General features: G+C 72.3%; 55 protein-coding genes and 1 riboswitch. Of the genes, 21 read left to right on the forward strand and 34 right to left on the reverse strand.

What is annotated here, in order from left to right:
• Window positions 1-58 precede the first annotated feature (58 nt).
• Window positions 59-1,564, reverse strand: coding sequence for a flavin-containing monooxygenase (locus JAP66_RS28320; protein ID WP_199434918.1), 1,506 nt, complete (start codon window positions 1,562-1,564; stop codon window positions 59-61).
• Window positions 1,565-1,626: 62 nt separating this feature from the next.
• On the opposite strand from JAP66_RS28320, the gene JAP66_RS28325 reads away from it, so the two are divergent.
• Window positions 1,627-2,313, forward strand: a complete 687-nt coding sequence (locus JAP66_RS28325; RefSeq protein ID WP_199434919.1) for a TetR/AcrR family transcriptional regulator — start codon at window positions 1,627-1,629, stop codon at window positions 2,311-2,313.
• Window positions 2,297-3,475, forward strand: coding sequence for a saccharopine dehydrogenase family protein (locus tag JAP66_RS28330; RefSeq protein ID WP_199434920.1), 1,179 nt, complete (start codon window positions 2,297-2,299; stop codon window positions 3,473-3,475). Before JAP66_RS28325 ends, JAP66_RS28330 begins: the two co-directional genes overlap by 17 nt.
• Window positions 3,476-3,507: 32 nt before the next feature.
• Here JAP66_RS28330 and hemW read toward each other — a convergent pair whose 3' ends face one another.
• Genes hemW through JAP66_RS28350 form a run of 4 tightly spaced genes read right to left on the reverse strand, consistent with a single transcriptional unit; the run spans window position 3,508 to window position 7,664 of the window.
• The gene (gene hemW / locus JAP66_RS28335) at window positions 3,508-4,719 is read right to left on the reverse strand and encodes a radical SAM family heme chaperone HemW (protein WP_199434921.1); all 1,212 of its coding nucleotides are present in this window, start codon (window positions 4,717-4,719) and stop codon (window positions 3,508-3,510) included.
• Window positions 4,720-4,753: 34 nt separating this feature from the next.
• On the reverse strand, window positions 4,754-5,674 hold the full coding sequence (locus JAP66_RS28340) for an ArsA family ATPase (protein ID WP_199434922.1): 921 nt from the start codon (window positions 5,672-5,674) through the stop codon (window positions 4,754-4,756).
• A complete protein-coding gene (locus JAP66_RS28345) occupies window positions 5,665-5,937 on the reverse strand; it encodes a cory-CC-star protein (RefSeq protein ID WP_199434923.1) in 273 nt (90 codons plus the stop codon). The genes JAP66_RS28340 and JAP66_RS28345 overlap by 10 nt, the downstream gene beginning before the upstream one ends.
• Entirely contained in the window at window positions 5,934-7,664 is a 1,731-nt protein-coding gene (locus tag JAP66_RS28350) for a carbon starvation CstA family protein (RefSeq protein WP_199434989.1), read from the reverse strand. The genes JAP66_RS28345 and JAP66_RS28350 overlap by 4 nt, the downstream gene beginning before the upstream one ends.
• A gap of 89 nt (window positions 7,665-7,753) precedes the next feature.
• Here JAP66_RS28350 and JAP66_RS28355 point away from each other — a divergent pair, with 89 nt between their 5' ends.
• The 8 genes from JAP66_RS28355 to JAP66_RS28385 all read left to right on the forward strand — a co-directional run bounded on the left by JAP66_RS28355 (window position 7,754) and on the right by JAP66_RS28385 (window position 15,339).
• Complete coding sequence (locus JAP66_RS28355) at window positions 7,754-8,572, forward strand: hypothetical protein (RefSeq protein ID WP_199434924.1); 819 nt, start codon at window positions 7,754-7,756, stop codon at window positions 8,570-8,572.
• Window positions 8,573-8,861: 289 nt separating this feature from the next.
• Window positions 8,862-10,544, forward strand: coding sequence for a nitrite/sulfite reductase (locus JAP66_RS28360; protein ID WP_199434925.1), 1,683 nt, complete (start codon window positions 8,862-8,864; stop codon window positions 10,542-10,544).
• On the forward strand, window positions 10,541-10,702 hold the full coding sequence (locus tag JAP66_RS32510; RefSeq protein WP_235999675.1) for an Insertion element protein: 162 nt from the start codon (window positions 10,541-10,543) through the stop codon (window positions 10,700-10,702). Before JAP66_RS28360 ends, JAP66_RS32510 begins: the two co-directional genes overlap by 4 nt.
• Window positions 10,699-11,403 (forward strand): phosphoadenylyl-sulfate reductase, encoded by a 705-nt coding sequence (locus tag JAP66_RS28365; protein WP_199434926.1) that lies wholly within the window; start codon window positions 10,699-10,701, stop codon window positions 11,401-11,403. The genes JAP66_RS32510 and JAP66_RS28365 overlap by 4 nt, the downstream gene beginning before the upstream one ends.
• Window positions 11,404-11,478: 75 nt before the next feature.
• Window positions 11,479-12,438, forward strand: coding sequence for a sulfate adenylyltransferase subunit CysD (gene cysD, locus JAP66_RS28370; protein ID WP_199434927.1), 960 nt, complete (start codon window positions 11,479-11,481; stop codon window positions 12,436-12,438).
• Window positions 12,438-13,718: a sulfate adenylyltransferase subunit 1 gene (locus JAP66_RS28375; protein WP_199434928.1), complete on the forward strand. Its 1,281-nt coding sequence runs from the start codon at window positions 12,438-12,440 to the stop codon at window positions 13,716-13,718. The genes cysD and JAP66_RS28375 overlap by 1 nt, the downstream gene beginning before the upstream one ends.
• Complete coding sequence (locus JAP66_RS28380) at window positions 13,715-14,452, forward strand: sirohydrochlorin chelatase (protein ID WP_199434929.1); 738 nt, start codon at window positions 13,715-13,717, stop codon at window positions 14,450-14,452. Before JAP66_RS28375 ends, JAP66_RS28380 begins: the two co-directional genes overlap by 4 nt.
• Window positions 14,453-14,556: 104 nt before the next feature.
• Window positions 14,557-15,339: an enoyl-CoA hydratase-related protein gene (locus tag JAP66_RS28385; RefSeq protein WP_199434930.1), complete on the forward strand. Its 783-nt coding sequence runs from the start codon at window positions 14,557-14,559 to the stop codon at window positions 15,337-15,339.
• Window positions 15,340-15,386: 47 nt separating this feature from the next.
• Here the strand turns inward: JAP66_RS28385 and JAP66_RS28390 are convergent, their stop codons facing one another.
• The 3 genes from JAP66_RS28390 to JAP66_RS28400 all read right to left on the reverse strand — a co-directional run bounded on the left by JAP66_RS28390 (window position 15,387) and on the right by JAP66_RS28400 (window position 16,469).
• Entirely contained in the window at window positions 15,387-15,761 is a 375-nt protein-coding gene (locus JAP66_RS28390; RefSeq protein ID WP_199434931.1) for a barstar family protein, read from the reverse strand.
• Window positions 15,758-16,177, reverse strand: a complete 420-nt coding sequence (locus JAP66_RS28395; protein WP_199434932.1) for a guanyl-specific ribonuclease — start codon at window positions 16,175-16,177, stop codon at window positions 15,758-15,760. Before JAP66_RS28395 ends, JAP66_RS28390 begins: the two co-directional genes overlap by 4 nt.
• A gap of 79 nt (window positions 16,178-16,256) precedes the next feature.
• Window positions 16,257-16,469, reverse strand: coding sequence for a hypothetical protein (locus tag JAP66_RS28400; protein ID WP_199434933.1), 213 nt, complete (start codon window positions 16,467-16,469; stop codon window positions 16,257-16,259).
• A gap of 59 nt (window positions 16,470-16,528) precedes the next feature.
• Here JAP66_RS28400 and JAP66_RS28405 point away from each other — a divergent pair, with 59 nt between their 5' ends.
• Both JAP66_RS28405 and JAP66_RS28410 read left to right on the forward strand, forming a co-directional pair.
• Window positions 16,529-17,494, forward strand: a complete 966-nt coding sequence (locus JAP66_RS28405) for a quinone oxidoreductase family protein (protein WP_199434934.1) — start codon at window positions 16,529-16,531, stop codon at window positions 17,492-17,494.
• Window positions 17,495-17,604: 110 nt separating this feature from the next.
• Complete coding sequence (locus JAP66_RS28410; protein ID WP_199434935.1) at window positions 17,605-18,639, forward strand: alpha/beta fold hydrolase; 1,035 nt, start codon at window positions 17,605-17,607, stop codon at window positions 18,637-18,639.
• Window position 18,640: 1 nt separating this feature from the next.
• Here JAP66_RS28410 and JAP66_RS28415 read toward each other — a convergent pair whose 3' ends face one another.
• On the reverse strand, window positions 18,641-19,693 hold the full coding sequence (locus JAP66_RS28415; RefSeq protein ID WP_199434936.1) for an NAD(P)H-dependent flavin oxidoreductase: 1,053 nt from the start codon (window positions 19,691-19,693) through the stop codon (window positions 18,641-18,643).
• 102 nt (window positions 19,694-19,795) lie between these two features.
• Between JAP66_RS28415 and JAP66_RS28420 the strand changes: the two genes are divergently transcribed.
• Window positions 19,796-20,242 carry a pyridoxamine 5'-phosphate oxidase family protein gene (locus JAP66_RS28420; RefSeq protein ID WP_199434937.1) on the forward strand — a complete coding sequence of 149 codons (447 nt, stop codon included), beginning with the start codon at window positions 19,796-19,798 and terminating at the stop codon, window positions 20,240-20,242.
• Window positions 20,243-20,311: 69 nt separating this feature from the next.
• Here the strand turns inward: JAP66_RS28420 and lepA are convergent, their stop codons facing one another.
• Complete coding sequence (gene lepA / locus JAP66_RS28425; RefSeq protein WP_372449020.1) at window positions 20,312-22,162, reverse strand: translation elongation factor 4; 1,851 nt, start codon at window positions 22,160-22,162, stop codon at window positions 20,312-20,314.
• A 117-nt stretch (window positions 22,163-22,279) separates the two neighbouring features.
• On the opposite strand from lepA, the gene JAP66_RS28430 reads away from it, so the two are divergent.
• On the forward strand, window positions 22,280-22,879 hold the full coding sequence (locus JAP66_RS28430; protein WP_199434939.1) for a class I SAM-dependent methyltransferase: 600 nt from the start codon (window positions 22,280-22,282) through the stop codon (window positions 22,877-22,879).
• 7 nt (window positions 22,880-22,886) lie between these two features.
• Here the strand turns inward: JAP66_RS28430 and JAP66_RS28435 are convergent, their stop codons facing one another.
• From JAP66_RS28435 to JAP66_RS28455, 5 genes are read right to left on the reverse strand one after another with little or no spacing between them, the layout of a single operon-like run.
• Window positions 22,887-23,903 (reverse strand): WXG100 family type VII secretion target, encoded by a 1,017-nt coding sequence (locus JAP66_RS28435; protein WP_199434940.1) that lies wholly within the window; start codon window positions 23,901-23,903, stop codon window positions 22,887-22,889.
• The gene (locus JAP66_RS28440) at window positions 23,903-24,214 is read right to left on the reverse strand and encodes an enolase-like domain-containing protein (RefSeq protein WP_199434941.1); all 312 of its coding nucleotides are present in this window, start codon (window positions 24,212-24,214) and stop codon (window positions 23,903-23,905) included. The genes JAP66_RS28435 and JAP66_RS28440 overlap by 1 nt, the downstream gene beginning before the upstream one ends.
• Window positions 24,215-24,218: 4 nt before the next feature.
• On the reverse strand, window positions 24,219-24,701 hold the full coding sequence (locus tag JAP66_RS28445) for a YbaB/EbfC family nucleoid-associated protein (RefSeq protein WP_307849753.1): 483 nt from the start codon (window positions 24,699-24,701) through the stop codon (window positions 24,219-24,221).
• 23 nt (window positions 24,702-24,724) lie between these two features.
• On the reverse strand, window positions 24,725-25,990 hold the full coding sequence (locus JAP66_RS28450; RefSeq protein WP_199434942.1) for a DUF6346 domain-containing protein: 1,266 nt from the start codon (window positions 25,988-25,990) through the stop codon (window positions 24,725-24,727).
• Window positions 25,974-26,354, reverse strand: coding sequence for a VOC family protein (locus tag JAP66_RS28455; protein WP_199434943.1), 381 nt, complete (start codon window positions 26,352-26,354; stop codon window positions 25,974-25,976). Before JAP66_RS28455 ends, JAP66_RS28450 begins: the two co-directional genes overlap by 17 nt.
• Before the next feature lie 238 nt (window positions 26,355-26,592).
• Between JAP66_RS28455 and rpsT the strand changes: the two genes are divergently transcribed.
• Window positions 26,593-26,853 carry a 30S ribosomal protein S20 gene (rpsT, locus tag JAP66_RS28460; protein ID WP_199434944.1) on the forward strand — a complete coding sequence of 87 codons (261 nt, stop codon included), beginning with the start codon at window positions 26,593-26,595 and terminating at the stop codon, window positions 26,851-26,853.
• A 149-nt stretch (window positions 26,854-27,002) separates the two neighbouring features.
• Here the strand turns inward: rpsT and holA are convergent, their stop codons facing one another.
• Window positions 27,003-27,983, reverse strand: coding sequence for a DNA polymerase III subunit delta (holA, locus tag JAP66_RS28465; protein ID WP_199434945.1), 981 nt, complete (start codon window positions 27,981-27,983; stop codon window positions 27,003-27,005).
• Window positions 27,984-28,097: 114 nt separating this feature from the next.
• Window positions 28,098-28,230: riboswitch (SAM riboswitch) on the forward strand.
• A gap of 13 nt (window positions 28,231-28,243) precedes the next feature.
• On the opposite strand from holA, the gene thrC reads away from it, so the two are divergent.
• Window positions 28,244-29,506, forward strand: coding sequence for a threonine synthase (thrC, locus tag JAP66_RS28470; protein WP_199434946.1), 1,263 nt, complete (start codon window positions 28,244-28,246; stop codon window positions 29,504-29,506).
• Between the two features lie 3 nt (window positions 29,507-29,509).
• On the opposite strand, the gene JAP66_RS28475 is transcribed toward thrC, so the two are convergent.
• The 8 genes from JAP66_RS28475 to nadD form a co-directional block, all read right to left on the reverse strand.
• A complete protein-coding gene (locus JAP66_RS28475; protein ID WP_307849754.1) occupies window positions 29,510-30,148 on the reverse strand; it encodes a class I SAM-dependent methyltransferase in 639 nt (212 codons plus the stop codon).
• 26 nt (window positions 30,149-30,174) lie between these two features.
• Window positions 30,175-32,628 carry a ComEC/Rec2 family competence protein gene (locus JAP66_RS28480; protein ID WP_307849755.1) on the reverse strand — a complete coding sequence of 818 codons (2,454 nt, stop codon included), beginning with the start codon at window positions 32,626-32,628 and terminating at the stop codon, window positions 30,175-30,177.
• Entirely contained in the window at window positions 32,625-33,515 is an 891-nt protein-coding gene (locus JAP66_RS28485) for a helix-hairpin-helix domain-containing protein (RefSeq protein ID WP_307849756.1), read from the reverse strand. Before JAP66_RS28485 ends, JAP66_RS28480 begins: the two co-directional genes overlap by 4 nt.
• A 169-nt stretch (window positions 33,516-33,684) precedes the next feature.
• A complete protein-coding gene (locus JAP66_RS28490) occupies window positions 33,685-34,530 on the reverse strand; it encodes a DegV family protein (protein ID WP_199434947.1) in 846 nt (281 codons plus the stop codon).
• A 9-nt stretch (window positions 34,531-34,539) separates the two neighbouring features.
• Complete coding sequence (gene octT, locus JAP66_RS28495; protein ID WP_199434948.1) at window positions 34,540-35,307, reverse strand: diglucosylglycerate octanoyltransferase; 768 nt, start codon at window positions 35,305-35,307, stop codon at window positions 34,540-34,542.
• 3 nt (window positions 35,308-35,310) lie between these two features.
• Window positions 35,311-35,922: a histidine phosphatase family protein gene (locus JAP66_RS28500; protein ID WP_199434949.1), complete on the reverse strand. Its 612-nt coding sequence runs from the start codon at window positions 35,920-35,922 to the stop codon at window positions 35,311-35,313.
• Window positions 35,919-36,338: a ribosome silencing factor gene (gene rsfS / locus JAP66_RS28505; RefSeq protein WP_199434950.1), complete on the reverse strand. Its 420-nt coding sequence runs from the start codon at window positions 36,336-36,338 to the stop codon at window positions 35,919-35,921. Before rsfS ends, JAP66_RS28500 begins: the two co-directional genes overlap by 4 nt.
• Window positions 36,339-36,401: 63 nt before the next feature.
• A complete protein-coding gene (gene nadD, locus JAP66_RS28510; protein WP_199434951.1) occupies window positions 36,402-36,998 on the reverse strand; it encodes a nicotinate-nucleotide adenylyltransferase in 597 nt (198 codons plus the stop codon).
• Window positions 36,999-37,329: 331 nt separating this feature from the next.
• Here nadD and JAP66_RS28515 point away from each other — a divergent pair, with 331 nt between their 5' ends.
• Window positions 37,330-39,435, forward strand: a complete 2,106-nt coding sequence (locus tag JAP66_RS28515; protein ID WP_199434952.1) for a RecQ family ATP-dependent DNA helicase — start codon at window positions 37,330-37,332, stop codon at window positions 39,433-39,435.
• Window positions 39,436-39,545: 110 nt separating this feature from the next.
• On the opposite strand, the gene proB is transcribed toward JAP66_RS28515, so the two are convergent.
• The 5 genes from proB to JAP66_RS28540 all read right to left on the reverse strand — a co-directional run bounded on the left by proB (window position 39,546) and on the right by JAP66_RS28540 (window position 46,061).
• Window positions 39,546-40,655 carry a glutamate 5-kinase gene (gene proB / locus JAP66_RS28520; RefSeq protein ID WP_199434953.1) on the reverse strand — a complete coding sequence of 370 codons (1,110 nt, stop codon included), beginning with the start codon at window positions 40,653-40,655 and terminating at the stop codon, window positions 39,546-39,548.
• Window positions 40,648-42,141, reverse strand: coding sequence for a GTPase ObgE (gene obgE / locus JAP66_RS28525; protein WP_199434954.1), 1,494 nt, complete (start codon window positions 42,139-42,141; stop codon window positions 40,648-40,650). The genes proB and obgE overlap by 8 nt, the downstream gene beginning before the upstream one ends.
• A 116-nt stretch (window positions 42,142-42,257) precedes the next feature.
• Complete coding sequence (gene rpmA / locus JAP66_RS28530) at window positions 42,258-42,515, reverse strand: 50S ribosomal protein L27 (RefSeq protein WP_199434955.1); 258 nt, start codon at window positions 42,513-42,515, stop codon at window positions 42,258-42,260.
• A 32-nt stretch (window positions 42,516-42,547) separates the two neighbouring features.
• Window positions 42,548-42,862, reverse strand: coding sequence for a 50S ribosomal protein L21 (gene rplU, locus JAP66_RS28535; protein ID WP_199434956.1), 315 nt, complete (start codon window positions 42,860-42,862; stop codon window positions 42,548-42,550).
• A 163-nt stretch (window positions 42,863-43,025) separates the two neighbouring features.
• Window positions 43,026-46,061, reverse strand: a complete 3,036-nt coding sequence (locus JAP66_RS28540; protein ID WP_199434957.1) for an Rne/Rng family ribonuclease — start codon at window positions 46,059-46,061, stop codon at window positions 43,026-43,028.
• Between the two features lie 558 nt (window positions 46,062-46,619).
• Between JAP66_RS28540 and JAP66_RS28545 the strand changes: the two genes are divergently transcribed.
• Window positions 46,620-48,083 (forward strand): S8 family serine peptidase, encoded by a 1,464-nt coding sequence (locus tag JAP66_RS28545; RefSeq protein ID WP_199434958.1) that lies wholly within the window; start codon window positions 46,620-46,622, stop codon window positions 48,081-48,083.
• A 1-nt stretch (window position 48,084) separates the two neighbouring features.
• Here JAP66_RS28545 and JAP66_RS28550 read toward each other — a convergent pair whose 3' ends face one another.
• The 4 genes from JAP66_RS28550 to JAP66_RS28565 form a co-directional block, all read right to left on the reverse strand.
• Entirely contained in the window at window positions 48,085-48,912 is an 828-nt protein-coding gene (locus JAP66_RS28550; protein WP_199434959.1) for an ABC transporter permease, read from the reverse strand.
• 2 nt (window positions 48,913-48,914) lie between these two features.
• A complete protein-coding gene (locus JAP66_RS28555; protein ID WP_199434960.1) occupies window positions 48,915-49,718 on the reverse strand; it encodes an ABC transporter permease in 804 nt (267 codons plus the stop codon).
• Complete coding sequence (locus JAP66_RS28560; protein WP_199434994.1) at window positions 49,715-50,629, reverse strand: ABC transporter ATP-binding protein; 915 nt, start codon at window positions 50,627-50,629, stop codon at window positions 49,715-49,717. Before JAP66_RS28560 ends, JAP66_RS28555 begins: the two co-directional genes overlap by 4 nt.
• Window positions 50,630-50,707: 78 nt before the next feature.
• A complete protein-coding gene (locus JAP66_RS28565) occupies window positions 50,708-51,673 on the reverse strand; it encodes a helix-turn-helix domain-containing protein (RefSeq protein WP_199434961.1) in 966 nt (321 codons plus the stop codon).
• 70 nt (window positions 51,674-51,743) lie between these two features.
• On the opposite strand from JAP66_RS28565, the gene JAP66_RS28570 reads away from it, so the two are divergent.
• Window positions 51,744-52,889 (forward strand): YbfB/YjiJ family MFS transporter, encoded by a 1,146-nt coding sequence (locus JAP66_RS28570; RefSeq protein ID WP_199434962.1) that lies wholly within the window; start codon window positions 51,744-51,746, stop codon window positions 52,887-52,889.
• On the opposite strand, the gene JAP66_RS28575 is transcribed toward JAP66_RS28570, so the two are convergent.
• Window positions 52,861-53,616 (reverse strand): FadR/GntR family transcriptional regulator, encoded by a 756-nt coding sequence (locus JAP66_RS28575; protein ID WP_199434963.1) that lies wholly within the window; start codon window positions 53,614-53,616, stop codon window positions 52,861-52,863. The genes JAP66_RS28570 and JAP66_RS28575 overlap by 29 nt on opposite strands.
• Before the next feature lie 98 nt (window positions 53,617-53,714).
• On the opposite strand from JAP66_RS28575, the gene JAP66_RS28580 reads away from it, so the two are divergent.
• Window positions 53,715-55,169 carry an MFS transporter gene (locus JAP66_RS28580; RefSeq protein ID WP_199434964.1) on the forward strand — a complete coding sequence of 485 codons (1,455 nt, stop codon included), beginning with the start codon at window positions 53,715-53,717 and terminating at the stop codon, window positions 55,167-55,169.
• Window positions 55,159-56,097, forward strand: a complete 939-nt coding sequence (locus JAP66_RS28585; RefSeq protein ID WP_199434965.1) for a dihydrodipicolinate synthase family protein — start codon at window positions 55,159-55,161, stop codon at window positions 56,095-56,097. The genes JAP66_RS28580 and JAP66_RS28585 overlap by 11 nt, the downstream gene beginning before the upstream one ends.
• Window positions 56,098-56,113 lie beyond the last annotated feature (16 nt).

A 56,113-nucleotide genomic window follows, 5' to 3' on the forward strand; every position in this document is an offset into this window, starting at 1 on the left:
AGCACAACGGCCCCACCCTCGACACGCCCCGGCCTGACACCTGGCGCGATCCAACGCCCTAGCCTGATCCGGCCGGCGCCGGCCGCCCCGGCCGGCGAACGCCGGTGAACTCGAACTCCGCCGGATCGACGTGCCGGGTGCGCATCCAGTACCGCCAGGTGAAGCCCGGCCAGATCGCCCGGTTCACGCCACGCGAGTCGAGGTACCAGCTCCTGCAGCCGCCGGTGCTCCACACACCGCGCGCGAGCCTGCGCTGGATCTCGTCGTTGAACCGCCGCTGCACGTCCTCGCGTACCTCGATCGCGGTGGTCCCGCGCTCCCGCGTCAGCCGGATCGCCTCGGCGGCGTACCGGATCTGGGACTCGATCATGAAGACCACGGAGTTGTGCCCCAGGCCGGTGTTCGGACCGAGCAGCAGGAACAGGTTCGGGAAGCCGGAGACCGTGATCCCCAGGTGGGTCTGGATGCCCTCGGCCCGCCACTGATCGGCCAGCTCCCGGCCGCCGCGGCCCTTGACCCGGAGGTTCTCGAACGCGTCGGTGACGTGGAAGCCGGTGCCGTAGATGATCGCGTCCACCTCCCGTTCGGCTTCGTCGTTCCCGACGATCCCGCCTGCGGTGACCTCGCGGATGCCGTCGGTGAGCAGGTGGACGTTGTCCCGCGTCAGCGCCGGGTAGTACGTGTTGGAGCCGAGCACCCGCTTGCAGCCGAGCGTGTAGTCCGGCGTCACCTTCCGGCGCAGCTCCGGGTCGGCGATGTGCTTCTCGATGTTGCGCCTGGCCAGTCGCTCACCCAGCTTGAGCAGCTCCGGCCTGCCGTTGAAACCGACCGCGAACGACTCGTTGAGCAGGTACAGGGCGGCCCGGTAGGCCCGGCGCACCGGTGGCGCGCGGTGGAAGAGCTGCTTGGTCCAGTCCGGGATCTCCCCCTCCGGCCTCGGCAGGACCCACGGCGGCGTGCGCTGGTAGAGGTCGAGCCTGGCCACCCTCGGCGCGATCTTGGGGACGAACTGGATCGCGCTCGCCCCGGTGCCGACGACGGCGACGCGCTTGCCGTCGAGCGGAAAGTCGTGGTTCCAGCGGGCGGAGTGGAAGCTGACCCCCTGGAACCGCTCGATACCGGGTAGCTCCGGGATGTTGGGGACGTGCAGCGCGCCGGTGCCGTCGACGAGGAAGGCGCCGCTGAACTCCTCGCCCGCGGCCGTCTCCACGTGCCAGCACTGGGCGGGCTCGTCCCAGCGGGCACCGGCCGCCTCCACGCCGAACCGGATGTGCGGGCGCAGCTCGTAGGCGTCGGCGACGCGGCTGAGGTAGTCCCAGATCTCCGGCTGCTCGGAGAACGACTTCGACCAGCCGGGGTTCGGCGCGAAGGAGAAGGAGTACATGTGCGAGCGGATGTCGCAGGCGCAGCCCGGATAGGTGTTGTCCCGCCAGGTGCCGCCGAGGTCACCGGCCTTCTCCAGGATCACGAAGTCGTCCCGGCCCGCCTTCTTGAGCTGGATGGCCATGCCGAGGCCGGAGAAACCGGAGCCGATGATCACCACACCGGTCGTCGTGTTCGCCATGACCCCACCCGTCCGCTTATGGGTTACCGCCGGTATCGGATACCTCGCGTACTATGCAGCTCGTGACCGAGAGTGTCAACCGTCACACGGACGGCAGGGCGGAGCGCTGGCGTGCCCATCGCCTCGCGCGCCGGGCCGAGTTCGTCGACGCCGCGTTCCGGGCGCTGGACCGGTACGGCCCCGGCGCGGGAATGGCCGACATCGCCCGCGAGGCCGGGGTGTCGAAACCGCGCCTGTACCGGCACTTCGCGGACCGGGCGGAGCTGCTCGCCGCGGTCGCGGATCGCGCGGCCGAGCTGGTGTGGCGGCGCCTCGCCCCGGCGATGCACGAGCCGGCGCCGATCCGGGCCCGCGTACGGCAGAGCCTGCGCGCATACTTCGGCGTCGTCGACGAGCATCCGAACGTCTTCCGGGTCGTCTGCGGATCCCGCTCCGGCGAGCTGGTGGCCGAGAACCGCGGTGCCGCCGCCGGAGCCATCGCCGCGATGCTCGGGCAGTACCTGCACGCCTTCGGGGTGGAGTCCGAGGGCACGCGGCCCTGGGCGCACGGCATCGTCGGCGCGGTGGAGGCCGCCGGCGGCTGGTGGCTGGAGCACCCTTCGATGGACCGGGACCGGATCGTCGACTACCTCACCACGCTCGTCGCGGGGGCGATCGAGGCGGCGTTGCGCTCCGAGGGCATCACCCTCGCTCCCGACGAGCCCGTTGACCTGACCGCACAGGAGGAACCGCATGGCAACCGAACGTGAGTACGACATCGTCCTGTTCGGCGGTACCGGATTCACCGGCGGCCTGACCGCCGAGTACCTCGCGCGGCACGCACCCGCTGGTTGCCGGTGGGCACTGGCCGGGCGCAACCGCGCGAAGCTGGAGCGCCTTCGCGCCCGGCTCGCCGAGATCGACCCCGGCTGCGAGAAGCTCCCGCTGCTGCACGCCGACGTCACCGACGACGGCTCGCTGCGCGACATCGCCGCGGCGGCGCGGGTGGTGATCACCACGGTCGGCCCGTACACGCACTACGGCGAGCCGCTGGTGGCCGCGTGCGCCGCGAACGGTACCGACTACGTGGACCTCACCGGCGAGCCCGAGTTCGTCGACCGGATGTACCTTGCGCACGACGCGACCGCGCGCCGCACCGGCGCGCGGCTGGTGCACGCCTGCGGCTTCGACTCGATCCCGTACGACCTCGGCGTGTACTTCACCGTGCGGCGGCTGCCGGAGAACGTGCCGATCACGGTCGAGGGGCAGGTGCGGGCAAGGGCGGAGTTCTCCGGTGGCACGTACTCCTCGGCGCTCACCGCGTTCTCCCGGCCGCTGGCGATGGCGCGCGCGGCCAGGGAGCGGCGCCGGATCGAGCCGCGGCCGGCCGGGCGGGCCGTGCACACCCCGTTCGGGCCGCCGCGGCGGGACCGTGAGACCGGGCACTGGCTGGTACCGATGCCGACGGTCGACCCGCAGATCGTCGCCCGCTCGGCCGCGGCACTGGACCGGTACGGGCCGGACTTCACCTACCGCCACTGCGCCGCGGTCCGGCGGCTGCCGACCCTCGTCGCCGCCGGGGGTGGCCTCGGCGTGCTCGCGCTGCTCGCACAGATCCCGCCGGCCCGCGAGGCGCTCGGCAGGTTGCGCAGGCCCGGTGCGGGGCCGAGTCCGGCACGGAGGGCAAAGTCGTGGTTCCAGGTCCGGTTCGTCGGCGAGGGCGGCGGCAAGCGGGTGGTGACCGAGTTCGCCGGCGGCGATCCCGGCTACGACGAGACGGCGCGGATGCTGGCCGAGTCGGCGCTGTGCCTGGCGCTCGACGACCTGCCCGCCACCTCCGGCCAGGTCACCACGGCCGTCGCGATGGGCGACGCCCTGCTCGACCGGCTCGCCAACGCCGGCCTCACCATCCGCGCGCTACCTGGCTCGTGAGTGCCCACCCGAGTTAGAACTCGCGTAGGCACTCACGAGCCCGGGGTGACCAGCCTGCGGACGACGGCGTCGGCGAGCAGCCTGCCCCGGTCGGTGAGCACGGCCCGGCCTGCCTCGACCAGCGGCGCGTCGAGCAGGCCCTCGGCCGCGGCGTCCGCCGCCGCGCGGCGGCCGGCTAGCGCGAGCACGTCGAGCGCGAGCCCCTCCGCGAGCCGCAGCTCCAGCAGCACACGTTCGAGGTGGCGGTCCTGCTCGGTCAGGATCTCGTGCCCCGCGACGGGCGGGGTGCCCTCGCCGAGCAGCGCGGTGTAGCGCGCCGGGTGCTTGACGTTCCACCAGCGGACCCCGCCGACGTGGCTGTGCGCCCCCGGGCCTGCGCCCCACCAGTCGCCGCCGCGCCAGTATCCGAGGTTGTGCCTGCACCGCCCGCACGTCGAGGAGGCCCAGTTCGACACCTCGTACCAGCGCAGCCCCGCCTCCGACAGCACCTGGTCGATCACCTCGTAGTCGGTGGCGAGGACGTCATCGTCCGGTGCGGGCAGCTCCCCCCGGCGCACCCGGCGGGCGAGCGCGGTGCCGTCCTCGACGATGAGCGCGTAGGCGGACACGTGGTCGGCCCCGGCGTCCAGCACCGCGTCGAGCGACGCCCGAAGGTCCTGCGGGCGCTCCCCCGGCGTGCCGTAGATGAGGTCGAGGTTCACATGCTCGAACCCGGCGGCGCGGGCCTCCTTCGCGGCCGCTACCGGACGACCGGGCGTGTGCACGCGGTCGAGCACCCGCAGCACGTGCGGCGCCGCCGACTGCATGCCCAGCGAGACCCGCGTGTAGCCGGCCTCACGGATCCCGGCGAAGAACTCCGGCGAGGTCGACTCGGGGTTCGACTCGGTGGTCACCTCGGCGCCGGGAGCCACCCCGAACGCCTCGCGTACGGCGTCGAGCACCTCGGCCAGCCCGTCCGCACCGAGCAGCGAGGGTGTGCCGCCGCCGACGAACACGGTGTCCGCCGCGGGCGGCTCGCCCAGCAGGCGCGCCGCCACGCCGAGCTCCCGCCGTAGGCCCTCCAGCCACGACTGCGGGGACGCCGCCGAGCCCAGCTCGCCGGCCGTGTAGGTGTTGAAGTCGCAGTAGCCGCACCGGGTGGCGCAGAAGGGCACGTGGACGTACACGCCGAACGGCCGGGTGCCCAGGCCGCGCAGCGCGGACTCGGGCAGGCCGAACCGGACAGCAGGCGCGTCGACCGTCATTCCTCCAGTGTCCCATCCCCGTGCCCGGGCGGTATCAGACGCTCGCGAGGCGGGCCGCGAGGTCAGCGAGCTCGGCGCGCCCGGTCAGGGTTCCGGCGAGCAGCGGTATCCGCACCACACCGGTCTCGCCGAAACGTTCCGCCACCCGCGCCAGCACGTCCTCCTGCTGCGCCTGGCGCCGGGCGAGCACACCGGTCTCACCGGCGGGCAGCACCCGGTTGACGAGCACCGTGCCGAGCGTGAGCCCGCCGTCGGTCAGCGTGTCGGCCGCCCGCAGCGTCTCGGCCAGCGGCAGGTGCTCGGGCACCAGCACCAGGTGCACCAGCGCGTCGTCCCGCAGCCGCGCGCGCATCCGCTCCAGCCGCGCTCGGCGGGCGTGCAGCCGGTCCAGCAGCGGATCCGGCCGCTCCTGCTCGCCGCCGAGCAGCCCGGCCACCAGCCGGTCGGCGCCGCGCACCTTCTCCCGCTGCCGGGTGAGCCCCTCGATCCACGGCGTGAGCAGCGCGGGCAGGCTCAGCAGCCGCACCATGTGCCCGGTGGGGGCGCTGTCCACGACGAGCCGGTCCCATCGCGGGCCCACGTCCTCGACCAGCTCGGTCAGCCGGTCCAGCAGCGCCGACTCGACCGTGCCCGGACTGTCGGCCGCCCTGCTGAGATGCCGTTGCACCGCGGGCAGCACCTCCCTCGGCACGGCGTGCCGGGCGTCCTCCAGCACCTCGGCGATCCGCTTGCCCGCCTGCTCCTCGCCGCTGATCTCGGCGGCCCACAGGCCGGGCGCCAGCTCGCGCGGCTCACCGGAGAGCGACGTGGCCAGGACGTCGCCCAGTGAGTGCGCCGGGTCGGTCGACACCACGAGCGTGCGCAGGCCCTGTTCCGCCAGCCGCAGCGCGTAGGCGGCGGCCAGTGTCGTCTTGCCCACACCGCCCTTGCCACCGAAGAACCGGATCAACAGCACACCCCGGGGTCACCGAAGCTCTCGCGGCCCATCCGCTGATGCCATTCGTGCACGTCCGCGACCAGGTACGGAATGAGATCGAGCGTCTCGTAGGCCACCGGGTTGTCCACGCCGAGGGACTCGACCATCACCAGCGCGCGCAGGGTGTCCTCCTGGCGGCGCACCTCCCGCCGCAGGCCCTGCCGCCAGCGGGCGACGAAGAGCTGGTCGTGGGCGGCCTCCACCCGCCGCCAGGCGGAGGCCAGCCACGACAACCGGCTCATGACTCCGATTCCGACTCCGACTCCGCTGCGACCGGGCCGCCGCTGCGCGTGCTCAGCCAGGCCTTGCGCAGCGCCACCGCGGCCTCGAAGATCAGCCAGATCGCCAGCACGAAGATGATCGCGTCGAGCGGCGCGAGCACCCAGTCGCCCTCGCCGATGAAGTTGCCGAGGTTGACGACCAGGGCCCAGCTCGTCATCACCAGCAGGAACACCAGCGGCACCAGCACCGCGATCGGGTTGCGGCGGTTCTTCGTGACCCACACCGCGATCACCGCGAGCGCCAGCCCCGCCGTGAGCTGGTTGGTGGTGCCGAAGAGCTGCCACAGCACACCGAACGTGTAGCCCTGCTCGCCACCGCCGGGCAGCAGCGCCATCGCCAGCGGGACGATCACCGCGATCGCGGTGGCCAGCGTGACGTTACGGGCCACCGGCTTGGCACCGACGATGTCGGCGATCTCCTGGACGATGTAGCGCTGCAACCGCACCCCGGTGTCCATCGTCGTCGCAGCGAAGCTGATCACCACGATCGCCGCGAAGATCGTGCCGATGGTCAGCGGCACGCCGATGTTGCCGGCGAAGTGGGCGACACCGTTGACGAAGTTGCCCACGGCGCCGTCGGAGGCGGTGGCGAAGTCGGGGTAGGCGGCGTTCCAGTCGGCGGTGGTCGCCACGATCCCCGCCGTGCAGGCCAGGATCGCGCCGACCGCGAGCGATCCCTCACCGACGGCGCCGAGGTAGCCGACATATCGCGCGTCGGTCTCCTTGTCGAGCTGTTTCGACGTCGTGCCCGAGGAGACCAGGCTGTGGAACCCTGAGATCGCGCCGCAGGCGATCGTGATGAACAGGAACGGGAACCAGTGCGGCGAGCCTTCCGGCGTGTCGTTGAACGCGGGCGCCACGATCGTGTCCAGCCCCACGATGATCCCGAGCCCGATCACCCCGAGCGCGATGAACAGCTGGTGCGAGTTGATGTAGTCACGCGGTTGCAGCAGCACCCACACCGGGATCCGGGACGCGATGAAGGTGTAGGCGAACAGCAGGATCACCCAGATGTTGCGCTCGGTGAACAGGCCGTCCTCCGCGGCGATCCCGGCCAGCGAGATCGGCCAGAGCTGGCCGAGGCCGATCGAGGCGTACAGCAGGATCACGCCGACGATCGACGGCACGAGCGCCGGGCTGCGCGTGCGGTAGATGTACTGCCCGATCGCGATCGCGAGCGGGATCTCCAGCACGATCGGCAGCACCGCCTCGGGGTTGGCCACGAAGAGGTTGCCGATGACCACGGCGAACACCGCGTTCACCAGGGTCAGCAGGAAGAAGATGATCAGCAGGAACAACGTCCGCGCCCGCTTGTTGATCACGTCCCTGGCCAGGGTGCCGATGCTCTTCGCCCGGTGCCGGACGGAGACCGCCAGCGCACCGAAGTCGTGCACGCCAGCGGCGAAGATCGTGCCGAGCACGACCCAGGCCAGCGCGGGGCCCCAGCCCCAGAACACCGCGATCGCCGGGCCGACGATCGGCGCGGCGCCGGCCACCGACGTGAAGTGGTGTCCGAACAGCACGTGCTTGTTGGTCGGCACGAAGTCGACGCCGTCCCGCATGGTGTGCGCCGGGGTGGCGAACGCCGGGTCGAGCGCGTAGACCTTCTTGGCGAGGTAGGACGAGTAGTAGCGGTAGCCGAGGTAGAACAGGACGGCTACGACCAGCGCGACGACGATGGCGGGCATGTCGCTCACTCCACGGGCACCGTTGGCGGGAGGCTATTGACGAGGTGGGACCGTAACAGCCGGACGATCTTCTGGTAAGAGCTAGGGAGATGAACGAGCTGGTTCCGTTATGGCGGCGTGCCCTGGCTGCGGAGATCTGCTGGCTGGACGGCGCCGGGGAGCCCGCGGCCCTCGCCGTGACGCCGCTGCTGGCCGGTGACGTGCCGTGCGTGGCGCTGCCCTACGCCCGGGCGGGCGAGGTGGCGAGCCTGCACGAGGCCGCACGGGTGGCGTTCGCCGTGACGGACTCGCGCTCGCTGCCGGGAGGGGGACCGGGACGCGCCTGGATCGGCTCGGCGGGACGGACCGAGGACAGCGAGGGCGACTTCTTCGCCGTCGAGCTGCTGCGGCAGGAGCTGCTCAAGTACCCGCCCTCGCGCGCGCTTGCCGACAGCCCGCTGCTGTGCCGGGAGAACTGGTGGTGGCTGCCGCGGATCGTGATCCGGCTCGAACGGCCCGTACGGGAGGTGGAGCTGCCGCCGCGCACCAACCCGCGACGGCACGCGCTGCTCGTGCGGGAGCGGGACGGGGAGCTTTCGCTGGACACGGCAGAGATCCCCGAGAGCCCGGAGATCCGGCCGTCGCAGGTCGTGCTGCGCCGGCCGGACGGCGGTGACCTGCGCGGTGACGGCGCAGGCGCGATGGCGTTGGGCTACGACTACTCCATGCCGGACCTGGAGCGCTGGGAGACGTGGTCGCTGCGTGGCAGGCTGCTCGGCGACCGGCTGGACGTCACCGAACGCCACGGCGATCCGGACGCGGAGCTCGGGCCGCTACCGCTGCTGGAGCGCATCCGGCGGCAGCGGGCGCTGTCGCGGGGCTGCCGGCGCGGGCTGGCGGGCACGCGGGAGCAGGAAAAGCGCAGGTAGTGATACTCCTCCCACCATCCGGACAGCGCTAGACCACATGTTGGGCTCGTGGCACCCTTGAGCCGTGACTTCCGCCGGTGTCCTGCTCGTGGTCCGACGCCACGTGGACTACCTGCGCGTCTCCAGCAGCCTCTGCCGGCGCTGACTTCTCCGCGCGCCACCCTTCTGCCCGAAGACGGACAAAGCCGGCGCCGGACGTGCCGCGAACTGCTCCCACCACCGGCCTGGTCGGACGTCCCGGTGCGCACGGCGCCTTCCACAGCTGCGACAGCCCTGGAGGACGACGAAGATGGCCCCGAACACAGGCCGCCCCGCACGCACCAAGCAACGCCGCGGTGAGGGCCAGTGGGCCCTGGGCTACCGCGAGCCGCTGAACCCCAACGAGCGCTCCAAGAAGGACGACGCGCCGCTCAACGTCCGGGCGCGCATCGAGAACATCTACGCCCACCAGGGTTTCGATGCCATCGACCCGGGCGACCTGCGCGGACGTTTCCGCTGGTACGGCCTCTACACGCAGCGTAAGCCCGGCATCGAGGGCGGCCGCACGGCCACCCTGGAGCCCGAGGAGCTCGATGACGAGTACTTCATGCTGCGGGTGCGCATCGACGGCGGCGCGCTCACCACCGAGCAGCTCACGCTGATCGGCGAGCTCTCGCAGACCTACGCCCGCGACACCGCGGACATCACCGACCGGCAGAACGTCCAGTACCACTGGATCCGGATCGAGGACATGCCCACGGTCTGGGAGAAGCTGGAGGCCGCGGGCCTGACCACGATGGAGGCGTGCGGCGACAGCCCGCGCGTCATCCTCGGGTCGCCGGTCGCGGGCATCGCCGCCGACGAGGTCATCGACGGCACTCCCGCGATCGACGAGATCAAGCGCCGCTACATCGGCGACCCGGCGTTCGCGAACCTGCCCCGCAAGTTCAAGACCGCGATCTCCGGCCAGCAGGACGTCGCCCACGAGATCCACGACGTGGCCTTCGTCGGGGTCGAGCATCCCGAACACGGCCCCGGCTTCGACGTGTGGGTCGGCGGCGGGCTCTCCACGAACCCGATGATCGGCCAGCGGCTGGGCGCCTGGGTCCCGCTGGAGGAGGTGCCGGACGTGTGGGCGGGCGTGGTCAGCGTCTTCCGCGACTACGGCTACCGCAGGTTGCGCGCCCGTGCCCGGATCAAGTTCCTGGTCAAGGACTGGGGCGCGGAGAGGTTCCGCGACGTGCTGGAGGCGGAGTACCTGGGGCGCAGGCTCGCCGACGGCCCTGCCCCGGTGGCCCCTGCGGCACCGGTGGACCACATCGGCGTGCATCCGCAGAAGGACGGCAACTTCTACGTCGGCGCCGCGCCGGTCGCCGGGCGGTCGTCGGGTTCGACGCTCATCGCCGTCGCCAAGGCGGCCGAGCGGGCCGGGTCCGGCAGGGTGCGGCTCACCCCGCAGCAGAAGCTGGTCGTACTGGACGTGCCGGAGGCGGACGTGGCCGGCCTGCGCGCGGAGCTGGCCGACATCGGCCTGCAGACCGAGCCGACGCCCTGGCGGCGCGGCGTGATGGCCTGCACCGGGATCGAGTTCTGCAAGCTCGCCATCGTGGAGACCAAGGCCCGCGCCCAGGAGCTGGTCGACGAGCTCGAGCGCAGTCTCGCCGACATCCAGTCCGGTCTCGACACGCCGGTGAGCGTGCATCTCAACGGCTGCCCCAATTCGTGCGCGCGCATCCAGACCGCCGATATCGGGCTCAAGGGACAGATCGTCACCGACGCCGACGGCAACCAGGTCGAGGGATTCCAGGTGCACCTCGGCGGCGGGCTGGGCCTCGACGCGGGCTTCGGCCGCAAACTGCGCGGGCACAAGGTGACCAGCGCGGAGCTGACCGGGTACGTCGAACGCGTCGTGCGCAACTACGTCACCAGGCGCGAGCCCGGCGAGCGCTTCCCGCAGTGGGTCAGCAGGGCCGAGGAGGCTGAGCTGCGATGAGCGAACAACCCACCGGCCGGGCCGTGCCGTTCCACTGTCCGTACTGTGGCGACGAGGATCTCCGCCCGGAAGAGAACGGCGCGTGGCTGTGCTCATCCTGCAGGCGGGTGTTCTCGGTGACGTTCATCGGGCTTCAGATACCGGAGGTAACACGATGACCACGGCGACGTCGGCCGAAGAGCTGAAGGCGCTCGCGGAGCGGGCGTCCGGCGAACTCGCGGACGCCGGTGCCGAGGAGGCACTGCAATGGGCCGTCGACCAGTTCGGCGACGACCTCATCGTCGCGTCCAACATGCAGGACGCGGTGCTGATCGACCTGGCCACCAAGGTCAAGCCCGATGTGGATGTTCTGTTTCTGGAGACCGGTTACCACTTCGCCGAGACGATCGGCACGCGCGACGCCATCGCGTCGGTGTACCCGGAGATCCGCGTGATCAACGCCAGGGCCGAGCAGTCGGTGGCCGAGCAGGACGCCGAGTACGGCCCCAAGCTGCACGACCGTGACCCAAACCAGTGCTGCTTCCTGCGCAAGGTGGTCCCGTTGCGCAACACGCTGGCGAACTACTCGTGCTGGGTCACGGGTGTACGCCGGGTCGACGCGCCGACCAGGGCGAACACGCCGATCGTGACGTGGGACGAGCGCAACGGGCTGGTCAAGGTCAACCCGATCGCGCCGTGGACCGACGAGGAGTTCGACGATTACCTCCACCAGCACGGGATCCTGCAGAATCCCCTCGTGAACGAGGGATATCCGTCCATCGGCTGCGCCCCGTGCACGGCCAAGGTCGCGCCGGGCGCCGACCCGCGCAGCGGCCGCTGGGCAGGCCAGTCCAAGACCGAGTGCGGCCTGCACGGCTGAGCCGACTGCCGCGGACGGCACCCCGGCGACACAATCGCCTCGCGGGTTGCCCGACAAGCACCGAGAAAGGACGCCATGACCGCACTTTCCGAAACGAGCGAGACCAGGGAGACCGGCGAGGCCCGCGCCGCGGCCGCCGACGCCGCGCGCGACAACCTCACCGCCCTGGAGTCGGAAGGTATGCACGTCTTCCGGGAGGTCGCCGGCGAGTTCGACCGGCCGGTGATCCTCTTCTCCGGCGGCAAGGACTCCACTCTGCTGCTGCACCTGGCGATCAAGGCGTTCTGGCCGGCGCCGGTGCCGTTCCCGCTGCTGCACGTCGACACCGGGCACAACTTCGACGAGGTGATCGAGTTCCGCGACCGCATGGTCGCCCAGCACGGCCTGCGGCTGATCGTCGCGCACGTGCAGGACTGGATCGACGACGGCAGGCTGACCGAGCGTCCCGACGGCACGCGCAACCCGTTGCAGACGCAGCCGTTGCTGGACACGATCACCGAGCACAAGTTCGACGCCGTGTTCGGCGGCGGCCGCCGGGACGAGGAACGCGCCCGCGCCAAGGAGCGCATCTTCAGCCTGCGCAACGCCTTCGGTCAGTGGGAGCCCCGCCGTCAGCGGCCGGAGCTGTGGAACCTCTACAACGGCAGGCACCGCCCCGGCGAGCACGTCCGGGTCTTCCCGCTGTCCAACTGGACCGAGGCGGACGTCTGGAACTACATCGCCCGCGAGCGCGTCGAGCTTCCCTCGATCTACTACGCGCACCGGCGCAAGGTGTACCGGCGGGACGGCATGTGGCTCACCGAGGGGCCGTGGGGCGGACCGCGCGAGAACGAGACCGTCGAGGAGCTGACCGTGCGCTACCGCACCGTCGGTGACGGCTCGTGCACCGGCGCCGTCGAGTCCACGGCGGCCACGGTGGAGGAGGTCATCGCGGAGGTCCAGGCCAGCAGGCTGACCGAGCGCGGCGCCACCAGGGCGGACGACCGGCTGTCCGAGGCCGCGATGGAGGACCGTAAGCGGGAGGGGTACTTCTGATGTCGAGCCTGTTGAGGCTGGCCACCGCCGGCAGCGTGGACGACGGGAAGTCGACGCTGGTCGGGCGGCTGCTCTACGACACCAAGTCGGTGCTCGCCGACCAGCTCGACGCGGTGCAGCGCGCGAGCGTCGACCGTGGACTGTCCACGCCGGACCTCTCGCTGCTGGTGGACGGGCTGCGCTCCGAGCGGGAGCAGGGCATCACGATCGACGTGGCGTACCGGTACTTCGCCACGCCGCGGCGCAGCTTCGTGCTCGCCGACACTCCCGGCCACGTGCAGTACACGCGCAACACGGTCACCGGTGCGTCCACCGCCCAGCTGGCCGTGCTGCTCGTCGACGCGCGCAAGGGCGTCGTGGAGCAGACGCGGCGGCACGCCGCCGTGCTGGCGCTGCTCGGGGTGCCGCGGCTGGTCCTCGCCGTGAACAAGGTCGACCTGATCGGCTACGACGAGGCGGAGTTCACGGTGATCGCGAAGGAGTTCGCGGGGCACGCCGCCTCCCTGGGCTACCCCGAGGGCTCGGTGCTGACCATCCCGGTCTCGGCACTGCACGGGGACAACGTGGCCGTGCGCTCGGAGAACACCCCGTGGTACAGCGGCCCGACGCTGCTGGACCATCTGGAGAACGTGCCCGTGGCACCGGATCCGCACGACGCTCCCTTCCGCTTCCCGGTGCAGTACGTCATCCGCCCGCGCACGCCGGAGCACCCCGACTACCGCGGCTACGCGGGGCAGATCGCCGCGGGGACGGTGCGCCCCGGCGACGAGGTCGTGGTGCTCCCGCAGGGCCTGCACACCACGGTGGAGCGGGTGGACACCGCCGACGGCCCTCGGGACGAGGCCGGGTCCGGCAGTTCGGTGACCGTACTGCTGGCCGACGACCTGGACATCTCCCGGGGCGACCTGATCGCCTCCGCCGCCGACCGTCCGGTGGTGACCGACGAGTTCACGGCGGCGCTGTGCTGGCTGTCCAGCACGTCGCTGCGGCCGGGCGCGCGCGTGCTCGTCAAGCACGGCACGCGTACGGTGCAGGCGTTCGTCGACGAGCTCCACTCGCGTTTCGACGAGCAGGCGCTGTCCACAGTAGAGGACCCGGAGTCCTTGGAGCTCAACGAGATCGGCAGTGTCCGGCTGCGGCTCGCCGAGGAGATCCCGGTGGACGACTACAGCCACAGCCCGCGCACGGGCGCCTTCCTGGTGATCGAGCCGAAGAACGGCGACACGCTCGCCGCCGGCATGGTCGGGGAGCGCTTCGCGAAGCTGGGCAGCACCGCGTGATCCTGGTGGCCGTCGCGCACGGCAGCCGCGACCCCCGGTCGGCGGCCACCGTGCGCTCCCTGGTCGCGGCCGTGGGCCGCGCGGCCGGCGGGATCGACGTGCGGCCGGCGTTTCTCGACCTTTCCGAGCCGAAGCTGGGTGACGTGCTTGCCGGCCTGCATGCCGAGGGCCACCGGGACGTCGTGGCGGTGCCGCTGTTGCTCGGCAGCGCCTACCACGCGCGGGTCGACCTGCCCGGCCTGGTCGCCGAGGCGACCGCCCGGTTCCCGCGGCTGACGGTGTCGATCGCGGACGTGCTCGGCGCGGACCCGCTGCTCGAGGCGGTCGCGCTCGACCGGCTGACCGCGGCGGGCGCGGACCCCGCCGATCCCGGGCTGGGCGTCGTGCTGGCCGCGGTGGGCTCGTCCCGGCCGTCGGCCAACGCGGCCGTGGACCGGCTCGCGCGGCGCTGGCAGGTCCGCCACGGCTGCCTGGTGGCGCCCGCGTTCGCCAGCGCCACGAAGCCGGACGTACCGGCCGCGGTCGCCAAGCTGCGGGCGCACGGCGCACGCCGCTTCGCGGTGGCCTCGTGGTTCCTCGCGCCCGGCCTGCTGCCGGACCGGGTGCGGGCGCTCGCCGAGCACTGCGCCCCCGGCGTGCGGATCGCCGAGCCGCTCGGTGCGGAGTCCCGAGTCGCCGAACTCGTGCTGCGGCGCTATCACGACGCCCGCGCCGCGCAGGCGCGCACCGCGTAACCCGCGCCGAGCGCCACCAATGTGGCATCCGTTGCGTCCAACGCACCCAATGCCGCATCGGGGAGTCTCCGCCGCGGGAGTGACCGGTGTGTCAAAGTGTCCGCATGGCTGACGAACTGGTGCAATACTCGGTGGCCGACGGGGCCGCGACCGTCACGCTCGACTCGCCGCACAACCGCAACGCGCTGTCCGCGCAGCTGCGCCGCGAGCTCGGCGCCGGCCTGGAGAAGGCGCTCGGCGACGACGACGTGCGGGTCGTCGTGCTCGACCACACCGGGCCGGTCTTCTGCGCGGGAATGGACCTCAAGGAGGCCAGGGGCAGCGGCGCGGGCGATCAGGGCGTCAACGAGTTCCCCGCGATCCTCGAACGGATCTGGACCAGCCCCAAGCCGGTCGTGGCCAAGCTCGCCGGACCGGCGCGCGCCGGCGGGGTCGGCATCGTCGCGGCGGCCGACATCGCCGTGGCCGTCGAGGACGCCACCTTCGCCTTCAGCGAGGTGCGCATCGGCGTGGTGCCCGCCCTCATCTCGGTCACCGTGCTGCCACGCCTCACCGCCAGGGCGGCCCACGAGCTGTTCCTCACCGGGGACACGTTCGATGCCGCGCGCGCCGCCGAGATCGGGCTGATCAACGCGGCCGTGCCCGCGGAGCGGCTCGACACCGAGGTCGCGCGGTACGTCCGGTCACTGACGCTGGGCGGTCCCACCGCGCTCGCCGCCACCAAGGAACTGTTGCAGGGCGAGACGTCCGCCGGGATGTCCGAACGGTTCGCGGCCCTGCTGGAGACCTCCGCCCGGTTCTTCGCCGGCGAGGAGGGCCAGGAGGGCATCACCGCGTTCGCCGAGAAGCGCAAGCCGAACTGGGTCCCCGCCGGTCAGACCTCGTGAGTGCGCACACGAGTTAGAACGCCGGTACGCACTCACGACCCCCGGGGCTAGGTGTCGGCCAGCACGACCGTCAGCGTGCGGCTGTCGGCGCGCTCACCACCAGAGGCGAGCGCGCGCTGGGCGTCGGAGAGCACGCTGTGCACGGCGAGGTAGGACTTCGGATCGGCCTGCTTCAGCACGTCCGCGCCGACCCAGATCAGCACGTGCTCCCCGGAGGGCAGCCACGACAGGTCGGTCAGGCAGTCGTACAGCGCGTCGAGGTTGCGGCCGAACCAGTCCGGGAAGGACAGCGCGACCGCGATCGCGTCGAGGGTGCCGAGCCGGTCGTCGTGCTGGGCGCCGTCGAGCACGTGCGTGTGCGCGCCGCGCGCCCGGGCCTGGTCGGCGAGCGTCTTCGCATTCGGTTTCGGGGTGACGTTCATCGGTGCGGATCCACGACGACGAAGGAGACGTAGTGGTCCCCGGTGTAGTACAGCTCGCGCTGCTCGCCGGTGACGAGCCTGCGCGCGCCACGGTCGGGACTCCCCGGAGTCTCGACCGTGTACTCGCGGTAGTAACCGGATGGCTTCTCTGGCAACAACTTCTCCCTATTGCCGAACGTCGTACCGTCGCTTTCCGGATACGGGTACGGTCCCCCCGCCTCGATCAGCCGCCACGTGTCGCCCGCCTCGGGCGGCAGGGCGGACAGCGCCACGACCCGCAGCCCCGAGTCCGCGCCCGGCAGGCTACCCGGCCCGGTCTCCGGCCCGCCAACCGCGACGTCCCTGACGATCCACCCGCCGAGCGCCAGCACCAGCAGCCCGATCAGTGCGGCGCTGATGCGCCTGCGGGAGAACATGGGTCTCACTCTAGGCCGTCCCTGTCCAGGGACACCGGCCGACGTCCGCGGCCGAGCCGAGCCGCGCGGAGCCCGCCGCCTACCCGGCGGGCTCGTCCGGGTTCCGGGCACCGCCGCGCCGCACGCCCGTGGCGATGCCCGCGAGGACGTCGACGACGCGGTGGATCACCCAGCCCAGCAACAGGCTCAGCGGCACCAGCACAGCCATGACCAGCACGAACTGCACCGGGAACCACTGCTGCGCGAGCCACAGCTCGGCCCCGTCCCACCAGCCGGACACTCCGTCGAACACAACCGGCAAGAATACGCCGCCCCTCGGCCCCGGCAGTACCGGGCAGGTAGGTTGGCGCCATGTTCGCCGTCTACGCCAAAGAACCCAACGCTGACGACCCGCTCGCCTCGCTGGTGGCGGGTGAGCGGCCCGAGCCCGACGTCCCCGACGGCTGGGTGAAGGTCGCGGTGAGGGCAGCCAGCCTGAACATGCACGACATCTGGACACTGCGCGGCGTCGGCATCAAGCCCGAGCAGTTCCCGATGATCCTCGGCTGCGACGGTGCCGGCGTGCTCGACGACGGCACCGAGGTGGTGCTGCACTCGGTGATCAACGACGAGTCGTGGCACGGTGACGACACGCTCGACCCGAAGCGGACCCTGCTCACCGAGAAGCACCAGGGCAGCTTCGCCGACTCGGTGGTCGTCCCGGCACGCAACGTGCTGCCGAAGCCTGCCGGCCTCTCCTTCGCCGAGGCGGCCACGATGGGCACCGCCTGGCTCACCGCGTACCGCATGCTGTTCGTCAAGTCCGGCTTGCGGCCCGGCCAGACGTTCCTCGTGCAGGGCGCCTCGGGCGGCGTTGCGACCGCGCTCGTCCAGCTCGGCAGGGCCGCCGGCTTCCGCGTCTGGGTGACCGGGCGCAGCGAGGAGAAACGGGCGCTGGCGGAGCGGCTCGGGGCGCACCAGACCTTCGAGTCCGGCGCGCGGCTGCCGGAGCGCGTCGACGGGGTGTTCGAGACGGTCGGGAAGGCCACCTGGTCACACTCGGTGAAGTCGCTGAAGCCGGGCGGGATCATCGTCGTCTCCGGCTCCACGAGCGGGCCGGACGCCAACGCCGAGCTGCAGCGGCTGTTCTTCCTGCAGCTGCGCGTGGCGGGCTCGACGATGGGTACCCGGGACGAGCTGGCCAACCTGCTCTCCTACGTCGACCTGGCCGGAATCCACCCGCAGATCGGCGCCGAGCTGCCGCTGAGCGAGGCGGCACAGGGCTTCCGCGACATGCTCCAGGGCGCCACCGCCGGAAAGATCGTGTTCACACACTGACCGAGATCTGCACGCTGACCTGCGAAGAGTCTCGTTGACACACTGCCGATACGCGTTTGTTATCCACAGCGCGAGGCATGAAACCGCGTGTCATTGGCTACTCTTGGGAAATGACCGCGGTGCAGCGGGAGGCCTCGCCGGCGACGGCGAACCCGGAAGTGCCCGGCCCAGAGATCCGGGTCGGGCACCGCCGCTTCGCGGGTTTCCGCACCAGGGTGCTCGAGGTCGGACCGCGGCCCGCGGAGGTCGGTGCGGGCCGCCGGTCCGGCCTGCGGCGGAGCAGGCGCCCGGGCCAGACCCGCACCGCGCCCCGGCTGGTCCTGCTGCACGGCTACTGCGACAGCGCCGACACCTGGCGCCCGGTGCTCGAACGGCTCGCCGAGGATGGCCACGCGGCCGTCGCGGTCGACCTGCCCGGCTTCGGTGAAGCCGACCCGCTGCGTCCCGGAGCCATCCTCCCCCAGCTGGACGCCTTCACGGCCGCGCTGCTCAGGGAGCAGTCCGTGCTCGGCAGTGTCGTGCTCGCCGGCAACTCGCTCGGCGGCACGATGGGCCTGCGTGCCGGGCAGAACCCGCGGCTCCCGGTCTCCGGAATCGTCTCGATCGCCGCCCCCGGCTTCGTCGACTCGTGGCTCGTCCGCGCGGTCGGCCGGTACCCGCTGCCGTTGCGCCTGTACTCCGCCCTGCCGCTGCCCGTGCCCGGCTTCGTCGTGCGCAGGGTCGCCGAGCAGGTCATCCCCCGCCTGCTCTACGCCGACGCCGGCACCGCAGAGCAGCACCACGTGCGCCGGTTCGCCGAACTGTTCCCGGACTACCGCTCCACCACCAGCAGGCTGGAGCAGGCCCGGCAGCTGGTCGGCGAGCTCGCCGAGGCATACCAGCCGGACCGGGTACAGGTCCCGTTGCTGGTCGTGGCCTGCGGGAAGGACCGGCTGGTGAGCGCCGCGGCTGGCAGGCGGCTGCACGCGCTCGTGCCGCACAGCAGGCTGCTGCTCCGCGACGACTGGGGGCACTGTCCCCAGCTCGACGACCCGCGTTCGATCGCCGAGCTGCTGACGTTCTTCGCCGCAGGCGCACGCAGGCAGTCCGCACCGGGCAAGACGGCCGGGGCCGCGTCGACCGGGGCCACCGAGGCCGCGGGCTGACTCAGCCGAACAGCTTCCCGCCCCGGCCGAGCGCCTCCTGTGCCTGTACGCACAGTCTCTCGATGATCTCCGCAGCCGGGCCCGAGCCGGCGGCGGGATAGGCCTGCCCCGCCCACAGCGACATCGCCTCCGGGTCGCCCGCCTCCCCGGCGGCGGAGCGGATCGGCTTGCTCATGTGGTGGATCTGCGGATAGGCGGGTGGCGCGTGCTCGGAGTGCTCGCGGGAGAACTGGTTCACCAGTCCCCGGGCGGGGCGCCCGCTGAACGCCCTGGTGAACGCGGTCGGCCGGTCCGCCTCGGCGAGCACCCGCCGGTGCACCGGATGGGTACCCGCCTCGTCGGCCCTGAGGAAGGCCGTGCCGAGCTGCGTCGCGGTGGCACCCGCGACCAGCGCCGCGGCGACGTCGGCGCCGTGCACAAGCCCACCCGCGGCGACCAGCGGCAGGTCGGTCACGGCCGACACCAGGCGCAGCACGGCGAGCAGGCCGTACACGTCGCCGCCCGCCGGAGACTCCGGGTCGTCGGTGAACAGGCCGCGGTGGCCACCGGCCTCGAATCCCTGCACGCACAGGCCGTCCGCACCCGCCGCGGCCGCGTGCCGCGCCTCCTCGGGAGTGGTGACCGTGACGAGCACCTTGCTGCCCACCTCGTGCAGCCGTGCGATGTCGGCCTCGATCGGCGTGCCGAAGGTGAACGACACCACCGGAATCCGCCGCTCGACGACCAGGTCGATCTTGGCCGCGTAGGCGTCGTCGTCCCAGCGCGGATCTCCCGGCTCGACGCCGAAGTGCCGCGCCTCCTCCAGCAGCCGCCTTGCGTACGGGCGGGTGTCCACAGTAGAGCGGATACCGGGCACGAACAGGTTGATCCCGAACTCGCCACCGGTCAGCTCCCTGGTCCGCTCGATCTGGCCCACCAGCGCCGCCGCGCTCAGATAGCCGCCGGCGAGGAAACCGAAGGCGCCGGCGCGCGTGGCCGCGCCCACCAGCTCCGGCGTGGAGGGGCCACCGGCCATCGGCGCGACGATCACGGGGACGCGCAAGCTGTCGAACATGCGCCAAGCGTACGAACCGCCACCAGGCCGCCACGACTCGGTCATATCCACGCCGCTTCCGCGCGGCTGAGAAACGAGCGGGTGGCCGTTACGCTGGGCTCCATGCCTGCCGATCTCGCCCTCGTCCGCCGCCTCGCGGCCGCGGAGAACGGTCTCGCGACCATCGCCACCACCCGTCCGGACGGCACCGTGCACGCCTCCGTCGTCAACGCGGGCGTGCTCCCCGATCCGGTGTCCGGCAACACCAGCGTCGGCCTGGTGGCCCGCGGCGGCACCCGCAAGCTGGAGCACCTGCGACGCTCCGGGCACGCCACCGTCGTGTTCCGCCGGGGCTGGGAGTGGGTCTCGGTGCAGGGGCCGGTGCGGCTGATCGGGCCGGACGACCCTGACCCCGACTTCCTCGCCGACGGCGTGCCCCGCCTGCTGCGGGACGTGTTCACCGCGGCGGGTGGCACGCACGACAACTGGGGCGAGTACGACCGGGTGATGGCCGAGGAGCGCCGCGCCGCGGTGTTCGTCGAGGCGGCCAGGATCAGCGGCAACGGCTGAGCCCGTGGCCCTCGTGAGTGCGCACACGAGTTCTCACTCGCGTAGCCACTCACGAGGCGGGCGGGCGGCCTACTTCTTGCCCTTGCCCTTGTCCGGGACGCTCTCGGTGGACAGGGCCGCGACGAAGGCCTCCTGGGGCACCTCGACCCGCCCGACCGTCTTCATCCGCTTCTTGCCTTCCTTCTGCTTCTCCAGCAGCTTGCGCTTACGCGAGATGTCGCCGCCGTAGCACTTGGCGAGCACGTCCTTGCGGATCGCGCGGATGTTCTCGCGGGCGATGATCCGCGAACCGATCGCCGCCTGGATGGGCACCTCGAAGTGCTGGCGCGGGATCAGCTCGCGCAGCCTGGTCGCCATCCGGTTGCCGTAGGCGTAGGCGGCGTCCTTGTGCACGATCGCGGAGAACGCGTCCACCGGCTCGCCCTGCAACAGGATGTCCACCTTGACCAGGTCGGCGGTCTGCTGGCCCGCCTCCTCGTAGTCGAGCGAGGCATAGCCGCGAGTGCGTGACTTCAGCGCGTCGAAGAAGTCGAAGATGATCTCGCCGAGCGGCAGCTGGTACCGCAGCTCGACGCGTTCCTCGGAGAGGTAGTCCATGCCGAGCAGCTGACCGCGCTTGCCCTGGCACAGCTCCATGATCGCGCCGATGAACTCCGACGGCGCGATGACCGTCACCTTGCTGACCGGCTCGTGCACCTCGGCGATCTTGCCGCCGGTGGGCCAGTCCGACGGGTTGGTGACGATCCGCTCCGTCCCGTCCTCCAGATACACCTCGTACACCACGTTCGGCGCGGTGGAGATCAGGTCGAGGTTGAACTCGCGCTCCAGCCGGGCACGGGTGATCTCCAGGTGCAGCAGGCCGAGGAAGCCGCACCGGAAGCCGAACCCGAGCGCGACCGAGGTCTCCGGCTCGAAGCTCAGCGCGGCGTCGTTGAGCTGCAGCTTCTCCAGCGCGTCGCGCAGCACCGGGTAGTCCGAGCCGTCGACCGGGTACAGCCCGGAGAAGACCATCGGCTGCGGCTCCCGGTAGCCGGGCAGCGGCTCCGTGGCACCCTTGCGCTCGGCCGTCACCGTGTCCCCGACCTTGGACTGCCGGACGTCCTTCACCCCGGTGATCAGGTAACCCACCTCGCCGACGCCCAGCCCCTTGCTGGCCTTCGGCTCCGGCGAGATGATGCCGACCTCGAGCAGCTCATGGGTGGCGTTGGTGGACATCATCCGGATCCGCTCGCGCGGCGTGATCTTGCCGTCCATGACCCTGATGTAGGTCACGACACCACGGTAGGTGTCGTAGACCGAGTCGAAGATCATCGCCCTCGCGGGCGCGTCGGCGTCGCCCTCCGGCGGCGGCACCTGCCGCACCACCTGGTCCAGCAGGTCCCGGACGCCCTCGCCCGTCTTCGCGGACACCCGCAGCACGTCGCCCGGCTCGCAGCCGATGATGTGCGCCAGCTCGGCGGCGTACTTGTCCGGTTCGGCGGCGGGCAGGTCGATCTTGTTGAGGACCGGGATGATGTGCAGGTCCTTCTCCAGCGCCAGGTACAGGTTCGCCAGCGTCTGGGCCTCGATGCCCTGCGCGGCGTCCACCAGCAGGATGGCGCCCTCGCACGCCGCCAGCGCCCGCGAGACCTCGTAGGTGAAGTCGACGTGCCCCGGCGTGTCGATGAGGTGCAGGACGTGGTCCTGGCCGTCGACGTTCCAGGGCAGGCGCACGTTCTGCGCCTTGATCGTGATGCCCCGCTCGCGCTCGATGTCCATCCGGTCGAGGTACTGGGCCCGCATGGCCCGCTCCTCCACCACGCCGGTGAGCTGCAGCATCCGGTCGGCCAGCGTCGACTTGCCGTGGTCGATGTGCGCGATGATGCAGAAGTTCCGGATCAGCTCCGGTGGCGTGAAGGTCGTGTCGGACAGACGTGTCACTGTCACTCGGGTTCCTCGATCGGTCGGGGGTGGCGACCTCCATGTTCCCATGCGGCCGAGCCGGATCTCCGGGTCATCCCCGATGCGAATCTCGCGGCGCTGTGTTGACCTCGAAGTATGAGTACTCAGCTAGCCCAGGTGCTGGACCGGACGTTCGGCCACCCGCGCGGCCTGCTCGGCCGGATCGGCGGGGCGGTGATGGCCCGCGGCAACGCGGCGACCGAGCGGCACGTGGTCGAGGTGGCCGGCCTCGCACCGGACGAGACGGTGCTCGTCCTCGGGCCGGGGCCCGGGATCGGACTGGCCGCCGCCGCCGAGCGCGCGAGCCTGGCGATCGCCGTGGACCCGTCCGAGGAGATGCTCGAACAGTGCAGGCAGCGATGCGCGAGCGCGGTCGCGGACGGCACGGTGCGGCTCCGGCTCGGTTCCGCCGAGGACACCGGCCAGGAGACCGGCTCGGTCGACGTGGTGCTCAGCGTGAACAGCGTCCAGCTGTGGGAGGACCGGCCCGCGGCGTACGCGGAACTGCTCCGGGTGCTGCGTCCCGGTGGCCGCCTGGTGCTCTCGGCGCACGAGAAGTGGCTGCCGGTGCCCCGGCACGAGCTCGCGCGGGAACTGGCGGCGGCCGGGTTCACCGATCTGCAGACCTGGGTATGGGACCCGCCCGGCCGGGCGGCGGCGCGCGCGGCGCAGCTGCGTGCGCACGCGCCGCGTTGACCGGCGGCTACTTCCCTTCCCTGGACTCCTGCGCGGCCTTCTCGTAGTTCTCGTCGGCGTTCGAGCCCTCCTTCGCGGCCTCGTAGACCCCGACCCTGCCGATGTTGCCCGGGTCGATCGTGTCGGCAAAGCCGTCGCGGTTGCGCTTGGCGAACGCGCCGTCCACCTTGTCGGCCAGGTTGCCGACGCTGTCCGGCAGCTTGTTCTTCAGCACGCCGCTCCAGTCGCCCATCGTGTTCTCGACCTGGCGCAGCGCCTGCCCGTGGCGGCCTGCGGTCCGGCCGAGCGTCTTGGCCGTGTCGCCGAAGCGCTTGGACATCTTGCCCAGTGCCTGCACCGCCCCGCGAAGCTTGCGGAACCTGCTCAGGATGTTGGCGAGCTTCATCAGCAGCTTGGAGATCTTGCCGGCGATCTTGCCCGCCGTGGCGGCTCCGCGAGCGACGGCCCATCCGGTGAACGCCGCGATCGAGCCGCCGAGGGTGAACCAGCTGCTGGCCAGCGCCGCGGCCGCGGCGATGACGATCTCGGACACCACATCGGCGATCAGATCCCGGATGATGGCGCGCACCGTGGCGACCAGCACCCCGGACCCCTGTACGGCGTTCGACACGCTGGTCGAGGCGTTCTCCAGCGCCCGGATCTGCTCGACGATCTGCCCCGCCGTCTCCCGGTAGCGGTCGGCCGCGTCACCCTCCCAGCTGGCGATCTCCGTGGCGAGCGCCCTCTCGTAGTCGGCGGCGATCTGCCCGACGTCCGAGCGGACCTGCTCGCCCCAGACGGCGGCGACCTCGTTGATCTTCGCCGGATCACCGGCGAGGTCGTCCAGCGGCTCCCTGAGGAAGTCGAGATGCTCGATCAGCCAGCCGATCCCGGCGCTGAGCAGCCCGCCGAGCGGGTTGGCGACGAAGCCGAGCGCGTCGAGGCCGAGCGCGACGCCGTCCATCGCCCAGTCCTCGGGATTGTCCAGATCCTGCGCGGCGGTGTTGACCGTGTCGATGATCCCCGCGCCCGCCGTGTCCACCATCACTGGCCCCCGAACTTGTCGAGCAGATCGCGGATCTCGGTCTCGATCTGCCGGTAGTGCTCGCCTGCCGCCTTCACGCCCTCGCCGAAGTCGGTCAGCCCGCTGCCCATCTCCTTGATCGCCTCGGCCGTCTCGGCGATCTGCTCGCGCGCGTCGCCGCTGAACGCCTGGCCGATGATCCCGTACGTCTCGATGCCGAGATCGACACCGCCGCCCGTCTCACCGGCCTTGGTCAGCCGTTCACCCAGCTTGTCCACCGTCGCCGAGTGCGTGGCCAGATCCTCCGGCGTCGACTTGAATCCCTGTCCCATTCGTTCACCTCAGAATCGAGCCACCGAAGGACTCTCCGTCGTCGTTGTCGTTGTCGCGGTCGTCACCGCGGGACGTGCGGGGCCTGCCGCCCGCCTCGTCCTCCCGCGCCGCCGGTTCGGGCTCCTCCTCGAGCGCGGTGCCCACCTGCTCACGCAAGAACTCCATCGCATCCGACTCGCCGACGAGCGGCAACAGCGCGTCCTGGGTCTGCGCGGCGGCGTCGGCATGTGCGGCCTGGATGGTCCGCGTGATGGTCGCGGCGAGCCGGTCGTGGCCCAGTTCGAGGGCGCGGGGGGTCAGTTCGAGCTTCTCCAGGCGCCCGCCGGGGGCGAGCACGACCGACACCGTGCCGTCCTCGCTCGCGGCTCTGGCTCGCACGTTCTTGATCTGTTCCTGCGTCTGCTCCGCGCGGCGCTGGATGTCACCGACCCTGCGGGTGTAGTCGGCGAGCCACTGCTCGGCGCGTCCCATGCCTTCGGCTGCCACCCTTATCCCTTCCCTTTCGCGTGCTACGACGTGGCGCTCCCGCCGACGGTTCCGGATGCCGTGAGATCGGTGTCCCGGAAACGCGCGAGGAGCAGCTCGAGCCTGCGGTGCCTGGTCTCCGTCGTGGCCAGCCACACCACCGCCAGCAGGGCCAGCAGCCCGGCCTGGCTCGCAGCGGCCAGCCACACCGCAGGCGGGGCCGCCGACGGCACCACCCCGGCGGCACGCACGGCCGCCCACGCGGCCGCCCACGCGGCCAGCGCGATGAACGATAACCCGGCTGCCAGCCCGGTCAGCCGATCCCGGCGGCGCGTTGCCTCCGCCTGCCGCAGCCGTGCGCCGGCCTTCTTCTCCGACGATCCCTTCCCCGAGTCGTCGCGCGCCAGGTACGCCGGTCCGTACCGGAACAGCCGTGCCGCGTCCCGGCGCGCGGCTCCGGCCATCGTGAGCAGCAGGGCCGCCAGCGCGAGCCCGACGATCACCACGGCCGTCGCCGGCGGGTCCACCAGCAGTGCCCGCTCGATCTGCGGCCACGGCGAGACGAAGTCCCGGGCCCGGGGCGCGTCGAAGCGCGGCACGGTGGCCAGCGGCACCGCGAGCGCGACCAGGCCGCACCAGGCGCCGAGCAGCCGTAACCGCAGCACCAGCCGGGGCACCGGGGCGGCCTCGCGGTCCTCGTCGTCCAGCGGCCAGGCCGCGGCCACCCGTTGGTGTGTCCGCCGCTGCTCGATCGGGCTGGTACTGCGGGCCGGGGCGCGCGGTGCCCCGCCACTGCGCCCCTCACCACTGCGCCCCTCACCACTGCGCCCACTCCGAGCCCGGGGCCGGAACACGCGGTAGCCCGCGTGCAGCGCGCCGATCCCTGCGGCCACCGCGGCGAAGCCGAACGCGATCGTGACTGGCAGTTCCAGTGCGGCGAAACGGGCGCTGTCGTTGCGGCCGAGCGACGACTCCTCGCGGAGCCCCTCGGCCACGTCGAGATACACCGGCACCGGGCTGCCCGCGTCGCCCGGGCGAAGCTGGCCCGGTGGGAAGGCGAGGCGCTCGGTGTCGCCGTCGGACCAGCGAACGTCCGCCGTGCAGCGGTAGGTGGTGCCGAGCCCGTAGCGGCTGACCGGGCCGTACTCGGTGCACTCGTGCACCGACGCGGTGCCCACGCGCTCGACCTCGGGCCCGCCCCCGGAGATCGACCGGGACACGGTGGCCCAGCCGAGCAGGACGAGCAGCAGGGCCAGGCACCACAGCAGGGCGCGGGCGATCCGGCCCGCGGCGCTACGCGGTGCGGACATCGGTCCGCAGGGGGTGGTCGGCCGGGATCTCCACGAGCACGATGCGGGTGCCGTCCGGGTCGGAGATCCACGCCTCGTCGAGGCCCCACGGCTCCCGCCGCGGTTCGCGATCGGGCTCGACGCCCTTCGCCCGCAGTTCGGCGACGGTCGCGGCGAGGTCACGGACCTGCAGCCACAGCGCCACGTCCGGCGTGGGCCCCGCGCTGCCGCGGCCGACCACCTCCAGGAAGCCCTGGCCGAGGAAGAACACGGTGCCGCCGGGGAACTCGCGGTAGATGGCCAGCCCGAGCGTGTCGCGGTAGAACGCCGTCGTCACCGCGGGGTCGGTGGGGTGGACCAGTACGCGACTGCTCAGCACGTCCATGGCCTAAGATTCTCATGCCGGGGCAATCGCGGCCGACAGGACGAGCACCAGCGCCGTGCCGTTCACCGAATGCCCTCCCCACCCTGCTCCGGAACCCTGCGTACACGCCGTGTACCCTGGTCAGCCGTTGCCGTGTGGCATTCCGCAATGGAGGAAACCTGCCGTCGTCCGGACGAGGCGGCCAGGGCCGGCAGAGCGCGGCACGAACCCAGCGACACACGACTGAAGGAGCGCCCGCGTGGCCAATATCAAGTCCCAGATGAAGCGCATCAAGACCAACGAGAAGGCGCGCCAGCGTAACCAGTCGGTCCGGTCGTCGGTGAAAACCGCGATCCGCAAGTTCCGCGCGGCCGCCGACGCCGGTGAGAAGGACCGGGCCATCGAACTGCAGCGCGACGCGGCCCGGAAGCTGGACAAGGCGGCCGGCAAGGGCGTCATCCACGCCAACCAGGCCGCGAACAAGAAGGCCGCGATGGCCAAGCGGGCCAACCAGCTCTGACAGCACCGAGAGCGGGCGCCGCGCCGAGCGGACGCCTGCCCGGCGGAAACCCCGGCGACTCCGGTCGCCGGGGTTTCCGCAGGTCATCGGTCGTGAGTGCGTAACAGTGTTCTAACTCGCGTACGCACTCACGAGAGGTGACCAGGCACTCAGCGCTTCTCCCTGGCCGCCACGATGTCCAGCACGGCGCGCTCGATCGCGTAGTCCGGGTCCGCGGCCGCACCCTTCACCTCGGCGTTCACCCGCGCCGCGATCCGCATCGCGTCGGCGAGGCCGGCCGTGCTCCAGCCACGCGACTGGCCCTGTGCCTTACGGATCTTCCACGGCGGCATGCCCAGCTCACCGGCCATCTGGTTCGGGTTGCCGCGGCCGGCGGCGGAGACCCGGGCGATCGTGCGCACGGCGTCGGCGAGCGCGTCGGCGAGCAGCACGTGCGGCACCCCGATCTGCTGGGCCCAGCGCGCCGTCTCGAGCGCAGCGGCCCGGTCGCCCGCGACGGCCTTCTCGGCGACCGCGAAGCCGGAGACGTCGGCGCGGCCCCGGTGATAGCGCCGCACGGCCTCCTCGTCGACGCTGCCGCCGGAGTCGGCCACCAGTTGACCGGCCGCGGCGGACAGCTCGCGCAGGTCCGAGCCCACCGAGTCGATGAGCGCGATCACCCCGGCGGCGTCGATGCGGCCACCTGCGTTACGGACCTCGTGGCGGACGAACGCCTCCCGCTCGGCCGGTTTGGTGATCTTCGGGCACTCGGTGACGGTGGCGCCGGCCTTGCGCAGCGCGGCGGGCAGCGACTTGGCGGCCTTGCTGCGGCCGCCGCCGCTGTGCACGACGACGAGCACGATGCCGTCGGCCGGGTTCGCGACATAGGCGAGCACGGCGTCGGCGATCTCCTGGGACATCTCCTGCGCGGCGTCGAGGACGACGACCCGGCCCTCGCTGAACAACGACGGGCTCACCAGCTCGGCCAGCGCCGGTGCGGTGAGCTCGGACACGCGGACCCGGGTCAGGTCCGCGGTCGCGTCGGCCAGGCGCGCGGCGTCGAGCGCGGCGCGGACGGCGCGTTCGACGAGCAGTTCCTCCTCGCCGAGCACGAGGTGCAGCGGCGGCGGCGTGGTGGCTGGCGCGGTCACGTCGTCGATCCTGCCACGGTGACCTGGCCCGCATTCCCGTGGCCGGATCCGATCGCGATGGCGTACGGTATATCCGGAAAGCCGCGCGCTCCCTTGGCCGGCACAACTGAATACCGCTCATCCAGAGGGGCAGAGGGAACGGCCCGTTGAAGCCCCGGCAACCGGCGTCAGCCTGTCATCTCGATCCCGCGAGGTAGCTGACGATCACGGTGCCAATTCCGGCCCGCGCCAGTGGGACAGATGAGGAAAGGAACCTCGCGATGACCGCAGCCCTCGACACGACCACCACGCGCTCCGTCAACCTCGGCCCGGCCGTGGAACTGGTCTCCAAGGAGGAGGGCCACCGCCAGCCGCTGGCCCCGGAGTTCGTCTCCGCGGAGGACTTCTCGCCGCTGGAGGTCGCCTACGACTTCGGCCGTGTCCGCCGGGAGGACATCGAGGCGGGCCCGCGCAACATCTGGCGTTACAAGAAGCTGCTCCCGGTGCCGTCGAACGTCGAGCAGATCCCGAACACGGAGCCCGGCTGTACCCGGCTGGTGCGTGCCGACCGGCTGGCGAAGGCCCTCGGGGTCCGGCGCCTCTGGGTCAAGGACGACACCGGCAACCCGACGCACTCGTTCAAGGACCGCGTGGTCGCCGTCGCGCTGGCCGCGGCCCGCGAGTTCGGCTTCGACACCCTGGCCTGCCCGTCCACCGGCAACCTGGCGAACGCGGTGGCCGCCGCCGCGGCGCGCGCAGGCTGGCAGTCGGTCGTGCTCATCCCGTCTTCCCTCGAGCGCGCGAAGATCCTCACCACGGCCGTGTACGACGGCGCGCTGATCGCCGTCGACGGCAACTACGACGACGTGAACCGGCTCGCGACCCAGCTCGCCGCCGAGCACGAGAGCTGGGCGTTCGTGAACGTCAACGTGCGGCCGTACTACTCCGAGGGGTCCAAGACCCTCGGCTTCGAGGTCGCCGAGCAACTCGGCTGGCGCCTGCCGGAGCAGATCGTCGTGCCGATCGCCTCCGGTTCACAGCTGACCAAGGTCGACAAGGGCTTCCGTGAGCTGGGCGAGCTCGGCCTGGTCGAGCAGAGCCCGTACCGGATATTCGGTGCGCAGGCCACCGGCTGCTCGCCGGTGTCCGCGGCGTTCCGTGCAGGCCACGACGTGGTCCAGCCGGTCAAGCCGGACACCATCGCCCGGTCGCTGGCGATCGGCAACCCCGCCGACGGCCCGTACGTGCTCGACACCGTCCACCGCACCGGCGGCTCGATCGAGGACGTCAGCGACGAGGAGGTCGTCGACGGCATCAGGCTGCTCGCCCGGACGGAGGGCATCTTCACCGAGACGGCCGGTGGCGTCACCGTGGCGACGGCGAAGAAGCTCATCGACAGCGGCAAGATCGACCCGGACGCCGAGACCGTGCTGCTGATCACCGGCGACGGCCTGAAGACCCTGGACGCGCTCGAGGGCCGGATCGGCCCGAAGGCGACGGTCGCACCGTCCGCCGCCGCGGTCAGCGAGGCACTCGGCAGCTGACCCTCACGCGGGTGGCTTGACCGCCGTGACGCGCTCCACGATGCCGCCGCGGTCGGCTCGCCGGTAGACGACCTCCAGACCGGTGTCACGAAGCGGGCCGACCATCTCCCGGAACTGTGAGTCGGTCGCCCTGGTGGCCGCGATCCGCTCGATCCCGCGCTGCACGGCGCGGACCACGCGATGCGGGCTGGCGACGTGCCCGAGCAGGACCAGGTGCCCGCCAGGGCGGAGGACCCGGTGCATCTCGCGCACCGCGAGCCGGTCGTCGGGCACGCTGCTCAGGCCCAGCGTGCAGATGACCGTGTCGAACCGTGCGGCGGGGAACGGGAGGGCCTGCGCGTCGCCCTCCACGAGCCCCACCGGCAACCCCAGCTCCGCGACGCGCTCGCGGGCGAGCGCGAGCATGCCGGGGCTGAGGTCGATCCCCGTCACGCGGGCGCCCGGCGGGTAGAACGGGAGGTTCCGCCCGGTGCCGACCGCGACCTCGAGAACGTCCCCGCGCGCCTGCGAGCAGGCCCAGGAGCGGCCGTCGCCGAGCATGAGCCGGTCGTACCAGCTGGTCTCCAGGTCGTACCGGGGAGCGTAGGAGTCGTACTCGGACCGGATCCGCGCGGTGGCCTCTCGATCGACGATGATCCGCACCTCTCTCTCCGTGTCTCTCCGTACCGTCACCTGTGTCCGGGTACAGGTTCCCACAGTCCGGGATGGCGGGGAGGTCCACGAGCCCGGCCGCGGCGGACCACCGCCGGGCCCCGGCTGTCGGCCACGACCGCCGTGTCGCCGCCGGTGTCCGTACGCGCCACCAGCGCACCGGTGGCGGCGAGCATGCCGAGCGTGGTCCGGTTCGGGTGGCCGTAGCCGTTGTCCGCGCCCACGCTCACCACCGCGATCCTCGGCTCGACCGCGTTGACGAAATCCGGGACCGTGAACCGGCTGCCGTGGTGCGGCACCTTGAGGATCTCGGCCCGCAGGTCCACCTCGGCGGCGAGCAGGTCGGCCTGCGCCGCGAGCTCGACATCGCCGGTGAGCAGTACCCGGCCCGCCGGGGTGTCGGCGCGCAGCACCACCGATGTGTTGTTGATGGCGCTGCCGTCGTCCTCCTCCGACTGTGGCGGCACGTACCGCGGACCGAGCACGTCGATCCGCAGGCCGCGCCAGCGCAGCCGGTCACCCGCGGTCAGTTCGAGCAGCGGCACACCCTGCCCGGCCGCCTCGGCCGCGACCCGCCGCCACGCCCAGGCCGGCACGCGCCCCGGCCCCACCGCGACGGCCCCGACCGCACGGCCCTCGAAGATCGACGAGAGGCCGCCGATGTGGTCCGCGTGGAGGTGGCTCAGCAGCACCAGCGGCACCCGGTCGACGTCCAGCCGGTCGAGACACCGGTCCAGCGGCCCCGGTTCCGGGCCCGCGTCCACCACCACCGCCCGCCCCGGCTCGCCGGTGGACAGCACGACCCCGTCGCCCTGTCCGACGTCGCAGGCGACCAGCGCCCAGCCGGGTGGCGGCCAGGACGGCGCGACCACATGCACCGGCACGAGGACCAGAAGGACCGCGGCGAGCCCCAGCGCGAGCAGCAGCCGGGCTGGGCGGTGCCGCAGCGCGAGCACCACGAGCACCACGGCGCCCACCGCGAGCAACCCGCCCCACCAGCCGCCGGGCCACGGCAGGACCGCACCGGGCACGGCCGCGGCCTCGCGGGCGACCAGGATCAGCCAGCTCACGCCCGGACCGGCGAGATGCACCAGCAGCTCGGCCGCCCACGGCCAGAAGACCGCCAGCACAGCGGCGAGCACCCCCACCACCGTCACCGGAGCGACCACCGGGGCCGCCAGCACGTTGGCGACCACGGAGACCGTGCTCACCTCGCCGGACATGCCCGCGATCACGGGAGCGGTGACCAGGAAGGCGGCCAGCGGCACCGCCAGCCCTTCCGCGAGCCCGGCGGGCACGCCCCGCCTGGACAGCGCCGCCGCCCACCGGGGCGCCAGCAGGACCAGACCCGCCGTCGCCACCACCGACAGCGCGAAGCCGAAGCTGACGGCCAGCGCCGGATCGTGCAGCACGAGCACGCACACCGCCGCGGCGAGCGCGGGCAGCGCCGAACCGGCGCGCCCGAGCAGCAGCGCGAGCAGCGCTATCCCGCCCATGACGCCGGCGCGAAGCACGCTCGGCTCCGGTCCCACCAGCACGACGAACCCGGCGAGCACGCACCCCGCGGCCAGCGCCGACGACCGTGGTCCGCACCGCAGCGCCCGGAGCAGGAGCAGCACCGCGCCGCACAGGATCGCGATGTTGGCACCGGAAACGGCGGTCAGATGTGACATCCCGGCGTCGAGGAACTCCTGTTCCACCCGTGCGGGCAGCGCGCTCGTGTCGCCGACCACCAGCCCTGGCAGCAGTCCCGCCGGTTCCTCGGAGAGCACCGAGCAGACGGAACGCAGCGCGCCACGTACCGACTCGGCTGCCCGCTGCCACCAGGGGGCGGCGCCCGGCCGTTCCGGTGGCCCACGGACGAACACGACCGCCGCGGTCAGCTCGCCCGGCCGTGGCGGCACCAGCGAGCCGCGTGCCGTGACCTGCTGCCCGGGCAGCATCCCTGACCAGCCCGCGGACGGCGCGATGAGCAGTACCCGCCCGGTGGTCGGCACGCCGCGTTCCCGCACGGTGGCGCCGGCGGCCTCGGCACGCACGAGAACCGAGCGCGCACCACCCGCCTGGCCGGCGTAGCCCGGCGAGCGCAGCGCCCGGGGCCGTTCCGTGATCGTCACGCGAAGCTCGGCCTCGCCGCCTCGCTGCGCGTACCCGCGCAGCGGATCGTGCTCCGCGGCGGCCAGCCGCATGCTGAGCGAAGCGGCGGCGAGCAGCGCGCACAACAGCAACACGACGGCTCCCGCCCGCCGGGACGGCGCTCCGGTGTCCACTCCGTACCGTCGGCAGGCGCCCCGCCACAGCGCGATCGTCGCGACGACCACACCCGCCGTGGCGCAGGCGATGCTCGCCCACCAGCCCCACAGCAGGCCGAGCAGAGCCGACAACCATACGGTGACCGCCGCGGGCACCAGCCGCAGATCGTGCCGGCGCACCCGCTCGGCGGGAACCGCGGTGCGGACCGGCCACGTCACCGGACGCTCACGTGCTCTCGCACGCGCTCGAACCGCTTGTCCCCGATCCCGTCGACCTCACGCAACTGCTCCACGGCAGCGAACCGGCCGTGCCGGGTGCGCCACTCCACGATGCGCTGCGCGGTGACCTCCCCGATACCCGGCAGCGTCTCCAGCTCCTGCTCCCCCGCGCTGTTCAGGTCGATCGCACCGGCCGCATCCGCCGCGGGGCCCGAAGCCGGGTCCACCGCCACGCCGGGCACGGCTCCCGGCGCCCGCATCTCCGGCGGCACCGGCACCCCCACGTACAGCTGCTCCCCGTCGGTGAGCCGTCGCGCCAGGTTGATGGTGGCGAGGTCGGCGCCGGGCACGGCGCCTCCCGCCTCCCGTACCGCGTCGGCGACGCGTGCATCGGCGGGCACCGTGACCAGCCCGGGCGAGACGACCTTGCCCACCACGCTGACCACGAGCGGCCCTGCATCCGTGCCGGTCGGGGATGCGGGGCCGGTGGTGCCGGTGGCCGGAACCTCGCGGGCGACCGGCAGCGGCGGCGGGGCCTCGTGGGCCGGGTCTCCCACGAGTAGCAGCGCGGCCAGAACCGCCACGGCGACGGCACCGAGCACGGCCGCGACGACGGCCACCCGGCGCCGGTGCCGAACGGCGACGCCCGTGCCAGGACCCGCCGGGAGCCAGCGTTCGACGAGACGGCCGCCCCGGGCGGCGGGCGGAGGGGACGGGCCGCCGGAGCGGCCGGGACCCTGACCGGTGAGCCGTGCCGCCAGCTGGTCGAGCCGCACCCGTGACGAGTGCGGCCGCTGCTGCGCGGCGGTATCTCCGGTGTCTGTGGCTTCTGTGGCTTCTGTGGCTTCTTCGCCGTCCGTGGACAGCCGATGCGTTTGCTCGAACACACGATCGACGCTAGGCCGCGGGCGGTCGTCGCCGGCAGGGCCGACCGGCCGGGCTGTGGATGAGCGGGGCGGTGTGGACAACTCCCGCCCGCGGGAGCCGCGTGGCCCGGTGGCGTCGGCACGGGGTGCTACGTTCGCCGGTTCGGCCTGCGGTCGGCACGCCGTCCGTTCAGCCCTCCCGCTGCACCACCACGCCGAGCACGCCCGGACCGGTGTGCGCGCCGATCACGGCGCCGAGTTCGGACACCACGCACCCGCACGAGCCCGGCAGCCGTTCCTGCAGCCTGTTGGCCAGTTCGACGGCGCGTTCCGGCGACGCGAGGTGGTGCACGGCCAGCTCGGCGACGCCGTCGCCTGCGGCCCGCACGGCCAGCTCGACCAGCCTGCTGGTCGCCCGGTTCATCGTGCGGACCTTCTCCAGCGGCCGGATCTCGCCGTCCACCATGTGCAGGACCGGCTTCATGGCGAGCGCGGTGCCCAGCAGCGCCGCCGCGGCGCCGATCCGGCCGCCCCGGCGCAGGTACTCCAGGGTCTCCACCACGAACAGCGTCTCGGAACGGCGAGCCGCCGCGACCGCGGCGGCCTCGACCTCCTCCCCCGACCCCCCTTCGGCCGCGACGGCGGCCGCATGCAGGGCGGCGAAGCCGAGACCCATCGCGGTGGTGCGCGAGTCGACCACCCGAACCCGGTCGGGCCCGACCTCCTGCGCGGCGAGCACCGCGGCCTCCCACGTGCCCGACAGCCTCTTGGAAAGGTGCACCGAGACGACCGTGTCCGCGCCCTCGTCGAGCGCCTCACGGAAGGTGGCGGCGAACGCCGCGGGGGTGGGCCGGGACGTGGTGACGATCCGGCGCCTGCCGAGTGCCTCGGCCAGCGCGGCGGGACCGACGTCCACGCCGTCGAGCGCCGCGACGCCGTCGATGAGCACGTGCAGCGGGACGACCCGGATCGCGTGCCGCTCGGCGAATCCCTCCGGCAGGTGGGCAGTGGAGTCCGTGACAACGGCGACCGGCACGGGGCCAGCCTACGTGCCCGGTTCCGGAGCGGCCGGGGCCCTGGCCGGCGCCGCGGGCGCGAGCAGCGGTGCGAGCAGGTCCACCATCGCCGAGCCGACCGCCGCGTGCCCGTCCCAGCCCCAGTGCATGCCGTCCGGGTTGCCGTGCCCGCCCAGCACGTGCGGACCGACCACGGCGGGCACGTCGAGCACGGGCACGTCCGCTCGCCGGGACCACGCGACGATGGCAGCCTCCGTTCGCGCGCGGACGGGATGCGCGTACCCGTAGGAGGGCGCGCGGTGCACGGACGGCAGCCAGCCCACGATCGGCAGGCCGGGACGCAGCGTCCGCAGGGCCTCGACCGCGATCTCCAGGTAGTGCACCGTGAGCCGCGTCGGCAGCACGGCAGGCCAGCCGCGCAGCGCGACCGACAGCCGGGGCTGGGCGGCCAGGTAGGCACCGCGGACCGCCCGCCGCAAGCCGTCGGGCCGCAGGTAGCGCAAACCGGTCCGCAGGTAGGTCGGCAGCGGCGAGGGAAGCGTGTCCATGCTGCCCACCGCCAGCACGACCGCGTCGACACGGTGCAGCTCCGCCCACACCCTCGGATCACCGGTGAGCGACCACCACGCGTCGCGGGCGGTCCAGCCGATTCCGGCGACCAGGTCGGAGCTCCCGCCGAGCCGGGCGGCGGCGACGTTCGGCCACAGCCGCGGCTCGTCGGCCGCGTACCCGCCGTCGGGACCGTGGAAGCTCAGCGAATCGCCGAACACCAGCAGCCGCGGCGTCTCACCCGTCATGCCCTACCCGGTCATCCCGGCGTTGTAGGCGTGCAGCCGCCAGCCGCCGTGGTGCCTGCCGAGCTCCACCCAGTGGCAGTTGACGATGCCGCCGAGCGTGGGCCAGAACGCGACCGGCAGCTCCAGCAGGCGCGCGGTCAGCGCGAGGATCAGGCCGCCGTGGGCGGCGAGCAGCACGGTCTCGTAGCCCTCGTCGGTGCCGAGCAGGTCGGCGACGACCTCGTAGGCCCGGTCGGCGACGTCCACGCGTGACTCGCCGCCGGGGGGCGCCCAGGTGGCATCGGCGCGCCAGCGGTCCCTCTCGCCGGGCGCACGCGCGTCGACGTCGGCGCCGGTCAGCCCCTGCCATTCACCGAGATGCGTCTCCCGCAAGCGCTTGTCGATCCGCAGCGGCACGCCGATGGCGTCGGTGAGCACGGTCGCGGTGTCCGTCGCCCGGCGCAGGTCGGACGCGATCACCAGGTCCGGGGCGAACCTGGCGAGCGCGGGCGCGGCGAACCGGGCCTGGTTCCAGCCGACCTCGGTCAGCGCGGAGTCCAGATGGCCCTGCATGCGGCCGACCGCGTTGAAGTCCGTCTCCCCGTGCCGCCACAGCACCAGCCGCCGCAGGCTCACCGGTCCTCCGGCTCCTCACCCGAGCCGCCCGGGTTCGCCGAATCAATGGAGCCGTCCGGCAGGTCCGCGACGTCGATCCGCGGGCAGTCCTTCCAGAGCCGCTCGAGTCCGTAGAACGAACGCTCCTCGTGGTGCTGGACGTGCACGACCACGTCGACGTAGTCGAGCAGCACCCAGCGTCCTTCCCGGGCACCCTCTCTCCGCACCGGCTTGTGCCCGGCGACACGGAGCTTCTCCTCGACGTTGTCGACGATCGCGCCGACCTGGCGCTCATTGGGCGCCGACGCGATGACGAACGCGTCGGTGATCACCAGCTGGTCCGAGACGTCCAGCACGACCACGTCGGTCGCCTTCTTGTCCGCGGCCGCGTGTGCGGCCGTGGTCGCGAGGTCTCGTGCTTCGGCCGTCGCTGCCACGGTGCTCCTTCGGGATCGAACATGGGCCGGGGTGCAGAGTACCCGCAACACCCGGCACGCCGGTCAGCTCCGGTGGGCCCGGTACAGCCTGCGCTTGTCGATGTATCGGACGACGCCGTCTGGCACGAGGTACCAGACGGGCTCGCCGTGCTGGACCCGTTCCCGGCACCCCGTCGAGGAGATCGCCATCGCGGTGACCTCCACCAGGCTGACCTTGCCACTGGGCAGGTGGTGGTCGTTGAGGTGGTAGCCCGGCCTGGTCACCCCGATGAAGTGCGCGAGCGTGAAGAGCTCGTCGGCGTTACGCCAGGTCAGGATCTGTTCCAGCGCGTCGGCGCCGGTGATGAAGAACAGCTCGTCGTCGGGGTACTCGGCGTTCAGGTCGCGCAGGGTGTCGACGGTGTAGGTCTGGCCGCCGCGGTCGATGTCCACCCGGCTCACCGAGAACACCGGGTTCGACGCGGTGGCGATCACCGTCATCAGGTAGCGGTCCTCCGCCTTCGACACGATCCGCTCGGACTTCTGCCAGGGCTGACCGGTCGGCACGAAGATCACCTCATCGAGCCGGAAGCGCGACTGGACCTCGCTGGCGGCGACCAGGTGGCCGTGATGCACGGGGTCGAACGTTCCCCCCATGACCCCGATGCGGCGTGGCGACATGGGAGCCAACCCTATACACCCTGGTTGGACGGGCTGCGGGGTCGGCGGGGTCGGCGGGGTCGGCGGGGTCTGCGGGGTCGGCCCTCCCCCCTCGTGGCAGTCCAAGGCCGGGCCGACCCGCGCAGCACGCGCACCGGCGGGCCAGGGATGCCCGCCGGGTGCCGGTCACTCCCCGCGAGGACCGGCACGCGGATGGGACCGGCTCGCCCGGCCTCCCTTACGACGAGCCGCGGGTGATCTGAGTCACATACAGGTCCGAAATCGGTAGCGCCGGTTCCGTTCGCTCCGCCCCGGGCCGACATCGTCGCCCCGATGCGGTAGAGCTGTTCCCGTGGACACCGAATCCCTTCGCGGCCGAGCCGAGACCCTGCTGCGCGCGCTGGCGGGCGATGACGCGGTACTGCGCGACGACCAGTGGACCGCCATCGAGGCCCTCGTCGCCCACCGGCGCCGCGCGCTGGTGGTACAGCGCACCGGCTGGGGCAAGTCGGCCGTGTACTTCCTCGCGACCGCCCTGCTCCGGGAGCAGGGCGCCGGTCCGACCGTGATCGTCTCGCCGCTGCTGGCATTGATGCGCAACCAGATCGCGGCCGCCGGGCACGCGGGCATCCACGCCGCCACGATGAACTCCGCCAATCCCCAGGAATGGGACGACGTGCAGGCCAGGATCACCGGCGGTGAGGTCGACGTGCTCCTGGTCAGCCCCGAACGACTGAACAACCCCGACTTCCGCGATGCGGTCCTGCCGAAGCTCACGGCCTCGGCCGGCCTTCTCGTGGTGGACGAGGCGCACTGCATCTCGGACTGGGGCCACGACTTCCGCCCCGACTACCGCAGGTTGCGCACGCTGCTCGGCGACCTGCCCGCCGGGGTGCCGGTGCTGGCCACCACGGCGACCGCCAACGACCGGGTGGCCACCGATGTCGCCGACCAGCTCGGCATCGGCGACGGCTCCGACACACTGGTCCTGCGCGGCCCGCTCGACCGCGAGAGCCTGCGGCTCGCGGTCACGAAGCTGCCGACCGCGGCCGCACGGCTGGCATGGCTCGCCGAGAAGCTGGCCGAACTGCCCGGCTCGGGCATCATCTACACGCTCACGGTGGCGGCCGCGCACGACATCGCCGCGCTGCTGACCGAGCGCGGTTACGCGGTCGCCGCCTACACCGGCAAGACCGACCCGGCGGATCGGCACGCAGCGGAGGACGACCTCCTCGCCAACCGGGTGAAGGCGCTGGTCGCCACGTCGGCGCTGGGCATGGGCTTCGACAAACCGGACCTCGGGTTCGTGGTGCACGTCGGCGCCCCGTCCTCGCCCATCGCCTACTACCAGCAGGTGGGCCGCGCCGGGCGTGGGGTCCGGCGCGCCGAGGTCGTGCTGCTGCCCGGCCAGGAGGACATCGAGATCTGGAACTACTTCGGCTCGCTGGCCTTCCCCGACGAGACACGAGTGACGCAGGTGCTCAACACCCTCACCTACGCCGACCGCCCGCTGTCCACCGCGGCGATCGAACCGACCGTCGAGCTGTCCCGGTCGCGGCTGGAGATGGTGCTCAAGGTGCTGGACGTCGACGGCGCGGTACGCCGCGTCCGCGGCGGCTGGGAGGCCACCGGCCAGGACTGGCACTACGACCGGGAGCGCTACGAACGGGTCCGGCAGGCCCGTGCCGCCGAGCAGCGGGCGATGCTCGACTACCTGGAGACCACCGGCTGCCGGATGGAGTTCCTGCGCCGGCAGCTCGACGACCCGCATGCCGCGCCGTGCGGACGCTGCGACAACTGCACGGGACAGCACTGGAGCACCGACGTCTCGGCGGACGCCACCGAGGCCACCGGCGCGCGGCTGAGCAGGCCCGGCGTCGAGTTCCCGCCCCGCCGCCAGTGGCCCACCGGGATGGCGTCACTCGACGTGCCGCTGTCCGGCAGGATCGGCAAGGGCGAGCAGGCGGAGCCGGGCCGTGCGGTGGGCAGGCTCACCGATGTCGGCTGGGGCACCCGGCTACGAGAGCTCGTCGGAACCAGCGCCGCCGATGGCCCGGTGCCCGATCCCGTGTTCGACGCCTGCGTGGCGGTGCTCGCGTCGTGGGACTGGACGGCACGGCCGGTCGCCGTGGCGGGGATCGGTTCGCACACGAGGCCGGAGCTCGTGGCGGACCTCACCCGGCGTCTCGCGGGGATCGGCAGGCTCACCACCCTCGGCATGGTCGAGGCGCACGGACCGCCGCCCAGGCGGGCCAACAGCGCGCAGCGGCTCGCCGACCTCTGGCGCAGGCTGAGCCTGCCCGATGCGCTCCGGGAGGCGGCGGCGACACTGGACGGCCCGGTGCTGCTCGTCGACGACCTGGTGGACACCGGCTGGACGATGACACTGGCCGCGCGCCTGCTGCGAGAGGCTGGTGCACCCGCGGTGCTCCCGTTCGCGCTGGCCACGACTTCGTAGGCGGCGAAGCGCCGATACCCCGTGCGCGGAACGCGGACAATGGCGCGCGGAGCGCGGACACGCGCGCGCAGAGTGCGGACACCTGCGCGCGGGGCGCGGACACGCCGGGATCACCGGCGCAGCGGCACCAGGTCGTCGGCGTGCACGACCTCGCGGCGCTGTTCCTCGGGCAGCTCGTGGCTGGAGCGGCCGATGAGATCCGGCAGCTCGGCCACATCGAAGGCGACGACACCGCGCGCCACCACGCTTTGCGCGGGGTCGACAAGGTCCACCACGTCGCCCGCCTGGAAGTCGCCGTCCACGCCCGTGATCCCGGCCGCGAGGAGCGACCGCCTGCGCCGCACCACCGCGGTCACGGCGCCGTCGTCGAGGTGCAGCCGGCCGGTGGAGCCCGCGGCGTAACCGAGCCAGAACCGGCGGGCGGACAGGCGCGCGCCGGCCGGCCGGAACGCCGTGCCCACCCGGGCGTCCGCCAGCGCGTGCCGCGCCTCGGCCGCGGCCGCGATGAGCACCGGTATGCCCGCCGCCGCCGCGGTGCGCGCCGCGGCGACCTTCGACACCATGCCGCCCGTGCCGAGCCCTGAGCTCGACATGCCGACCGCGAGGCCGTACAGATCGGACTCGTCGCCGATCTCGGCGATCCGGCGCGTCGAGCCGTCCCGGGGATCCCCGTCGTACAGTGCGTCCACATCGGACAGCAGCACGAGCGCTTCGGCGCCGATGAGATGTGCGACGAGGGCGGCCAGCCGGTCGTTGTCGCCGAAGCGGATCTCCTCGGTGGCCACGGTGTCGTTCTCGTTGACCACCGGCACGGCGCCGAGCGCGAGCAACCGCGAGAAGGTCCGCTCCGCGTTGCGGTAGTGCGCCCGCCGCACGACGTCGTCCGAGGTGAGCAGTACCTGGCCGACGGTGAGCGAGTACCGCCCGAACGACTCCGCGTAGGCGTGCGCCAGCGCGAGCTGGCCGACGCTGGCGGCGGCCTGCTGCGTCGCGAGGTCCCGTGGCCGCGTGCCGAGAGACAACGGCGCCAGTCCGGCCCCGATGGCGCCGGAGGACACGAGCACGATCTGCGCCTCGCGCGACACACGTTCGGCGATCGCGTCCACCAGCGCGTCGAGCCTGGACATATCGAGCCCGTCACCCGCGGTCGTCAGCGCCGAGGAGCCGACCTTGACGACCAGCCTCCGCGCCGCGGAGATCGCCTGGCGGACGTCAGTCACCGGCGTCCTCTCCGGTCTCGGAAGCGCTGCCCTTGTCGGAACCGCTGCCCTTGTCGGAACCGCTGCCCTCGCGGCGGATCCGGCGCGCCTCCTTGCGCTCGGCGGCGCTCACCCTGCCGTGCTCTTCGAGCCGTGCATCGGTGCCGCGGCCGGTCATCTGCATGGCCACGCCGGCGGGTGTCGACGGCTCCCATTCGAACGTGACGTCGCCGATGGTCACCGGGCTGCCCGGCTCGGCGCCCTGGCGGGCCAGCTCCTCCTCCACCCCGAGCCGGTTGAGCCGGTCGCCGAGGTAGCCGACCGCCTCGTCGTTGCCGAAGTTGGTCTGGCGCACCCAGCGTTCGGGCCGCGGGCCGCGCACGATGAAGCCGCCGGGCTCCGCCGGGTCCGGCTCGACGGTGAACCCGCTGTCGTCGACCGGTTCCGGCCGCAGCACGATCTTTGCCGGAGTCGGGGCGGGCTGCTCCGCGCGGTAGCGGTTCACCACGTCGGCCAGCGCGAAGCCCAGCTCCCGCAGGCCATGCCGCGACACCGTGGACACCTCGAAGACGGGCAGGCCGCGCTGCTCGAATTCGGGGCGCACCAGCTCGGCGAGCTCGGCGGCCTCCGGCACGTCTAGCTTGTTCAGCACCACCACGCGGGGGCGCTCGTCGAGCTCGCCGCCGAGCGCCGGCGTGTAGCGGGCGAGCTCACTTTCCAGCGCGTCCACATCCGACAGCGGGTCGCGACCGGACTCGTAGGTCGCGCAGTCGACGACGTGCACGAGCACCGCACAACGCTCGATGTGCCGCAGGAAGTCAAGGCCGAGTCCCTTGCCCTCGCTCGCGCCGGGGATCAGCCCGGGTACGTCGGCCACCGTGAACACGGTCTCGCCCGCGGTGACCACGCCGAGGTTGGGCGCGAGGGTGGTGAAGGGATAGTCGGCGATCTTGGGCCGCGCCGCCGACAGCACGGAGATGAGCGAGGATTTGCCCGCCGAGGGGAAGCCGACCAGCCCGACGTCCGCGACGGAGCGCAGTTCGAGCACGAGGTCACGGGTCTCGCCCTCCTCGCCGAGCAGCGCGAAGCCGGGGGCCTTGCGGGCGCGCGAGGCGAGCGCGGCGTTGCCGAGCCCGCCGCGGCCGCCCTTGGCCGCGACGAAAGTGGTGCCCGCGCCGACCAGGTCGGCGAGCACCTCGCCGTCCTGGCCGAGCACGACCGTGCCGTCTGGCACCCGCAGCTCCAGCGTCTCCCCGGCGGCACCGCTGCGGTTGCCGCCCTGGCCCTGTTTGCCGTTGCCGGCGCGGGCGTGCGGGCGGAAGTGGAAGTCCAGCAGGGTGTGTACACCCGGGTCCACGACGAGCAGGACGTCGCCGCCGTGGCCGCCGTTGCCGCCGTCGGGTCCGCCGAGCGGCTTGAACTTCTCACGATGCACTGAGGCGCAGCCGTTCCCACCGTTGCCGGCGGTCACATGGATCACCGTGCGATCGACGAACCGGGATGCCATGTCTCGCCTCTCCGCCAGAACTGAAAAAATCTTCCGTAACGCACAAACGAGGGACGGGGCCGGAGATGTTCCGGAACCCGTCCCTCGTTCGGGGTCTAGCGTGTGACCGGGCCCGCTCAGGCCTCGGCCGGCACGATGTTGACCGTCTTGCGGCCGCGCTTGCTGCCGAACTCGACCGAGCCGCCGGCGAGCGCGAACAGGGTGTCGTCGCCGCCACGGCCGACGTTCACGCCGGGGTGGAACTTGGTGCCGCGCTGCCGAACCAGGATCTCGCCCGCGCTCACGACCTGACCGCCGAACCGCTTGACACCCAGGTACTGAGGGTTGGAGTCACGGCCGTTGCGGGAGCTGGAGGCGCCCTTCTTGTGTGCCATCGCTGGTCACTCTCCTTTGAAAAGCAACAGCCTTACTTGTTGATTCCGGTGACCTCGACACGGGTCAGCTGCTGCCGATGTCCCTGCCGCTTGTGGTAGCCGGTCTTGTTCTTGAACTTGTGGATGCGGATCTTGGGGCCCTTGGTCTGCTCGACGACCTTGCCGATGACCGAGACCTTCGCCAGCGTGCCGGCGTCCGTCGTGACCTCGCCGCCATCGACGAGCAGCAACGCGGGGAAGGTGTGCTCGGTGCCCGGCTCGCCCTCGAGCTTCTCGACCTCGACGACGTCGCCGACGGCCACCTTGTACTGCTTGCCGCCGGTCTTGACGATCGCGTACGCCGACACGGAAGACTCCTGCTTACTCGACAGTGGGTGGGGGCTCACGCGGCCGGCCCGCTTCTCGCGGTCCAGCGATCGCGCAATGTGGCCCGCTCCAGTGCGCGGGCCGCCTTACAGGTTACGTGGCACCCGGAACGAGGGTCGAACCGGGGGTCGCGGGGCAAGGTCATCAGCTGTTCTCCTGTGCATGGACCGGCGGGCCGGCCGGCCGTGAGGCCGCGCGGCGCGGGCGGCGCCTTGCCGTCCGCACCGCCGGCGCGGGCACGTCGGCCTCGGCAGGTGCCTCCGTGGCCTCGGGAACTCCTGAGGCGGCAGACCTCTCAGGGACTTCAGGAGCCTCAGCAGTCGCAGGAGTCTCAGCAGTCGCAGGAGTCTCAGGACCCGCCGGGGCCTCGGCCGCATCAGGCTTCGCGGCCCCCGTGTCCTGCTCGGGCGCCTCGGCGGCAGGCTGTGCCTGCTCTGGCTGTTCTGGCTGCTCTGGCTGCTCCGCTGTCCGGGCCGCATCCGCGGGCTCGGCGGCGGGTTCGCCGGTGGCCGCATGACCGTTCACCGCCCGCGCGGACTTCCGCTCGCCCCTGCTCCGCCGCGAGCGCGCGGCCGGTTCGGGCCGCTCCGCGGCGGCGGGTTGCTCCGGCTGGGGCTCCTCGTCCTGCGCGTCCCCTGGCTTCGACGACGCGGCCTTCGACGCGTTGGCCATCGCCTGCACGGCCGTGACGACGGACTCGCGCTGCTCGGGCGTCGGGGCGGGCGTGACCGGCTCGGTGCGCGCGCTCTCCTGCTGCGGCTCCTCGTTCTTGCCGCGGCCGCGCGAGCGCCGGGAACCGTTCCCGCCACCTCCGCTGCCGCCACCGTTACCCCCTCCGTTACCGCGCTGCGGCTCGGTGGAGATCAGGACACCACGGCCCTTGCAGTGCTCACACGTGGAGGAGTACGCCTCGAGCAGGCCGGTGCCGACCCGCTTGCGGGTCATCTGCACCAGGCCCAGCGACGTCACCTCGGCGACCTGGTGCCGGGTGCGGTCGCGGCCGAGGCATTCGGTGAGCCTGCGCAGCACCAGCTCACGGTTGGACTCGAGCACCATGTCGATGAAGTCGATCACGATGATGCCGCCGATGTCGCGCAGCCGGAGCTGGCGGACGATCTCCTCGGCCGACTCAAGGTTGTTCCTGGTGACGGTCTCCTCGAGGTTCCCGCCGGAGCCGGTGAACTTGCCGGTGTTGACGTCGATGACGGTCATCGCCTCGGTGCGGTCGATCACCAGGTAGCCGCCGGAGGGCAGCCAGACCTTGCGGTCCAGCGCCTTGGTGATCTGCTCGTCGATGCGGTGGTCGGCGAAGACGTTGCCCGACCCGGTGTACCGCTTGACCCGGTCGACCAGGTCGGGGGCGACGTGCTCGACGTAGGAGCTGATCGTCTCCCACGCCGTGTCACCCTGGACCTCGAGCTTGACGAAGTCCTCGGTGAACAGGTCGCGCACGACCTTGACCAGCAGGTCCGGCTCCTCGTAGAGCATCACCGGGGCACCGTTCTTCTTGCCCTTGCCGGTGGACTCGGCCTTCTCCTTGATGACGTCCCACTGGGCCTTGAGCCTGCGGACGTCCCGGCCGAGCTCCTCCTCGCTGATGCCCTCCGAAGCGGTCCGGATGATGACGCCCGCGTCCTCGGGCACGATCCGCTTGAGGATGTCCTTCAGCCTGCGCCGCTCGTTCTCCGGCAGCTTGCGGGAGATGCCGGTGGCACCGCCTGCGGGCACGTACACGAGGAAGCGGCCGGGCAGCGAGATCTGCGTGGTGAGCCGGGCGCCCTTGTGCCCCACGGGGTCCTTGGTGACCTGCACCAACACGCTGTCACCGGTGGAGAGTGCCTGCTCGATCTTGCGGGCCTTGCCCTCGAGGCCGGCGGCGTCCCAGTCGACCTCGCCCGCGTAGAGCACGGCGTTGCGGCCCCGGCCGATGTCGATGAAGGCCGCCTCCATCGAGGGCAGCACGTTCTGCACCCGGCCGAGGTAGACGTTGCCGACGATCGAGCCGCTGCCGGAGGAGGTCACGAAATGCTCGACGAGCACCCCGTCCTCCAGCACGCCGATCTGGGTGGAGTCGCCCCGCTCGGCCACGACCATGGTGCGCTCGACGGACTCGCGCCGGGCGAGGAACTCCGACTCGGACAGGATCGGCGCGCGCCTGCGGCCCGCCTCCCTGCCGTCCCGGCGGCGCTGCCGCTTCGCCTCCAGCCGGGTCGAGCCACGCACGCTGCGGACTCCGTCCCTGGCCTCGTTCTTGGCGCTCTCCTTGCCGCCCTCGGCCTTCGCGTCGCGCACGTGCACGACCGTGTTCGGCGGGTCGTCCGGCGTCGAACCGTCGGGCGACTCGTCGTCGCCGCCCTTGCGACGCCGGCGGCGGCGCCTGCGCTTGCTGGCGCTGTCGGACTCGGACTCCTCCGCCTCGGCGCCCTCGCCGCCCTTCTTTGCCTGCTCGTCCTTGCCTTCCTCGGCGGCCGGGCGCGCGGGGGCCGCGGTGGACTGTTCCTGCTGTTCCTGCTGCTGGTCTTCGGAGTCCTCACCGCCCTTGCCGCGACCACGGCCACGGCGGCCACGCCGCCGGCGCCTGCGCCCGGCTTCGGACTCGTCCGTGTCGCTCTCGCCCTCGTCCTGCGCCTGCTCGCCTCCGGCCTGCGCGGACTCCCCCGACGACTCGGAAGACTTCGCTGCCTTCGCCGACTTCGCCGGCTCAGCCTTCGCGGACTCGGGTTTCCCGGCCGCTTCGACGTCAGCGGCGGCGGGTTCCGGCGGCAGGAACACCGGGGACGGCGCCGCGAAGACCGGGGTGTGCACGGGCCGGGGCGGCGCGGGCGGCTCGACAGGCGCCGTGGCAGGTGCCGTCGCCTCGGCCGCCGGTGGCTCGGCGGCGGGGCCGGCCTCGGCCGGGGTGACCTCGGGAGCCGCCTGCGCGGCCTCCGTGACGGCCTCGTCCAGGGTGCCCAGTGCTCCGGCCACCCGGAGTGCCACATCCTTCGGCACGCTCGACTGCGCACTGCGCGCCGTCTCGCCCAGCTCGGACAGCTTCGCGAGCACCTCCCGGCTACTCGAACCGAGTAGCTTCGCGAGGGCATGCACCCTGATCCGGCTGGGCAGGTCGGCCAGTGCGCCTGCCGTGGATGTGGCGGTAGTCCCGCCTGCGTTCTCGGCGGGTGTCTCCGCGTTTGACATGTGTCTCCTCCGCCCCCGGGCGCGCCTACCGGCTCATCCCCGACCGAGGCAGCTGCCTCGGCACCGGAAACGGCTTGCAGGACGCGGCCGCACAGGGGCCTTTCCTGTTTGTTCCGTCGTCGTGGTCTCCGACGACGGGAATCCTTGCCTCTCGCGCCACGACGGAGCCGGATGTCCCGGCGGTCCGCCAGTGGCAGGTCCCGCGACGACGCGCTGACCGAGCTCGTGGCTCTTCGCCGCCTCCCACGTCGTCGAGCCGCGTGGCACTGGATGCGCACGGCGGCGACGACCTGGAGCTCTGCCAGCACCTCACCGGGCCGCCACGCCGCCACCCACCACCCCTTCCGTGGTGCGGACGGCCAACGGCCAACACCGAGTATCCCACACGACGGCCGCCGCCCGGCGTCCTCGGTGCCGGGAGGGCCCCGGTCGTGCCCCCGACGTGCACGCGAACAGACGACACGCGGTACCGGCCGGGGGAACTTTTGCGCAGCGCTTGTCGGGCCCCGACGCGCTGGCTACCGTGCGCTCAGGGTGGGAGTGCACCGAACGGGGTCCATGGTCGACGGAGGTCCTGTGCTGAGGCGTGGGAGCGTGGTAGCCGCCTGCGTCGTGCTCGTGGTCGCCGGTCAGCTGGGCGGCCCCCACGGTGCGTCGGCCGGGCAGCGCGACGCCCGGTGTGCCGACTCCGGGCAGCCGGCCGCCTACGTCGTGTTGTTCGAGCGCGGCACCCCGGCGAGCGCCGCGAGCGCCGAGCTCGGGGCCGCCTGCGGCCGCACCACCAGCTACTACCCGGAGATCGCGGTCGGCGTCGCCACCGCGCGGGACCCGGCGTTCGCCGAGCGGCTGGGGCCCGGCCGGGCGTTCAGCGCACAGGCCGAGCGGCGCCGTGCGCAACGGGCCGGCGCAGCGGCACCCGGCGGCCCGCCCGCGGCACGGGACCTGGCCTCCGGCACGGCGGTGCCTGCCGCGGACCGCACCGCCGAGCAGTGGAACATGCGGGCGATCAACGCCGACGCCGCCAGGGCGGTCGAGCCGGGCAGCGCGGACGTCGTGGTCGGGGTGCTGGACTCGGGCATCGACGCCGGACACCCGGATCTCGCGGGCGCGGTGGACCCGGACCGCTCCGCCGGCTGCCTGAGTGGGGCACCGGACACCTCGGCCCGCGCGTGGGCACCCACCACCTCGCAGCACGGCACGCACGTCGCGGGCGTGATCGCCGCCGCGGACGACGGCAGGGGTGTCACCGGGGTCGCGCCGGGCGTCCGGCTCGCTTCCGTGAAGGTGATCGACGAGCACGGCTTCGTCGATCCGGTGGCGGCGGTGTGCGGGCTGATGTGGGCCGCACGGCACGACGTGACCGTCGCCAACAGCAGTTTCTTCGTCGATCCCCGGGCACTGTGGTGCGCGCCGGCCGACGGCGAACGGGTGGTGCACGAGGCGATCGCCCGGGCGGTGGAGCACGCCGACTCCGCCGGCACGCTGAACGTCGCCGCCGCCACCAACGATGCGGTGAACCTGACCCCGTCACCGCGCAGCGGCGGCTCGGCGGCGGCCGACCGGGGTGAGGGCACGTGTGAGGCACTGCCCGCGGGACTGGAGGAGGCGGTCGCCGTCTCCGCCGTCGACAGCGGCCGGACGAAGGCGGGCTACAGCTCTTACGGGCTCGGCGTGGTGGATGTCACAGCTCCCGGTGGCGCGGGAGGTGACTGCGTGCTGTCCACGGTGCCGGGCGGCTACGACTCGGTGTGCGGCACGTCGATGGCGGCGCCGCACGTGAGCGGGGTGGCCGCGCTGCTCGCCTCCACGCAACCGTCCTACTCGCCACGGCAGTTGCGCGCGGCGCTCGGCGAGCAGGCCGATCCGATTCCGTGCCCGACCGACTACGACCTCGGCGGCGACGGCGCGCAGGACGCGTACTGCGCCGGATACACCGCCTACAACGGGTTCTACGGGCACGGCCTGGTGGACGCGCTCGCCGCCGTCGGTGGCACGCCTGCGGAGGACCGCGGCGCGCGGTGACTCATCTCAGCAGCAGCCCGGCGAGCCGGCGGGACGTCGCGAACACACCGAACGCCGCCAGCGCCGCGAGGTAGGCCACGTGCCCGGCCATCGTCGGGTCGAGCACGCCCACCGAAAGGCCGCGCATCAGCTCCACCCCGTGGTAAAGCGGCAGGAACTGGATGACCACCTGCAGCGGCCCCGGGAACACCGACAGCGGGAAGAACGTCGTGGAGAACAGGAACATCGGCACGACGGCGAGCTGGACGAACTCGAACTGCGTCGGTGAGCGGATGAACGTCGCACAGGCCATTCCGATCGCGGCGAACGCGAAGGCCACCAGCAGCGCGACCGGGACCAGCAGCAGCGCCCACGGCGAGGTGACCAGTCCCATGACGTTCATCACACCGAAGAAGGCGACGGCGTAGAGGCCGCCGCGCAGCACAGCCCAGCCGATCTCGCCGATCGCGACGTCGAGCGGGCCGATGGGCGTCGCCAGCATCGCGTCATAGGTCTTGGCGTACTTGAACTTGAAGAACACGCCGAAGGTCGAGTCGAAGACGGCGCCGTTCATCGCCGAGGCGGCCAGCAGTGCCGGAGCGACGAACGCCACGTAGGGCATCGGCTGCCCACCCGGCCCGGCGACCTCGGTGACGAGCCTGCCGAAGCCGATCTGGAACGCCACGAGGTAGAAGAGCGGTTCGAGCACACCGGACACGAAGACGAGCCAGCCCCGCGAGTAGGACAGCATCGACCGCTCGATGATCGCGCTCGCCCTGCCCGCGTAGAGCCCGGGCGGCAGGATGCGCAGCAGCAGCCCCCGTGGGCGGGTTCCCTCGGTCACGGGCACAGCTAGATCACCAGCCTGCGGTAGAAGTAGTGGCGTGCCGCCAGCCCGCCCGCCGCGAAGACGGCGGCGAGGTAGGCGGCATGTCCCATCGCCGGCAGCGGTTCCAGGCCGCCGAGGGCCACCCCGCGGGCGAGCTCGTTGCCGTGCCACAGCGGCGACACCCAGGCCAGCCACCGCAACGCGCCCGGGATCTGTGTGACCGGGAAGAACGTGCCTGCGAACAGCGTCATCGGCATGACCACGAACCGGAACAGGGAGACGAACCGCGCTCCCTCGTCGTAGGTCGTCGCGGCGATCGCCATCATCGGCGCCGCGCACGCGAGCCCGGTGGCGACCGCGACGGGCAGCACCAGCAACGCGCCGGCACCCTGCCAGGCACCGAACGCGAACGCGATCAGCACGTACACGGCACCGGCCAGCGACAGCCGCAGCCCGACCCAGATGAGCTGCCCCCCGAGCAGCTGGCCCGCCGTGACCGGCGTGGCGGTGACGGCCACGTAGTCCTTCTGCCACTTGAAACCGGACAGCACAGGGAAACTCGACTCCCCCACCGCGTTCTGCACCGCGCTCGCCACCAGTAGCGCGGGTGCCACGTAGTGCAGATAGGACAGACCGCCGGTGGCCGCGCCGGGCTCCACCTGAGAGCCGAAACCGATGCCCATCGCCACCAGGAACAGCAGCGGCTGCAGCCCGGTTGAGTACAAAGTGGACGTCCAGTATCGCCGGTACCAGATCCAGTGCCCTTCGACGCGCAGCCAGGCCGCGCGCCAGGATCCGAGGACCCGGCCGGGGGCGGGCGCCGTCATTCGACGAGGCTCCTGCCGGTCAGCCGAAGGAAGACGTCTTCGAGCGTGCTGCGCCGCACGAGGCTCGACAGCGGCCGCACCCCCCTGGCGTACGCGCGTTCCAGCGCCGACTCCCCGGAGTCGGTGTAGAGCAGGAGCCGGTCGGGCAGCACCTCCATGCGTTGCGCGAGACCGCCTGCCACAGCCACCACGGCATCCTGCTCGCCGGGCGGGAACCGCAGTTCCAGCACCTCGCGCGTGGAGAACCGGGCGATCAGCTCGCTGGGCGAGCCCTCCGCGGCGATCCGGCCGCCGTCCATCACGACGAGCCGGTCGCACAGTTGCTCGGCCTCGTCCATGTAGTGCGTGGTGACGATGAGCGTGACGCCCTCGGACTTCAGCCGGAACAGCCGGTCCCACAGCAGGTGGCGGGCCTGCGGATCGAGCCCGGTGGTCGGCTCGTCGAGCAGCAGCAGCTCCGGGTCGTTGACCAGCGAGCGCGCGATCGTCAGCCGCCGCTTCATGCCGCCCGACAACGGCTCCACCTCGTCCTCAGCCCGCTCGCCGAGCTGGGCGAAGCCCATCAGCTCCGCCGCCTTGCGGCGCACGTGGGCACGCGAGAGTCCGAAGTAGCGGCCGTAGACCTGCAGGTTCTGCCGGACGGTCAGCTCGCTGTCGAGGTTGTCCTGCTGCGGCACCACGCCGAGCCGCGCCCTGATCCGCGGGCCGTCCCGGTCCGGGTCCATGCCGAGCACCTTCAGCTCGCCGTCCGAACGGGGCGAGACCGCGGCGATCATCCGCATCGTCGACGACTTGCCCGCGCCGTTCGGGCCGAGAAAGCCGAATGCCTCCCCTCGCCGGACGTGGACATCGACGCCCCGGACGGCCTCGAAGTCGCCGAAGCGCTTCACCAGCGCCTTGGCCTCCACCATCGGGCTCTCGTCCACCACGCCACGAACACTGCCATGCCCCACCGACAGAATCGATCGCTTTTCCGCTCTCCGCCTGCCCTACGTGCGGCGATGCTCGAAGGTCCTGCGGTACGCCGACGGCGAGGTGCGCATGGCTCGCGTGAAGTGGTGCCGGAAGTTCACGGCGGTGTCGAATCCGACGGCGTGCGCGACCTGCTCGATGGACGAGTCGGTCGTCTCCAGGAGCGGCAGGCTCGCCTGTACACGTTGCATGACGAGCCAGCGGATGGGGCTCGTCCCGGTCGCCCTGGTGAAGTGCCGCAGGTAGCTGCGGGGTGACATGCGGGCCCGCGCAGCGAGCTTCGCGACAGTGATGCGCTCGGTGAGGTGCCCGGCGGCCCACCGCATGCTGTCCGCGACACGGTCGTCCTCGGGATCGCGTGCCACGGGTGTCTCGATGTACTGTGCCTGCCCGCCGTCCCGGTGCGGCGGGACGACCATCCGCCGTGCGACCGAGTTGGCCACCGTCGCGCCGAGGTCCTCGCGCACCAGATGCAGGCACAGGTCGAGGCCTGCCGCGCAGCCCGCGCTGGTGAACACGCCGCCGTCCTCGACGTAGAGCGGGTTCGGGTCGACCTCGACCCGCGGGTACCGGCGCCGGAGGCCGTCGGCGTAGCGCCAGTGGGTCGTCGCCCGGCGTCCGTCCAGCAGGCCGGCCGCCGCCAGCGCGAACGCGCCGGTGCAGATGGAGACGATCCGGGCGCCCCGCCGGTGCGCCCTGCGCAACGCGGCCACGACACCGGGCGAAGGGTCGGCGGCCACGTCGGCGACGCTCGGCACCAGCACGGTGTCCGCCGCGGCGAACTCGTCGAGACCGTGCGGAGTCCGCAGGGTCGCCCCGCCGAGCATCGGCACGGGCCCACGATGCTCGGCGCAGATCACCAGGTCGTACCACTCCACGCCGATGTCCGGCCAGGCCAGACCGAATACCTCGGTCGCGATGCCGGTCTCGAAAGCCGACATGCCGTCGTAGGCAAGCACGGAGACGGTGCGGCGGCGGGGCATGGCGTGATCTTAGCGAAGACTGGCCTTGACGCCACTGGTCCCTTGATCGACCGCGGACGATGATCAGCGCATGACGTCCACTCTGCCACCACGGCTGTCCGGGACCTGGAGGCTCGGCCTGGCCGGGACGCCCGCCATCGGTGTCGCCTTCGGATTCGCTCGTTACGGCTCGGGCCTGTTCCTGCCCGAGTTCCGGACCGAGTTCGGCCTGTCCGTCACCCAGCTCGGCGTGCTCTCCAGCGGCACCTACGCGGGCTACCTCGCCGCGCTGGTCGCGGTGGGTCTGCTCGCCCCAAGAGCGGGCCCCCGGCGGCTGATCATCGCGGCGGGCCTCTCGGCCACCGTCGGGACGGCACTCGTGGCCTGCGCCGTGGCACCGGAGATGCTGGTGGCCGGGCTGGTTCTGGCCGGAGCGAGCTCCGGCTTCGCCTGGGCACCCTATTCCGATGCGGCCGACCTGATGCTCGCACCGGGACCTCGCGAGCGAGTGCTCGCGCGGATTCCCGCGGGAACGGCCTTCGCCGTCGCCATCGCCGGACCGCTGGCACTCCTGACCCGCGACGGCGGGTGGCGGTTCGCCTGGGTGGCGTTCGCCGTGATCGGCCTCGCCGTGCTGCTCGGCAACGCGCGCGTCCTGCCGTCCGGAACCGTGCCAGGCAGCGGTTTCCCGGCGCGCTCGTTCGCACGCCGCGCCGCCGTCCCGCTCTACCTGACCGCATTCCTCTATGGACTTTCCGGCGCCGTCTACTGGTTCTTCGCGGTGGATGCGATCTCGCGTGCGGCGCGCTCCGGCTCCGCCACGGCGCCGCTGTTCTGGACGCTCACCGGGCTGGCCGGCACAGCGGGCGTGCTCACCGGCGGCCTGCTCGCGCGGTTGGGTCTCCGGCGCGCCCACGCGGTACTGCTGGCCGCGTTCGCCGCCGCGATCGCCCTGCTCGGCACGGCTCCGGGCGCGCTCACCACGGTCGTCGTGTCCGCGGTGCTGTACGGGTCGAGCTTCATGGCGATCTCGGGGCTGCTGGCCGTTTGGAGCCACCAGGTCTTTCCCGCGCGGCCGACGACCGGCTTCAGCGTGACGCTGTTCGCGCTCGGGCTGGGCGCGATCGCGGGGCCCGCGCTGCTCGGCGCGTTCGCCGACGGCCACGGTCTGCCTGCGGCGTTCCTGGTGACGGCGGGCGTCGCCGCGCTCAGCCTGCCGTTCCGGCCCCCGCGGTGACGCGGGCCCGGATGCCGCGGAAGTGCTCGCTGACCGCCGCGCGGAGGGCGGGCTCGTCCCGCGCCCGCAACGCCTCCAGGATCGCGCGGTGCGAGCGGGCCGTCTCCACCGGCGTGTCGTCCGCCCTCGGGAGCTGGGCGTCGAGGGCGTTGAACACCTTCCAGAAGACCTGGAGCAGATCGAGCACGAGGGCGTTGCCCAGCGGCAGGTACAGCGTCTCGTGGAACCGCCAGTCCTGCGCCGGCGCGTAGCGGCCCTGCTCGGCCGCGCCCTCCATCTCCGCCACGGCCTCCTCGAGCGTGCCGAAGTCCAGCCGGTCGTATGCCTCGAGCACGCGCCCGACCAGCCCGGTCTCCAGCACCTCGCGGACCTCGAGCAGGTGGCGGATGTCGGCGTAGTCGCCACGTACGGAGAGGGCGCTGCGGAACGCCAGCCCGCTCTCCAGCGCCGAGAGCGGGACCGAGCCGACGTAGGTTCCGTAGCCGTGCCGGATGTCGACGATGCCGACGGCCTCGAGAGCCTTCATCGCCTCCCGCAGCGGATGCCTGCTCACCTCGAGCTCCTGCATCAGCTCGGACTCCGTGGGCAGCGGCGAGCCAGGCGCCAGCCCGCGGTCGACGATCAGTCGCTTGATCGACTCCTGCAGTGCGCGCTGGTTGGCGCGGGCGCCGGTCGGCCGGCGGCTCGCCGAGGTCTCCACGAGCGCCGAGTCTAGAGGTTCAGGCACGGGGCCCCGGATCGAGCGCTTGCATCGCGCCGCCTTTCCGTCTACTTTACCGGGCGACATAGGACATCCTATGTCCTGACGTAACGGAGGTCCAGGCCATGGCAGCGCCGCCGCCCGGCATCCCCCGGTCGTTCCGCCAGCTCTCCCGGCCGCAGCGTAAGGCGTTCTTCGCCGCGTGGCTGGGCTACCTGCTCGACGGCTTCGACTTCATCCTGATCACCCTCGTCCTCACCGAGATCGCCGACGACTTCGACCTCAGCCTGACGAAGGCCGCGACGCTGGTCTCCGCCGCGTTCGTCTCGCGCTGGCTGGGCGGCCTGGTGCTCGGCGCGATCGGCGACCGATTCGGCCGGAAACCGGCGATGATCCTGGCGATCCTCGCCTTCTCCCTCGGCAGCGCGCTGTGCGGGTTCGCCTGGGGCTACTGGTCGCTGTTCGTCTTCAGGGCCATCGTCGGCATCGGCATGGCAGGCGAGTACGGCTCCAGCGCCACCTACGTGATGGAGTCCTGGCCGAAGTCCATGCGCAACCGCGCCACCGGGTTCCTGCTCTCCGCCTACCCGATCGGCACGGTGCTCGCCGCGCTCGCCTACGAGGTGATCGTGCCGCTGGGCGGCTGGCGCTGGCTCTTCTACGCCGGGATCGTCCCGATCGCGCTCACGCTGTACCTGCGCCGCGCGCTTCCGGAGGCCGCCGAATGGCAGGCCGAGGTCGGCGGGCGCACCGACGTGACGACGTCGTCCGTGTTGTTCTCGGCACGGCGCAGGCTGCCCAACGCCGCCCTCGCCGTCGTGCTCTCGGCCGCTCTGGGGTTCATCTTCACCAGGACGGCCGGCGGGGCGACGCCGCTGCTCATCGCGCTCGCCGTGGTCTGCCTGCTGGCCTTCGCCGTCCAGCTTGCCGGGCGGCTGTGGCCGGTGATGCTCGCGATTATGATCACGGTGTTCTGCGCGTTCCTGTACTCGTGGCCGATCCAGTCGCTGCTGCCGACCTACCTCAAGAGCGACCTCGGCTACGACACCGGGCAGGTGTCCACCGCGCTCACCTGGGCCGGTCTCGGCTACGCCGCCGGGTCCTGCCTCGCCGGTGTGCTCGGCGACAAACTCGGCACCCGGCGTACCTACGTCCTCGGGCTTTTCGTGTCGCTCGCGTTCGTGTTCCCGGTGTTCGCGCTGCCCGCGGGCGACGCGAACAATGTCGTGCTGCTCTGGGTCCTGCTCTTCGCGATGCAGTTCACCAGCCAGGGCATCTCCGGGCTGCTGCCGAAATACATCGGCGACCACTTCCCCACCCGGCTCCGCGCCGCGGGGCTCGGGTTCTCCTACAACGTCGGCGCGCTCGGCGGTGCGGTCGCACCGCTGGCCGGGGCGGCGATCGCGGAGGAGATCGGCAGCCTCGGCACCGCGCTCGCGATCCTGGCCGGCTCGCTCACCGTCGTCGTCGCACTGATCATCGGGTTCGGGGTGCCCGCACGGATCGGCCGTGCCCTGGGCAGCGACTCCGACGCACCCGCGTTCCTCACCGGAGAGGGGAAGATCACCAGTGGCCGCTGAGACCGGGCTCTCACCGCACGGCGTCGTCCCGCCGCTCACCACCCCGCTCGACGGCCGGGGGGAGGTGGACCGCCAGTCACTCGAACGGCTGGTGGCGTTCCAGCTCGACGCGGGCGTGGACGGCGTGTTCCTCGGCGGCTCGACCGGCGAGATCGCGCTGCTCGACACCGCGCAGCGGCGGGCCGTGACCGAGGTCGCGCTCGGCACGGTCGCCGGTGCCGTGCCGGTGCTCGCGGGCGCGGTCGACACCGGGACACGGCGGGTGATCGAGCACGCCAGGCAGGCGGCGGAGCTCGGCGTGGACGCGGTCGTCGTCACCGCGCCGTTCTACGTCCAGCCACACCCGGAGGAGATAGTCGAGCACTTCCGGCACGTCCAGGCGGCCCTGGACGTGCCGGTGGTCGCCTACGACATCCCGAGCGCGGTCGGGGCCCGGCTGACGCCGGACGTCGTCGCCGAGCTGGCGGAGGCGAACCTCGCCGTCGCGCTGAAGGACTCGAGTGGCGATCTGGCGGCCTTCCGCGAGGTGCTGCGCCGCACGGGCGCGGGTTTCCCCGTCCTGAGCGGTTCGGAACTGCTCGCCGACACCGCCGTCGAGCTCGGGGCGGCCGGGCTCGTGCCAGGACTGGCCAATGTGGACCCGCATGGCTACGTGCGGCTGTACCGGGCGGCGCGCGACGGCGACGTGCGGGCCGCCAGGGCGGAGCAGGAACGGCTCGCGCGGCTGTTCGGCATCACCGCGATCGCCGACCGCGGCCGGATCGGGTTCACCGCGGGCGCGCTCGGCGCGTTCAAGGCGGCGCTGGCGCTGCGCGGCATCATCGACTGCCCGGCGACGAACCCGCCGCTGCTGCCGCTCGACGAGGCCGAGACCCGGGCCGTGGCCCGCATCCTGGACGAGCTGGGCCTCGGCCTCGTCAGCGCGTAACAGCGTCGTGAGTGGC

This window comes from Qaidamihabitans albus, assembly GCF_016464705.1.
Lineage (GTDB): Bacteria > Actinomycetota > Actinomycetes > Mycobacteriales > Pseudonocardiaceae > Qaidamihabitans > Qaidamihabitans albus.

Bases quoted from the DNA above. Each gene is read 5' to 3' on its own strand.
- JAP66_RS28390 (WP_199434931.1), bottom strand. From the start codon at position 15,761: ATGAACGTCACCCCGAAACCGAATGCGAAGACGCTCGCCGACCAGGCC.
- JAP66_RS28420 (WP_199434937.1), top strand. From the start codon at position 19,796: ATGCCTGCCGATCTCGCCCTCGTCCGCCGCCTCGCGGCCGCGGAGAAC.
- JAP66_RS28430 (WP_199434939.1), top strand. From the start codon at position 22,280: ATGAGTACTCAGCTAGCCCAGGTGCTGGACCGGACGTTCGGCCACCCG.
- rpmA (WP_199434955.1), bottom strand. From the start codon at position 42,515: ATGGCACACAAGAAGGGCGCCTCCAGCTCCCGCAACGGCCGTGACTCC.
- JAP66_RS28555 (WP_199434960.1), bottom strand. From the start codon at position 49,718: ATGACGGCGCCCGCCCCCGGCCGGGTCCTCGGATCCTGGCGCGCGGCC.
- JAP66_RS32510 (WP_235999675.1), top strand. From the start codon at position 10,541: ATGAGCGAACAACCCACCGGCCGGGCCGTGCCGTTCCACTGTCCGTAC.
- JAP66_RS28345 (WP_199434923.1), bottom strand. From the start codon at position 5,937: ATGAGCCGGTTGTCGTGGCTGGCCTCCGCCTGGCGGCGGGTGGAGGCC.
- obgE (WP_199434954.1), bottom strand. From the start codon at position 42,141: ATGGCATCCCGGTTCGTCGATCGCACGGTGATCCATGTGACCGCCGGC.
- JAP66_RS28355 (WP_199434924.1), top strand. From the start codon at position 7,754: ATGAACGAGCTGGTTCCGTTATGGCGGCGTGCCCTGGCTGCGGAGATC.
- JAP66_RS28570 (WP_199434962.1), top strand. From the start codon at position 51,744: ATGACGTCCACTCTGCCACCACGGCTGTCCGGGACCTGGAGGCTCGGC.
- JAP66_RS28405 (WP_199434934.1), top strand. From the start codon at position 16,529: ATGTTCGCCGTCTACGCCAAAGAACCCAACGCTGACGACCCGCTCGCC.
- JAP66_RS28375 (WP_199434928.1), top strand. From the start codon at position 12,438: ATGTCGAGCCTGTTGAGGCTGGCCACCGCCGGCAGCGTGGACGACGGG.
- JAP66_RS28360 (WP_199434925.1), top strand. From the start codon at position 8,862: ATGGCCCCGAACACAGGCCGCCCCGCACGCACCAAGCAACGCCGCGGT.
- JAP66_RS28540 (WP_199434957.1), bottom strand. From the start codon at position 46,061: ATGTCAAACGCGGAGACACCCGCCGAGAACGCAGGCGGGACTACCGCC.
- JAP66_RS28385 (WP_199434930.1), top strand. From the start codon at position 14,557: ATGGCTGACGAACTGGTGCAATACTCGGTGGCCGACGGGGCCGCGACC.
- JAP66_RS28560 (WP_199434994.1), bottom strand. From the start codon at position 50,629: ATGGTGGAGGCCAAGGCGCTGGTGAAGCGCTTCGGCGACTTCGAGGCC.
- JAP66_RS28350 (WP_199434989.1), bottom strand. From the start codon at position 7,664: ATGCCCGCCATCGTCGTCGCGCTGGTCGTAGCCGTCCTGTTCTACCTC.
- JAP66_RS28450 (WP_199434942.1), bottom strand. From the start codon at position 25,990: ATGTCCGCACCGCGTAGCGCCGCGGGCCGGATCGCCCGCGCCCTGCTG.
- JAP66_RS28455 (WP_199434943.1), bottom strand. From the start codon at position 26,354: ATGGACGTGCTGAGCAGTCGCGTACTGGTCCACCCCACCGACCCCGCG.
- JAP66_RS28320 (WP_199434918.1), bottom strand. From the start codon at position 1,564: ATGGCGAACACGACGACCGGTGTGGTGATCATCGGCTCCGGTTTCTCC.
- JAP66_RS28440 (WP_199434941.1), bottom strand. From the start codon at position 24,214: ATGGGACAGGGATTCAAGTCGACGCCGGAGGATCTGGCCACGCACTCG.
- JAP66_RS28580 (WP_199434964.1), top strand. From the start codon at position 53,715: ATGGCAGCGCCGCCGCCCGGCATCCCCCGGTCGTTCCGCCAGCTCTCC.
- hemW (WP_199434921.1), bottom strand. From the start codon at position 4,719: ATGACGGTCGACGCGCCTGCTGTCCGGTTCGGCCTGCCCGAGTCCGCG.
- thrC (WP_199434946.1), top strand. From the start codon at position 28,244: ATGACCGCAGCCCTCGACACGACCACCACGCGCTCCGTCAACCTCGGC.
- JAP66_RS28330 (WP_199434920.1), top strand. From the start codon at position 2,297: ATGGCAACCGAACGTGAGTACGACATCGTCCTGTTCGGCGGTACCGGA.
- cysD (WP_199434927.1), top strand. From the start codon at position 11,479: ATGACCGCACTTTCCGAAACGAGCGAGACCAGGGAGACCGGCGAGGCC.
- JAP66_RS28395 (WP_199434932.1), bottom strand. From the start codon at position 16,177: ATGTTCTCCCGCAGGCGCATCAGCGCCGCACTGATCGGGCTGCTGGTG.
- JAP66_RS28410 (WP_199434935.1), top strand. From the start codon at position 17,605: ATGACCGCGGTGCAGCGGGAGGCCTCGCCGGCGACGGCGAACCCGGAA.
- JAP66_RS28565 (WP_199434961.1), bottom strand. From the start codon at position 51,673: ATGCCCCGCCGCCGCACCGTCTCCGTGCTTGCCTACGACGGCATGTCG.
- octT (WP_199434948.1), bottom strand. From the start codon at position 35,307: ATGACGGGTGAGACGCCGCGGCTGCTGGTGTTCGGCGATTCGCTGAGC.
- JAP66_RS28365 (WP_199434926.1), top strand. From the start codon at position 10,699: ATGACCACGGCGACGTCGGCCGAAGAGCTGAAGGCGCTCGCGGAGCGG.
- nadD (WP_199434951.1), bottom strand. From the start codon at position 36,998: ATGTCGCCACGCCGCATCGGGGTCATGGGGGGAACGTTCGACCCCGTG.
- JAP66_RS28435 (WP_199434940.1), bottom strand. From the start codon at position 23,903: ATGGTGGACACGGCGGGCGCGGGGATCATCGACACGGTCAACACCGCC.
- JAP66_RS28415 (WP_199434936.1), bottom strand. From the start codon at position 19,693: ATGTTCGACAGCTTGCGCGTCCCCGTGATCGTCGCGCCGATGGCCGGT.
- JAP66_RS28545 (WP_199434958.1), top strand. From the start codon at position 46,620: ATGGTCGACGGAGGTCCTGTGCTGAGGCGTGGGAGCGTGGTAGCCGCC.